The sequence below is a fragment of the Ruoffia sp. FAM 20857 genome (assembly GCF_045528645.1).
Taxonomy (GTDB): Bacteria; Bacillota; Bacilli; order Lactobacillales; family Aerococcaceae; genus Ruoffia; species Ruoffia halotolerans.
This window is the reverse complement of the sequence record NZ_JBGQRB010000011.1, coordinates 1-57,647: the sequence shown is the minus strand read 5'-3', so window position 1 is coordinate 57,647 and position 57,647 is coordinate 1. Positions and strand designations below refer to the sequence as shown.

At 35.0% G+C, this 57,647-nt stretch carries 51 protein-coding genes, 1 other RNA gene, 1 pseudogene and 1 other annotated feature; of the genes and pseudogenes, 13 read left to right on the top strand and 40 right to left on the bottom strand.

Annotated elements, in window-relative coordinates; all coding sequences use genetic code 11:
• Positions 1-194: 194 nt before the first annotated feature.
• The 5 genes and pseudogenes from ACEN4N_RS04095 to ACEN4N_RS04075 all read right to left on the bottom strand — a co-directional run bounded on the left by ACEN4N_RS04095 (position 195) and on the right by ACEN4N_RS04075 (position 4,660).
• Positions 195-997: pseudogene (locus tag ACEN4N_RS04095) on the bottom strand (ZIP family metal transporter).
• Between the two features lie 12 nt (positions 998-1,009).
• Entirely contained in the window at positions 1,010-2,125 is a 1,116-nt protein-coding gene (gene dinB / locus ACEN4N_RS04090) for a DNA polymerase IV (protein ID WP_407090891.1), read from the bottom strand.
• 154 nt (positions 2,126-2,279) lie between these two features.
• Positions 2,280-2,651 carry a preprotein translocase subunit YajC gene (gene yajC, locus ACEN4N_RS04085; RefSeq protein WP_407090892.1) on the bottom strand — a complete coding sequence of 124 codons (372 nt, stop codon included), beginning with the start codon at positions 2,649-2,651 and terminating at the stop codon, positions 2,280-2,282.
• A 71-nt stretch (positions 2,652-2,722) separates the two neighbouring features.
• Entirely contained in the window at positions 2,723-3,868 is a 1,146-nt protein-coding gene (gene tgt / locus ACEN4N_RS04080) for a tRNA guanosine(34) transglycosylase Tgt (RefSeq protein ID WP_407090893.1), read from the bottom strand.
• Between the two features lie 15 nt (positions 3,869-3,883).
• Positions 3,884-4,660 (bottom strand): glutaminyl-peptide cyclotransferase, encoded by a 777-nt coding sequence (locus ACEN4N_RS04075; RefSeq protein ID WP_407090894.1) that lies wholly within the window; start codon positions 4,658-4,660, stop codon positions 3,884-3,886.
• A 70-nt stretch (positions 4,661-4,730) separates the two neighbouring features.
• On the opposite strand from ACEN4N_RS04075, the gene ACEN4N_RS04070 reads away from it, so the two are divergent.
• Positions 4,731-5,357: a lysophospholipid acyltransferase family protein gene (locus ACEN4N_RS04070; RefSeq protein WP_407090895.1), complete on the top strand. Its 627-nt coding sequence runs from the start codon at positions 4,731-4,733 to the stop codon at positions 5,355-5,357.
• 55 nt (positions 5,358-5,412) lie between these two features.
• Here ACEN4N_RS04070 and ACEN4N_RS04065 read toward each other — a convergent pair whose 3' ends face one another.
• Together ACEN4N_RS04065 and ACEN4N_RS04060 are read right to left on the bottom strand one after the other, a co-directional pair.
• Positions 5,413-7,200: an ABC transporter ATP-binding protein gene (locus tag ACEN4N_RS04065; protein WP_407090896.1), complete on the bottom strand. Its 1,788-nt coding sequence runs from the start codon at positions 7,198-7,200 to the stop codon at positions 5,413-5,415.
• A gap of 2 nt (positions 7,201-7,202) precedes the next feature.
• The gene (locus tag ACEN4N_RS04060; protein WP_407093737.1) at positions 7,203-8,957 is read right to left on the bottom strand and encodes an ABC transporter ATP-binding protein; all 1,755 of its coding nucleotides are present in this window, start codon (positions 8,955-8,957) and stop codon (positions 7,203-7,205) included.
• A gap of 470 nt (positions 8,958-9,427) precedes the next feature.
• Between ACEN4N_RS04060 and ACEN4N_RS04055 the strand changes: the two genes are divergently transcribed.
• Positions 9,428-10,414, top strand: a complete 987-nt coding sequence (locus ACEN4N_RS04055; RefSeq protein ID WP_407089948.1) for an Abi family protein — start codon at positions 9,428-9,430, stop codon at positions 10,412-10,414.
• Positions 10,415-10,531: 117 nt separating this feature from the next.
• Here the strand turns inward: ACEN4N_RS04055 and ACEN4N_RS04050 are convergent, their stop codons facing one another.
• Positions 10,532-10,744: a YneF family protein gene (locus tag ACEN4N_RS04050; protein ID WP_138403917.1), complete on the bottom strand. Its 213-nt coding sequence runs from the start codon at positions 10,742-10,744 to the stop codon at positions 10,532-10,534.
• Between the two features lie 72 nt (positions 10,745-10,816).
• Positions 10,817-11,065 (bottom strand): DUF896 domain-containing protein, encoded by a 249-nt coding sequence (locus ACEN4N_RS04045; RefSeq protein ID WP_197104010.1) that lies wholly within the window; start codon positions 11,063-11,065, stop codon positions 10,817-10,819.
• A gap of 88 nt (positions 11,066-11,153) precedes the next feature.
• Here ACEN4N_RS04045 and lexA point away from each other — a divergent pair, with 88 nt between their 5' ends.
• Complete coding sequence (gene lexA / locus ACEN4N_RS04040; protein WP_197104009.1) at positions 11,154-11,771, top strand: transcriptional repressor LexA; 618 nt, start codon at positions 11,154-11,156, stop codon at positions 11,769-11,771.
• A gap of 83 nt (positions 11,772-11,854) precedes the next feature.
• Here the strand turns inward: lexA and ACEN4N_RS04035 are convergent, their stop codons facing one another.
• From ACEN4N_RS04035 to ACEN4N_RS03965, 15 genes are all read right to left on the bottom strand, one after another.
• Positions 11,855-12,367, bottom strand: coding sequence for an adenine phosphoribosyltransferase (locus ACEN4N_RS04035; protein ID WP_407089947.1), 513 nt, complete (start codon positions 12,365-12,367; stop codon positions 11,855-11,857).
• A gap of 8 nt (positions 12,368-12,375) precedes the next feature.
• The gene (recJ, locus tag ACEN4N_RS04030; RefSeq protein ID WP_407089945.1) at positions 12,376-14,709 is read right to left on the bottom strand and encodes a single-stranded-DNA-specific exonuclease RecJ; all 2,334 of its coding nucleotides are present in this window, start codon (positions 14,707-14,709) and stop codon (positions 12,376-12,378) included.
• Positions 14,710-14,714: 5 nt separating this feature from the next.
• Positions 14,715-15,125 (bottom strand): lipopolysaccharide assembly LapA domain-containing protein, encoded by a 411-nt coding sequence (locus tag ACEN4N_RS04025; RefSeq protein WP_407089944.1) that lies wholly within the window; start codon positions 15,123-15,125, stop codon positions 14,715-14,717.
• On the bottom strand, positions 15,126-15,932 hold the full coding sequence (locus tag ACEN4N_RS04020; RefSeq protein ID WP_407089943.1) for an SDR family NAD(P)-dependent oxidoreductase: 807 nt from the start codon (positions 15,930-15,932) through the stop codon (positions 15,126-15,128).
• 16 nt (positions 15,933-15,948) lie between these two features.
• Complete coding sequence (rnz, locus tag ACEN4N_RS04015; protein ID WP_407089942.1) at positions 15,949-16,872, bottom strand: ribonuclease Z; 924 nt, start codon at positions 16,870-16,872, stop codon at positions 15,949-15,951.
• Between the two features lie 134 nt (positions 16,873-17,006).
• A complete protein-coding gene (locus ACEN4N_RS04010; protein ID WP_407089941.1) occupies positions 17,007-18,854 on the bottom strand; it encodes an acyltransferase family protein in 1,848 nt (615 codons plus the stop codon).
• A gap of 8 nt (positions 18,855-18,862) precedes the next feature.
• On the bottom strand, positions 18,863-20,173 hold the full coding sequence (gene obgE / locus ACEN4N_RS04005; RefSeq protein WP_407089940.1) for a GTPase ObgE: 1,311 nt from the start codon (positions 20,171-20,173) through the stop codon (positions 18,863-18,865).
• Positions 20,174-20,207: 34 nt separating this feature from the next.
• Positions 20,208-22,253, bottom strand: a complete 2,046-nt coding sequence (glyS, locus tag ACEN4N_RS04000; RefSeq protein ID WP_407089939.1) for a glycine--tRNA ligase subunit beta — start codon at positions 22,251-22,253, stop codon at positions 20,208-20,210.
• Between the two features lie 13 nt (positions 22,254-22,266).
• Positions 22,267-23,151 (bottom strand): glycine--tRNA ligase subunit alpha, encoded by an 885-nt coding sequence (gene glyQ / locus ACEN4N_RS03995; protein WP_138403928.1) that lies wholly within the window; start codon positions 23,149-23,151, stop codon positions 22,267-22,269.
• Between the two features lie 256 nt (positions 23,152-23,407).
• On the bottom strand, positions 23,408-24,196 hold the full coding sequence (recO, locus tag ACEN4N_RS03990; RefSeq protein ID WP_407089938.1) for a DNA repair protein RecO: 789 nt from the start codon (positions 24,194-24,196) through the stop codon (positions 23,408-23,410).
• Positions 24,197-24,213: 17 nt separating this feature from the next.
• Positions 24,214-25,119: a GTPase Era gene (gene era, locus ACEN4N_RS03985; protein WP_407089937.1), complete on the bottom strand. Its 906-nt coding sequence runs from the start codon at positions 25,117-25,119 to the stop codon at positions 24,214-24,216.
• A gap of 9 nt (positions 25,120-25,128) precedes the next feature.
• Positions 25,129-25,515, bottom strand: a complete 387-nt coding sequence (locus tag ACEN4N_RS03980; RefSeq protein ID WP_407089936.1) for a diacylglycerol kinase family protein — start codon at positions 25,513-25,515, stop codon at positions 25,129-25,131.
• Positions 25,493-25,990 carry an rRNA maturation RNase YbeY gene (gene ybeY / locus ACEN4N_RS03975; protein WP_407089935.1) on the bottom strand — a complete coding sequence of 166 codons (498 nt, stop codon included), beginning with the start codon at positions 25,988-25,990 and terminating at the stop codon, positions 25,493-25,495. The genes ACEN4N_RS03980 and ybeY overlap by 23 nt, the downstream gene beginning before the upstream one ends.
• 17 nt (positions 25,991-26,007) lie before the next feature.
• The gene (locus tag ACEN4N_RS03970; RefSeq protein ID WP_407089934.1) at positions 26,008-28,230 is read right to left on the bottom strand and encodes an HD family phosphohydrolase; all 2,223 of its coding nucleotides are present in this window, start codon (positions 28,228-28,230) and stop codon (positions 26,008-26,010) included.
• Between the two features lie 22 nt (positions 28,231-28,252).
• Complete coding sequence (locus ACEN4N_RS03965) at positions 28,253-29,212, bottom strand: PhoH family protein (RefSeq protein WP_407089933.1); 960 nt, start codon at positions 29,210-29,212, stop codon at positions 28,253-28,255.
• Positions 29,213-29,446: 234 nt separating this feature from the next.
• On the opposite strand from ACEN4N_RS03965, the gene ACEN4N_RS03960 reads away from it, so the two are divergent.
• Positions 29,447-31,363 (top strand): metallophosphoesterase, encoded by a 1,917-nt coding sequence (locus ACEN4N_RS03960; RefSeq protein WP_407089932.1) that lies wholly within the window; start codon positions 29,447-29,449, stop codon positions 31,361-31,363.
• Positions 31,364-31,460: 97 nt separating this feature from the next.
• Here the strand turns inward: ACEN4N_RS03960 and ACEN4N_RS03955 are convergent, their stop codons facing one another.
• The 3 genes from ACEN4N_RS03955 to ACEN4N_RS03945 all read right to left on the bottom strand — a co-directional run bounded on the left by ACEN4N_RS03955 (position 31,461) and on the right by ACEN4N_RS03945 (position 32,772).
• Entirely contained in the window at positions 31,461-31,904 is a 444-nt protein-coding gene (locus ACEN4N_RS03955; RefSeq protein ID WP_407089930.1) for a GatB/YqeY domain-containing protein, read from the bottom strand.
• 21 nt (positions 31,905-31,925) lie between these two features.
• Positions 31,926-32,099, bottom strand: coding sequence for a 30S ribosomal protein S21 (gene rpsU / locus ACEN4N_RS03950; protein ID WP_138403937.1), 174 nt, complete (start codon positions 32,097-32,099; stop codon positions 31,926-31,928).
• Positions 32,100-32,316: 217 nt separating this feature from the next.
• Positions 32,317-32,772, bottom strand: a complete 456-nt coding sequence (locus ACEN4N_RS03945; RefSeq protein ID WP_138403938.1) for a Fur family transcriptional regulator — start codon at positions 32,770-32,772, stop codon at positions 32,317-32,319.
• 62 nt (positions 32,773-32,834) lie between these two features.
• Between ACEN4N_RS03945 and ACEN4N_RS03940 the strand changes: the two genes are divergently transcribed.
• Positions 32,835-33,656: a pyruvate, water dikinase regulatory protein gene (locus ACEN4N_RS03940; RefSeq protein WP_407089929.1), complete on the top strand. Its 822-nt coding sequence runs from the start codon at positions 32,835-32,837 to the stop codon at positions 33,654-33,656.
• 62 nt (positions 33,657-33,718) lie between these two features.
• Here the strand turns inward: ACEN4N_RS03940 and ACEN4N_RS03935 are convergent, their stop codons facing one another.
• From ACEN4N_RS03935 to hisS, 3 genes are read right to left on the bottom strand one after another with little or no spacing between them, the layout of a single operon-like run.
• Positions 33,719-34,612, bottom strand: coding sequence for a deoxyribonuclease IV (locus ACEN4N_RS03935; RefSeq protein ID WP_407089928.1), 894 nt, complete (start codon positions 34,610-34,612; stop codon positions 33,719-33,721).
• A gap of 31 nt (positions 34,613-34,643) precedes the next feature.
• Entirely contained in the window at positions 34,644-36,419 is a 1,776-nt protein-coding gene (aspS, locus tag ACEN4N_RS03930; RefSeq protein ID WP_407089927.1) for an aspartate--tRNA ligase, read from the bottom strand.
• Positions 36,419-37,741, bottom strand: coding sequence for a histidine--tRNA ligase (gene hisS, locus ACEN4N_RS03925; RefSeq protein ID WP_407089926.1), 1,323 nt, complete (start codon positions 37,739-37,741; stop codon positions 36,419-36,421). The genes aspS and hisS overlap by 1 nt, the downstream gene beginning before the upstream one ends.
• A 41-nt stretch (positions 37,742-37,782) precedes the next feature.
• Positions 37,783-37,977: a binding site (T-box leader), on the bottom strand.
• Positions 37,978-38,420: 443 nt separating this feature from the next.
• On the opposite strand from hisS, the gene ACEN4N_RS03920 reads away from it, so the two are divergent.
• Positions 38,421-39,677 carry an N-acetylmuramoyl-L-alanine amidase gene (locus ACEN4N_RS03920; RefSeq protein ID WP_407089924.1) on the top strand — a complete coding sequence of 419 codons (1,257 nt, stop codon included), beginning with the start codon at positions 38,421-38,423 and terminating at the stop codon, positions 39,675-39,677.
• Between the two features lie 56 nt (positions 39,678-39,733).
• On the opposite strand, the gene dtd is transcribed toward ACEN4N_RS03920, so the two are convergent.
• The 6 genes from dtd to ACEN4N_RS03890 all read right to left on the bottom strand — a co-directional run bounded on the left by dtd (position 39,734) and on the right by ACEN4N_RS03890 (position 45,497).
• Positions 39,734-40,186, bottom strand: a complete 453-nt coding sequence (gene dtd / locus ACEN4N_RS03915) for a D-aminoacyl-tRNA deacylase (protein ID WP_407089950.1) — start codon at positions 40,184-40,186, stop codon at positions 39,734-39,736.
• 48 nt (positions 40,187-40,234) lie between these two features.
• Positions 40,235-42,382: a RelA/SpoT family protein gene (locus ACEN4N_RS03910; RefSeq protein ID WP_407089949.1), complete on the bottom strand. Its 2,148-nt coding sequence runs from the start codon at positions 42,380-42,382 to the stop codon at positions 40,235-40,237.
• A gap of 201 nt (positions 42,383-42,583) precedes the next feature.
• Positions 42,584-43,255, bottom strand: a complete 672-nt coding sequence (deoC, locus tag ACEN4N_RS03905; RefSeq protein WP_407089923.1) for a deoxyribose-phosphate aldolase — start codon at positions 43,253-43,255, stop codon at positions 42,584-42,586.
• 14 nt (positions 43,256-43,269) lie between these two features.
• Entirely contained in the window at positions 43,270-44,019 is a 750-nt protein-coding gene (locus tag ACEN4N_RS03900) for a 16S rRNA (uracil(1498)-N(3))-methyltransferase (protein ID WP_407089922.1), read from the bottom strand.
• On the bottom strand, positions 44,019-44,981 hold the full coding sequence (gene prmA / locus ACEN4N_RS03895; protein WP_407089921.1) for a 50S ribosomal protein L11 methyltransferase: 963 nt from the start codon (positions 44,979-44,981) through the stop codon (positions 44,019-44,021). Before prmA ends, ACEN4N_RS03900 begins: the two co-directional genes overlap by 1 nt.
• 12 nt (positions 44,982-44,993) lie before the next feature.
• A complete protein-coding gene (locus tag ACEN4N_RS03890) occupies positions 44,994-45,497 on the bottom strand; it encodes a DUF3013 family protein (RefSeq protein WP_407089920.1) in 504 nt (167 codons plus the stop codon).
• A 358-nt stretch (positions 45,498-45,855) separates the two neighbouring features.
• Between ACEN4N_RS03890 and gpsB the strand changes: the two genes are divergently transcribed.
• The 3 genes from gpsB (at position 45,856) to ACEN4N_RS03875 (ending at position 47,819) form a co-directional block, all read left to right on the top strand.
• Positions 45,856-46,212, top strand: coding sequence for a cell division regulator GpsB (gpsB, locus tag ACEN4N_RS03885; RefSeq protein ID WP_138403948.1), 357 nt, complete (start codon positions 45,856-45,858; stop codon positions 46,210-46,212).
• Between the two features lie 14 nt (positions 46,213-46,226).
• Positions 46,227-46,596, top strand: an RNA gene (rnpB, locus tag ACEN4N_RS03880) — RNase P RNA component class B.
• 92 nt (positions 46,597-46,688) lie between these two features.
• The gene (locus ACEN4N_RS03875) at positions 46,689-47,819 is read left to right on the top strand and encodes a class I SAM-dependent RNA methyltransferase (RefSeq protein WP_407089919.1); all 1,131 of its coding nucleotides are present in this window, start codon (positions 46,689-46,691) and stop codon (positions 47,817-47,819) included.
• Positions 47,820-47,883: 64 nt separating this feature from the next.
• On the opposite strand, the gene ACEN4N_RS03870 is transcribed toward ACEN4N_RS03875, so the two are convergent.
• Complete coding sequence (locus tag ACEN4N_RS03870; protein WP_407089918.1) at positions 47,884-48,330, bottom strand: ribonuclease HI family protein; 447 nt, start codon at positions 48,328-48,330, stop codon at positions 47,884-47,886.
• 36 nt (positions 48,331-48,366) lie between these two features.
• On the opposite strand from ACEN4N_RS03870, the gene ACEN4N_RS03865 reads away from it, so the two are divergent.
• The gene (locus ACEN4N_RS03865) at positions 48,367-49,332 is read left to right on the top strand and encodes a hypothetical protein (RefSeq protein WP_407089917.1); all 966 of its coding nucleotides are present in this window, start codon (positions 48,367-48,369) and stop codon (positions 49,330-49,332) included.
• Positions 49,333-49,440: 108 nt separating this feature from the next.
• Here ACEN4N_RS03865 and ACEN4N_RS03860 read toward each other — a convergent pair whose 3' ends face one another.
• Positions 49,441-49,839 carry a DUF2187 family protein gene (locus tag ACEN4N_RS03860; protein WP_138403952.1) on the bottom strand — a complete coding sequence of 133 codons (399 nt, stop codon included), beginning with the start codon at positions 49,837-49,839 and terminating at the stop codon, positions 49,441-49,443.
• 85 nt (positions 49,840-49,924) lie between these two features.
• Positions 49,925-50,827 (bottom strand): diacylglycerol/lipid kinase family protein, encoded by a 903-nt coding sequence (locus tag ACEN4N_RS03855; protein ID WP_407089916.1) that lies wholly within the window; start codon positions 50,825-50,827, stop codon positions 49,925-49,927.
• Positions 50,828-51,022: 195 nt separating this feature from the next.
• Here ACEN4N_RS03855 and ACEN4N_RS03850 point away from each other — a divergent pair, with 195 nt between their 5' ends.
• Together ACEN4N_RS03850 and ACEN4N_RS03845 are read left to right on the top strand one after the other, a co-directional pair.
• Complete coding sequence (locus ACEN4N_RS03850; RefSeq protein WP_407089915.1) at positions 51,023-51,997, top strand: rhodanese-related sulfurtransferase; 975 nt, start codon at positions 51,023-51,025, stop codon at positions 51,995-51,997.
• A gap of 31 nt (positions 51,998-52,028) precedes the next feature.
• Positions 52,029-55,742, top strand: a complete 3,714-nt coding sequence (locus ACEN4N_RS03845; protein ID WP_407089914.1) for a transglycosylase domain-containing protein — start codon at positions 52,029-52,031, stop codon at positions 55,740-55,742.
• Between the two features lie 273 nt (positions 55,743-56,015).
• Here ACEN4N_RS03845 and ccpA read toward each other — a convergent pair whose 3' ends face one another.
• Positions 56,016-57,020 carry a catabolite control protein A gene (gene ccpA, locus ACEN4N_RS03840; protein WP_407089913.1) on the bottom strand — a complete coding sequence of 335 codons (1,005 nt, stop codon included), beginning with the start codon at positions 57,018-57,020 and terminating at the stop codon, positions 56,016-56,018.
• A gap of 325 nt (positions 57,021-57,345) precedes the next feature.
• Between ccpA and ACEN4N_RS03835 the strand changes: the two genes are divergently transcribed.
• Positions 57,346-57,647 (top strand): transposase family protein (locus ACEN4N_RS03835; RefSeq protein ID WP_407093736.1); only part of this gene is annotated, 302 nt, incomplete at its 3' end.

The window sequence follows — 57,647 nt, the reverse complement described above, 5'->3', positions numbered from 1 at the left end:
AAAGATGAGAACACAACACAAACTATCGTTGCATAGAGAGACACTTAAACATAGGAATAAAAAAAGAGCCAAGGTGACTGCGTCACCTGGCTCCTCGGTCCACCAACATCAAAAATTCATGAACCATAAAAAACTGTTATACTGTAATTTGATATTTACAGTATAACAGTTTATTTACAGATTGAAAATAATTATTAACCTAAGGCCACATCTAATATCATCATTAGGACAAAACCACCAATTAATGCTAAAGTTGCTTCATCCGTATGGTTAGAGGATTGTGATTCAGGTATTAATTGCTCAACAACCACAAAAATCATTGCTCCAGCTGCGAAGCAAGTGCATAAGGTAATATTTCTTGAACAACTAGAACGGCTGCTGCCCCAATAACAGCTGAAACTGGTTCAACAACCGCTGATAACTGTCCCATTTGAAATGCTTTTCGTTTTGTTCTTCCGTCCGCATATAATGGTAATGATAAGGCTGATCCTTCAGGTATATTTTGTAAACCGATACCAATAGCTAATGCAATGGCTCCAGTTAAAGTCGCTCCAGCATTACCAACGCCTGCTGCCGCGAAGGCAACACCTAAGGCAAGTCCTTCTGGAATATTATGTATGGTTACGGCTAAGAATAACATCATCGTCTTCGGTAATTTTCTATTATCTGAGTCTCCATGGTCTTCAGATAAATGCGTATGCGGAACTGTGTAGTCAAGGAGTCTTAAAAATAAACCTCCTACCACAAAGCCGACTGCTACGGGTAACCAAGACGGTAACGATGATGAGCTAGATTCAGCATATTCTAAAGCAGGTGCTAGTAACGACCAAAAAGATGCTGCGATCATCACTCCTGCTGCAAATCCTTGCATAATTGCCAAAAAGCGATCATTCACTTCTTTAAAAAGAAAAACAAATGAAGAGCCAAATAATGTACAAAGCCAAGTAAATATTCCTGCAATTAATGCTTGAAAAATTGTATTACTAAATAATGCCATATATATATTCTCCTAGTCTAAGTCAAGTTTAATTGATGTATATAAAGGGTGGTCAAAATTTGAAAAAGTCACACCTAATAATCGAATGGTCCGGTCAAGATGTCCATGCTCTTCCCAAATTTCCTTAGCTAATTCTATACTTTTTTCAACAGACTCAATCGATTCGATAGATTGCATTTGTCGAGTAATTGTCTCGAAATTATCGTATCGAATTTTCACAGTAATCGTATGTGCTCTCATATCAGAAATATGATGTCGATTGTCCACCTTGTGTATCAATTTAACTATATTATCTACTACTTCAGACTCTAATTCAAGAAATACTGAGAAGGTTCTTTCTCTTCCAATTGATTTTCGTTCGCGCTTATTATTCACAGGTGTATTATGAACGCCTCGCACTTTAAAATATAAGGAATAGCCCATTTTACCAAAGTTATCAATTAATTCATCGAGTGACTTTTCATATAAATCTTCTCCAGTGAAAATTCCCATATCATGGAAATTCGGGAGTGACTTCTTCCCTACTCCATGAAATTTATCGATACTTAATTCTTTTAAGAATTGAACTGCATCTTTTGGTTCAACTAAGGTAATTCCGTTTGGTTTATTATAGTCTGAGGCAATTTTTGCGATGAATTTATTATAAGAAATCCCCACAGAACAAGTTAAACGCGTTCGGCGGTAAACTTCCTCCTTTATCTCCATAGCCATGATTGTCGCACTCTTCATATTCTTTTTATTATTCGTTACATCCAAATAAGCCTCATCTAGAGATACAGGCTCAATTAAATCAGTATATTCATTAAATATTTCTCTAATTTGCATCGATATTTCACGATAGTAATTTAAATCTCCTTGGATAAAGACAGCATTAGGACAACGCATATAGGCTTCTTGAGCAGACATTGCAGAGTGAATACCATACTTTCTTGCTTCGTAATTACAGGTTGATACAATCCCTCGTCCGCCGGTAAGTTTGGGATGCTTTGCTATAACAACAGGCTTATTCTTTAATTTAGGATTATCTCTCACTTCAACACTGGCATAAAAGGCATCCATGTCGACATGGAGAATTTTTCTTGATATATCGGGTTCAACTTCATCAAAAGATAAAATACCATATTGCACGCAACTCACCTCACTTTATTGTATATATTATACAAACACTTGTTCGTAAAATCAATCTCTATTGTTTAAGTAACATTTGTAAATAACATTATTTATTGACAAAAAAATGCTCCAAGAAATCCCTTATACAGGAATTCTTAGAGCTTTATTGAAATTAAAGAGTGCTTTCAGTTTCATCGCTTTCTTCAGCGAGGTCTTCTTGGTTTTCTTCGCGAGCAATATCGTTCGCTACTTCAATTTCGTTTTGACGATTTACAATATTACCACCTTGAGTAACAGTTGCAATAGCACCTAATGTAAATGTTAAATATACACCTTCACAATCAAGTACGACTGTTTGACTACTTTGGCTCACTTCATCTACTACACCATGAAGTCCTCCGATAGTCACTACTGCGTCACCTGGTTTCATGTCATTTAACATCTCTTGTTTTTTCTGTGCCTGTTTCTTTTGTGGTCTTATTAGCATAAAGTACATTACTGCGAATAAAACTATAAACGGCATAAAACTTAGAATAAATTCCATTAACGTTTGTCATCCTTTCATTTTTTAAGCATAAAGACAGTGTATCAAAAATTCAGACATTTAGCCACAATCTAGAAGTTTTTTGCGTTCGGTTTGTTATATCCGTATTTTTCGAAGAAATCTTCTCTAAATTCAAGTAATTGGTCGTCCATGATCGCTTTTCTAACATTTCGCATTAATTCTAACAAAAAGTAAACATTATGAATCGATGCTAAACGCATGCCAAATAGTTCATCTGTCTTAATTAAATGTCTTACATAAGCACGCGTATAATTGCGGCAAGTGTAGCAATCACAATTCTCATCAATCGGTCTGAAATCGCGAGCATACTGAGCGTTTTTCACTACTAAACGTCCATTACTTGTCATACAAGTTCCGTTTCTTGCGATACGTGTTGCAAGAACACAGTCAAACATATCAACTCCACGTATAACACCGTCAATTAAAGCATCCGGTGAGCCAACTCCCATTAAGTAACGAGGTTTATCTTTAGGTAATTCTGGAGTTAAGTAATCTAAGACACTATTCATCTCCTCTTTTGTTTCACCTACAGATAATCCACCAATAGAATATCCAGGGAAATCAAGTGATACAAGATCTCTAGCGTGTTGAATACGTAAATCTTTATAACCCGCACCTTGAACGATACCGAATAAAGCTTGGTCTTCTGGCCGTTGATGTGCTTTAAGTCCACGCTCAGCCCAACGAGTTGTTCGGTAAATCGAATTTTTAACATAGTCATAACTGTGATGGAAGTCCGGACATTCGTCGAAGCTCATAATAATATCCGCTCCAAGAGCATTTTCGATTTGAATTGCTTTTTCAGGTGTTAAGAATAATTTCTCTCCACTAATATGATTTCTAAAATGCACGCCCACTTCTTCAATTTTACGCATATCACTTAATGAGAAAACTTGGAAACCACCAGAATCTGTTAAGATTCCACGGTCCCAGTTCATGAACTTATGTAAGCCCCCTGCCTCTTCAACAATATCTTCTCCCGGTCTTAACCATAGATGATATGTGTTACTTAAGACAATTTCAGCACCCATATCTTTTAATTCTTCCGGTGATAAACCTTTGACCGTTGCCAATGTTCCAACGGGCATATAAATGGGTGTTTCAAAACTTCCATGAGGTGTATGTAAAATGCCTAATCGCGCGCCTGTATTTTTCTCTTCTTTAATTAATTCATATCTAATTGCTGGTTCTGTCATAATATTTCCTTTCTATTATTGCTTTAATTCAATCTTAAATATAACCGGATACAGTTTCCCCGTAATATAAAACTGATTGCCTTCAATATGAGCAATTCCATTAAGAGAGTCTATTTCATCCAACTCTTGGTCTGTCAAATTATCTTCGAGAACTTCAGTCAGGTCATACTTATATGTTATGATACCCGTTTTTGGATCGATGACAATGATTTCATTAGTATACCATACATTTGCATAAATATATCCGTTAGCAAATTCCAACTCATTGATTTCTTCTATTAATTGGTCATTATAAGTCACATCAATTGTATCATTCACTTCAAAGGTGCTAGGATCTCTTTGTTCAAGGACACTCGTTCCATCTGACATCCAAAGGACATCTTCTTGGTCGTCATAAGCTAATCCCCAGCCTTCGCCTTCATAATCTACGGTATCAATTATTTCTAAAGTTTTTTTATCTCTTTTAAATGTCACGCCACTACGCCATGTCAGTTGCCACACTGCATCTGAAGTAACTGTCAGACCTTCCCCGAACAATTCTTTATCTAATTGATCAACGACATCATAATGACCTGTGTCTAAATCTAAATAACCTATCTTTGATTCACCGTACAAACCTGTTCCTAGCAGTAATTCGCCTGCTTCATTTAATTCAAAGCCTTGTGTGAACGCAGTCGAATCGCTTGGATGAATTGACAAAAGTTCATATTCATCTTGAGAAGCCACTGGAATTATTGGTATAATACAATGAACGCAAATTAATAATGTTATTTTGTGAATGATTTTCTTCATAAAAACTCCTTTAACCCAACCTGATAATATAGTAATTTTATCATATTTTTTAATAGAAAGGTCGTTAGTAATGAATCTCTATTCATTTTTATTATTTATAGTCAAATACATTGTATACATTTTTAATGGGAAACCCTATGTCGTTGGCCAGGAAGATTTATCAAAGGATGTCGCAATTATTGCATCAACCCACCGTCACTGGTTAGACCCAATTATCTTAGCAATGGTTGTTGAGCCAACTGAGATTGCTTTCATGGCTAAAGATACTTTATTTAAGAATAAAATCTTCCGCTATTTGTTGCCGAAATTAAATGTTTTCCCAGTCAAAAGAGAAAAACCATCACCGATGTCACTTCGTCGTGGTGTTGAGGTCATGAACGAAGAGAATAAACATCTAGGAATTTTCCCTACAGGCTCACGCTACTCTACTGAAGTAAAAGGTGGAACTGCCTTTATCCAAAGGCTGAGTAAGAAGGATATTGTTCCAATTGCTTTGCAACCCCCAATGAATGCGAAAGAATTTTTCTTCCGTAAGAAAGCAAAAGTAGCCATTGGCGAACCTATTTCTTTCGATGATTCTAAAAAATATACTCGAGAAGAACTGAAACAAATTGATCTTGCGATTGCAGAGGCTTTCGATAAATTAGACAGACAATTGGATCCTGATTACGAATATATCCCAAGTAAAAAAGACTAATAAAAAGACATCTAACTTTCCTTCTAATTTGAAGGAAGCTAGATGTCTTATTTTTTTAGTTTTTAGTCTGTAGTCGATACATTTGATAGTATGTCCCTTTTTTCTCAATCAATTCATCATGATTCCCTTGTTCGATAATGTTACCTTTATCAAGAACAATAATTTGATTGGCATCTCTAATCGTACTTAATCGGTGAGCAATCGCAATAGTTGTTCGGTTTTGACGCATCTTCGCTAAACTTGCCTGAATATACTCTTCTGTTTCCGTATCAATATTAGCTGTCGCTTCATCAAGTATTAAAATCTTTGGATCTCGTGCCATCGTTCTAGCGAATGAAATTAATTGTTTTTCACCACTTGAATAACTAGCTCCTCGTTCAATAACTCGGTGCTCATAGCCATCTGAATGTTTTTCAATAAACAAGTTAGCATTTACAAAGTGTGCCGCTTCACGAATTATTCGATCTGATATTGAATGGTCTAACAAACGAATATTTCGATTCACATCCCCATAGAATAAGAAAGAATCTTGAAGAACTAACCCGATATCTTTTCTTAATTCTTCATAAGGAAACTCACGAATACTATGCCCGTCAATTAAAACATCTCCTGATTGAAACTCATAAAATCGCATTAAGACATTAATAATTGAACTCTTACCACTTCCGGTATGTCCGACAATCGCAACCGTTTCTCCTGGATTAACAGTGAAACTAATGTTGTTTAATACATTTTGATTTCCATCATAAGAGAATGTTAAGTTTTTAAATTCAATTTTTGCATCTTTGATTTTAGCATCTTCATGAACAATTTGTTCCGGCACATATTCCTCATGATCCAGTACACGCAGAATACGTGAACTTGATACTACCCCATCTTGAAGTAAACTTAAACTATCCATCATCATTCCCATTGGTCTAAAGAATTGTGAACTATATTGAACAAATGCATAAATCACACCTACTTCTAATATACCATTTAAGTATTGTCTACCTAAGAAGTAGATTACTAAAGCTAAGGATAATCCTTCTAATAAACTAATAACACTCATTAATAGGAGTGCATTCATTTTTACCATTTCATAGCGCGCGCCAAAATGTTTTTCATTTTGTTCATCAAATTCACTAATAATTCGTTTCTCTTGACGGAAATGTTGAATAACATTCATCCCAAGAATAGACTCATTAATTTTAGTATTTAATCGACTTAAATTCTCACGCATTGAGCGATATACCTGTGAACTATAACTTTGATAATACCAAATAATTCCTATCATAATTGGAACAAAGATTAAGAATAACTTTGCCATACTTGGATTCATTAAATACATCCCAATGAATACTGAAATGACCGTTACGAGCCCTTCAAACAATGCATAGAATGTATTCCAAAAGTTTTTCAATGTTTCTGTATCGTTTGTTACGCGAGAAACGATCGATCCACCTGGAGTTTGGTCAAAGTATCGCATTCCTAACGTATTAATTTTAGTAAATATTGTATCTCGGACGTTTTCAACTGTCTTTTCAGCAGCCATATTGAATAAATACGTCGATAAATAATTCGATACACCTTGTAATAGAAGTAAGAAACCATAAGTTAAAGCAAATGTTGTCGCTATTTGTACAGTAACGTCTAGATGTGTCAAATGATCATCAATAAATGTTTGAATTACTCTTGGCATAATAACAGAAACAGCTACTGTGACTGATGTAAATAAGATAGCAACTAAGAACGTCTTCCAATATGGTTTTGCGAAAGCAAAAATTCGTTTCGTTACGGTAAATTGCTCTCTCATGGACATTTTTCTTGCCCAAGCTGATTCATGTTGAACTTTACTTGCCATTATTACACCTCTTCCATTTCAGAACTTAATTCTAATTGTTGGTGTTCATACATTTCTTGGTACCAACCATTATTGTTAATTAATTCCTCGTGTGTTCCACGCTCAACAATTTGACCTTCATCCAGCACAACAATCTCATCCGCATGCATCACACTACTTAGACGATGGGCAGAAATTATTGTTGATTTGTCTTCACGTGTTTCTTTAATTGAATTTAGAATGGCTTCTTCAGTTTTAGCGTCTACGGCAGAAAGTGAATCATCCAATATCAATAACTCTGGATTAATTAACATCGCTCTCGCCATAGAAATACGTTGTTTTTGTCCTCCAGATAAAGCCACTCCACGTTCACCTACTAATGTATCATAGCCTTCACTAAAGCCTAATATGTCCTCATGAACACTTGTCACTTTAGCAATTTCTTCAACTTCTTCATTAGTAGTACCCATATTCGCAAAACGGATATTATCACGAACAGTCGTTGAGAATAAGAAATTATCTTGAGGAACGTAACCGATATTCGCTAATAAACTATCTAATTGATAATCTTTAATCGAAATTCCATTGAAGGTAATATCTCCTTTAAATTGGTCATAATCACGTAACAATAACTTAAATAATGACGTCTTACCAGATCCAGTACGACCAACGATTCCAAGTGTATTCCCTTGTTTAATATGAATATCAATATCACGTAAGGAAGCCTCGTCATCATCATCTGGATAAGCAAATTCATCTATTTCAATATGAATATCACCTGAGATAGATTGACTCAATGCATCCGGTTCTTCAATAATCGTACTTTTTTCATTTAAAATTTCTAAAATACGGTCATAACTTGCTGAACCACGTTCTAAAATATTAAACAAACGTCCGATCGCAATCATCGGCCACTGTAAACGAGTCACATAACTGATGAAAGCAACTAATAAACCAATAGTAATTTCTCCTTGTGAAACTAGAAAACCACCAAAGAATACACCTAAAATCGTAGATGCACCCATAATTAGTTGACTTGCAGGTCTAAACGCAGCATCAAATAAATAAACTTTTTGATTTCGATCAACTACGTTTGTCGTCATTTTCTTAAAGTCTTCAATATCTAACTCTTCTTCACCAAACGTTTTAATTACTTTCATACCCGTAACACTCTCTTGAACTTTATCGTTCATCGAAGAAAAAGCTGCTTGAGATTTTCGTGAGTGATAGTGAAGCTTACGACCGACAAAACGAATTAAAATCGTTAACAAAGGTATAGGGATAATCGACACTAGTGTTAATCGCCAGTCTACAAAGAAAAACATCATGAATAATGTCAGTAATCCTTGAGATAAAGAGTCCACTAAGGTTAAAATTCCTCCCCCAGCAACCATACGAATCGAGTTCAAGTCATTTGTCGTTCTCGCCATCAAATCTCCAGTACGATATTTTTGAAAGAATATCGAATCCATTTGTGTAAAATGAGTGAACAATCTTGCTCTTAATATCTTTTCCAGTTTAGCTGATGTTCCAAAAATCTTCGTACGCCATACGTAACGCATCGCATATTGAACTATAGCAATAACAACCAGAATGACACTCCACATAACCAATTGACTTCCTGTAATTGTACCTGCAGTCATATTATCTATGATGATACCAATAATCATTGGCACAAGCGCAGTCATCACACTCAATAGAATTAACATTGATATTCCAAAAATATACGCTTTTCTTTCTTGTTTAAAAAACCAACCCAGTTTTCCAAACATATCCATACAATTCACCCCATCCTAAAATTTAAAAAAGAGAGACATGTCATTCCCTTTGCCTCTCAAAATAAAGCTATCAATTTCATCTCAAAAACTTAACTTTTAACTAAAAAAGCCTTGATACAACCGCTATTAGTAGCATAAAACTACCATAGCCAATTTACTGAAGCAAATCTTTTGCACCCGATTTAATGAGAATAGTCTTAGTATTATAATACTTTTAAAATTGTCATGCATGATCAATCAGAAATGGTTATAAAAAATAATTAATTAATTTCAGATATTGCATATTTATTTTCTATGGAATTGACAAAGAATAAAACGAACGTTTGTTCTTATTTTCTATTGAGCTTAACTAATTGTACTGATATAATAGATTAAGAAAAATATTACTGATTATTCTTTTTTTGTTGACAAAATTCTAAAAACAAAATAGAATGGAGCAAGAGATAGTGTTGGTAACTCTACGGGGTCCAATGCGGAAACCTTCATTCTTAGGAATGGAGGTTTTTTTTATTAAACAATTTAAAACATTGGATGAACAACTCATAATTGTCCATAATAGGAATTTAAGAATTACTGATTATAAAAGAGCAAAACAATTTTTACTGACTAACAACTATTATAATATCATTAATGGTTACAGTAAGTACTTTATGGACAATGAAACTAATATTTATAAAAACAATGCTACTTTCGATGAAATAACACATCTTCACAGATTTGATACAGCAATAAAGCATGCTCTGATGAAGTCGTTAGGTCATGCAGAAGATCATATTAAATATATAACTGCTCATCGTTTTGCCGAAAATTATCCTAATATAAAATACGCCTATTTACAATTAAGTAGTTATACAAAAAATAGAAATTCGAAACTAGATTGGTTAATTCCAAATCTTTGTAATTTAATAAAAAAGAAATCCAGACAAAAAAAGGATAATGCTATAAAACATTATGTAAAAAATTATAATGATGTCCCAATATGGGTTATCGTAAACTTTATGGATTTCGGACAAATTAACACATTATTTTATTGCTTGCCTACATCCTTGCAAAATCAAATAGCAACGAATTGCCTATCTTTTGTTCATGAAAATGGAAATGCTATAAATGGTATCTTCACTCCAGAAATTATGGTTTCTTTTCTTGATAATATGAGACAAATTAGAAATGTATGCGCACATAATAATAAACTCATTGATTTTAAGTGTAAGTCAGATATAAAGTATTACAATGATTTACATGATAATTACAATATCTCAAAAAATAGTTTCAGAAATGATGTATATAACGTTTTTATCATATTGCAATGTTTTGTTAGTCGAAATGAATATGCTTACTTACATAATTCATTTCTAAAACAAATTAAGAATTTGGATAAAAAACTAAATTCTATTTCTATTAATGTCATTCTAAAAAGTTTGGGATTTCCAGAGGATTGGCATGAAAATAACAAATAATTTATTCATTAATACTCTTTTAGTATTCTGAATTTTAAATTTTTTTCATAGGAAAAAAGGGTTGATGACACATAAATGTCATCAACCCTTTTTATAATTATTTTTACAAACGTTATATTAACGCTGTTTCATTGAGTTCATAATTTGTTGAACTTTCTTTTTAGATGGTTTTTGACCCATTTGAGCCATCATTTGAGAAATCATTCTCTCGTCGATCGGTGGATTTTCCTTAAAGTAATCCATCATATACTTTCTTGATAGGAAGAAACCAGCGACAAAACCAATAATTAATGCAATAAATACGATAACTAACCATATCCAAGTTGCCATTTAACTACACCTCTCTTCTAAACTTCATGTAATACAATAATACTAAATAATCATTGTGTTGACTAGAGAAAATTATTCGTTGTCTCTATTATGTAAGCCACGTTCTTTTTGAATCTCTTTAACTTTATTAGGAGTTAAGTCTTCCCCTTCAGGATCAACGACTTTAATTCCCTCAATTTGAGCACCAATGCTATCTCTCATACTTTGAATGTATTCTTTGTGCAGGTTTTTTCTTTCAATCGATTCTTCTTCAGTGATTGTCCCTGCTTTGTTCTTTTTAGACAATTCGTTGATGCGTTTGATCTTATCCTTACTTAACATATAATCACTCCTTTACTACGAACATTTGTTTGCTAAGCGTTATTATAAATGCTATACTAAAAACAATAAAAACGAAAGAGTTGAAATTATGAAATCAATATCAGCAAAACAATTAAATATACTTGATTGTATATATAAAGCAATTGACTCTAATGGATACCCGCCAACTGTCAGAGAAATTGGAGCAGAAGTTGGATTAGCTTCGACATCTACTGTTCATGGTCATCTTTCTCGATTAGAAGGCAAAGGTTACTTAGTCCGTGACGCGAGTAAGACACGTGCGTTAGAACTGACGCCAATTGCGCTTGAAGCTTTGGGTATTTCAAGAAAGGATATCCCTTTACTTGGTCGCGTTGCTGCCGGTGCGCCTATCTTAGCAATTGAAGAGGCCGTTGATTATTATCCAATTCCACCTAATTTAGAACATTTTGATAGCAATGATTTATTCATGCTCCAAATTGACGGTGAAAGTATGATCAATGCCGGTATCTTCAATGGTGATTTAATTACAGTTCGTCGCCAACCTTCTGCTAATAATGGTGATATCGTTGTCGCTTTGACTGATGATGACGAAGCAACTTGTAAGACTTTTTACAAACAGTCTGATCACTATATTTTACGTCCCGAAAATGACGCTATGGATGACATTATTTTAAACTCAGTCCAAATATTAGGTAAAGTTATTAGCTTATACCGTGAATTTTAGATTTCAAATATATTAATTAAAACGAAATCCGAACACTATAGTAGAGTTCGGATTTTTTTGAATTTTAAAATAAAGAGTAGATATTAGTATTGCATTAAAGCTTTATAGTTATAACCTTCAATTTTTTCTCTACCGTTTAATTCTTTCAATTCAATTAAGAATGCAATTCCTACAACTTCTCCACCTAGTTTTTCAACTAAGTCGATTGTAGCTTTAACCGTACCACCTGTTGCTAATAAATCATCGATAATGATAACTTTTTGACCAGGTGTAATAGCATCTTTATGCATTGTTAATACATCAGTACCATATTCAAGTTCGTATTCGACTTCAATAATTTCACGAGGTAATTTCCCTCTTTTACGAACTGGCGCAAAGCCAATTTCCATTGCGTAAGCTACAGGACATCCGACAATAAAGCCACGTGCTTCAGGTCCAACAGCTACTTCAGCTCCTACTTCTCTTACATAGTCCACAATTTCTTGTGTCGCTTGCGCAAAAGCAGGTCCATTTGCCATTAATGGTGTAATATCACGAAACGTTACGCCTTCCTTTGGATAATCTTCGATTGAAGCAATATAATCATTTAAGTTCATTTAGTTATTTAATTCCCTTCAAAATATTCTTTAATAGCGTCTATCGGCTGATAATTTAATAAAGCCTCTGACTTATATTCACTTTCATATTGAATAAAAGTCTTTAAGTGAGGTAGATCAATTTTATTATTTGTTGCTTCTTTATTAAACTCTAACCGACCATTCTTAATTGTAACAAATTCTGCTTCTAAAAACATCAAAAACATTCCTTTTAATTTAACTGGGTGTATATTTAATGCTTTTGTTATGTTTTCAAATTCTGTTTTGTACATAAATTCTTGCTTGGCAAAGATATATTTGTACAAATCAACGAACTCTTCTCGAGAAGGGATACCTGCCATATATTTCGATTCCTGAACAAATGATCCTAGATAGACTTTCGACCAAGCTTGTGTATTCACTATCTCTTTCAATTGTTGTAATTGAATCGGCGGCTCCATTACGATGAGGTTATTATATTGGGCTAAATTAACTTTTGATGCATTCTCATATAATACAACAGCTGCACCGTTCAATTGCTTGGACATATAATCTGCAATCGGCTGATGGGCGAATAAATATAAAGCTTTATCTATACTTAACAAATCTTTGTGAATCTTGCTTGAGCGGTAATCTAACCACTGAGAGCCATTAACTCCCATATCTTTCACCATTAACTGTGGAAGACGGTTCCCGTTCCATTCATTAATATCTAACTCACCAACTACAGATACCACACTGCCGTTCTCTAAGCTTTCAGCTTGCTCTGCTTTGCCAAAGCCAATGGCTTGTAATTCGACTTTGGTATCCGTTTGGCTTAGGGCAAGTTTAACATGGTTTTTATCTACTCCAATAAATCTAATTGTGTTAATATGAGCATCTTTAACCATAAACTGCGGTTTTGGATTATCCGTACCGAAAGGCCCTAATAAGTTCACTTCATTAATAAAATCAATCGTCATTTCATTCACACTTAACGGCATATCAATGACAATTGGCTCAGGTTCGTTTAGTAATTCAGTGTAGTGTACAAAGCTTTTGTGGATGCTTTGTTTAAAGTCTTCCCAATTCTCTTCATCAATCGTTAATCCAGCTGCTTGACTGTGACCACCGAAGTAAGTTAGGTACTCATTTTGTTTAACGAGTTCTTCGAAGATATTTATCTTAGATACACTTCTTGAACTTCCTTTATATTGTTTTTTCTCTTCTATATATTGAAAGACAATCGCAGGTCTTTGGTATTTTTTAACTAAACGACTTGCAGCAATCCCTAAGACTCCGGCAGGCCAATCTTTATCTGCTTCAATAATAATATTTGGAATCGAGTCATACTGAGCCATACGATTTTCGATTTCTATAGTGATGTTTTCGGTGATAGATTTTCTTTCACGATTCTTTTCATTCACTATTTCTAATAACGATTCCGCTTCAGAAATATCTAATGTTTTCAATAACTCTAAGCCCGGCGTCGGATCTCCTAATCGACCAACTGCATTTAAACGTGGACCAATAATAAAGCCAATCGTCTCACTCGTTAAGTTATCTAAATTAACTTTTTCATTTTGTAATAATAATTGTAAACCAACGCGCATCGAGTCTTTAATTAGAGTCAATCCACTTAATACAATCGTTCGATTTTCATCCGTTAAAGACACCATATCTGCAACCGTACCGATTGCTGCCAATTCAACAGCTTCTGTGGGTACTTCACCTAATAAGGCACTGACCACCTTCAAAGCAACTCCCGCCCCACTTAATTCTGGGAAAGGATATTGACCTGAAGGATGTTTTGGATGAATAATTGAGAATGCATTCGGTAATTCACTTTGCAATTCATGGTGATCGGTAATAATACAATCCACACCTATATCATTCATTGCATCCACAGCTTCAAAACCAGCCACACCATTATCAACAGTAATGATTAATCGAATATCAAATTCGTCAACCAACTTACTCCAACGTGCTTTATTCGGTCCATAACCGTCCTTTAAGCGGTTTGGTAAATAATAATGGACATTGGCTCCAATCGTCTCTAATGTCTCATACATTATCAATGTGCTGGTAATGCCGTCTGCATCATAATCTCCATAGATTAATATGGGTTCAAACTCTTCAATCGCTGTTTGAATACGGTCAATTGTTTTGTCCATCTCAAATAATAAAAATGGATCATGATATAGTTGAGGTTTTTGATTTGTTTTTTCGATTAACTCTTCTGCACTTGTTATACCTCTAATTGAACATAGGCGTAAAAAAGTTGAACTAAAAGTTGTTTCATTATTGTCTAAAATACTTTTGGAAGCGTCTCTATTAATCTCCGGTCTGATTTGCCAATCAAACTGTGCCATATTGAACTTCACGAATATTACACTTCCTCTGTTGTATCAGTAACTACTTCTTCTTTTGACTCTGGTTTTTCATCTGATTCTACAGAAATTGTATTACGTGAAACACGCTCTTGTTCTTCAATCTTACTGCGTAACTCAGCAATTGCTGCATCTTTTTCAATCGCTGTATTTGAGTGATTATGTTTCTCTTTTGTTAATTGTTTTTCTAACTCTTTATTTTTCTTTCTGTTTGATTGAATCGCAGACATTGATGCAATCATTCCAATGATAACACCAACCAAAATACTGAATAATACAACTAAGACAAGCGATACTTCAAATTGAGTGAAAAAGAAATCAATTCCAACAACATTTGTATTTTGTAATGCAAAAACGACTACTAAGATAAGTAACATAATAATCGCTATAACTTTCCATTGTTCTTTCATCTAATTATCCTCCTTGAAATTTAACATTTCTCCTGCTAATTTATCTCCAATGTTTGGAAACACTTTATATAGTATATCAATAATATGATAATAACGGGGACGATTTAACTCTCTTTTACGACGTGATGGTTTTAAATGCTTAGTCACATCTTTCGCTAATTTTTGCGGATCTAATGCAAATGCCTTAATTCGGTCATAATACTCTTTAGAATTTGAATTATAATTAAAAAAATCCGTCTTGACTGGTCCAGGATTAATTGTGGTCACATCAATACCAAACCGCTTTAACTCCAATCTTAAACTATTCGCGTAGCCTATCACAGCAAACTTTGATGCAGAATAGACACTTGAGCTTGGTGTTGCTATTTTTCCAGCTATGGAAGAAATGAATAAAATATGTCCTGGTGTATTTTTTATAATCATCTCTCTGGCTACTAATTGGGACAAATAAATCATCGCATAAGTATTAATTTTAAAGAGTTGATCAATTTCTTTTGCCGTGAAATCTACTGCTTTTTTAAATATACCCATACCACTTGAATTAATCAAATAATCTATATGACCAAAAGCATTGATTGTTTCTTCCACCGTTTCTTCAATTCCCTTTACCTCAGACAAATCTTTTGCTAGCACAAGTGTTTGAGTATCGTATTCTCGTTTTAATGTATCTGCCAATTCAGAGAGTACTTCTTCTCTTCGAGATACTAATACAAGTTTTGCACTTTTTTTAGCCATTTCAAAAGCAATCGCTTTACCAATTCCACTTGAAGCACCCGTCAATAAAACAACCTTGTTTTTCAGAAACATAATCTCACCCTTTCAATTATATTTCAAATTCATTTAAGTCATAAGCAACTTTCGTTTGTTTGAATATAGACCGTGCATCTTTTTCTAATTGTTTTACATCTGCCCCTAAATATCTCGAGCTAATGTGATTTAAATATAATTGCTTAACATTTGATGCTTTAGCAACTTGAGCCGCTTGTTCGACCGTAGAATGGAAATAACGATTGGCCATTTTGTTCTCGCCTTTTGCATGTGTCCCTTCATGAACAAGAACATCAGCATCTTCGGCTAATTTCTTGATGTTTGCATTGGGTCTCGTATCTCCTATGATTGCAATCACTTTGCCTGGTTGGACTTCACCAACAAAATCTTTACCATCCAGTTTAGTACCATCTTCTAAAGTGACTGTTTTTCCATTTTTTAACATCCCAAATATCGGTCCGTTAGGAATATTGTATTCTTTAAGTTTATCAACCAATAACACACCATCGGATTTCGGTTCTTCAATTCTATAGCCAAATGACAGAATATTATGTTGTAGAGGTAAGTATTTAACTTTCCAGCCCTTATTTAATTGAATTTCGCCACCCTTTGGATCTAGTTCAACTATATTTACTTTATAAAGTAAATTTGATTTTGAATATTTTAATGATGCATTAATGTATTGTTCAATACCTGTAGGTCCGTAGATGGTAATAGGTTGGTTATCTCCGCCTTGAAACGAACGACTACTTAAAAATCCTGGTAAGCCGAATATATGATCTCCATGCATATGAGTAATAAATATATTTTTGACCTTACCCGGTTTTAATGTTGTTTTTAATATTTGATGTTGAGTTCCTTCTCCACAGTCAAATAGCCAAGTTTCATTCAATTCATTCAATAGCTTTAACGCTAAAGAACTTACATTACGACTTTTTGATGGAACGCCAGCGCCAGTTCCTAAAAATAATATTTCCATAGTCACTACCTTTCCTTAATACATTATATTTTACTACAATTTTTTGAGAATTTCTTTACATTTATCTTATTAAACATAAAAAGAGTGTTAGTGAGTTAATCTCCCCACCAACACTCCTCAATTAACTAATACTTTTATCTTTGACGATATATTTCTTTAGCAATAAAGACTGATAATTCATGTGCTCCTTCTTCAGTTGGATGCGCACCATCATCTCTTTGCCAACCTGTTTGGTCATTTGAGTAACTTGCCCAATCAATAATATGAACATTACCAAATCGTTGAGCCGCTGCTAATAATTGTTGATTAGCGTCAGACACCCAAGAACGCTTTGTATCGGATGTAACAAAGAAAATATCATGTTCTGGTCCAATCGCTTCAATGTAGTCATTAATTTGACCTGCTGTAAAGGTTCCATTTGATCCCATCATTGTAACAACTGTTGGTTTCAAAAGCCCACTTTGATCTAAACTATTAACAACCGACACACTATTATACAGTTGACGTCCGACTTCACCGTTAATGACCGCTTTCGGGAAGACATTTTGAATTTGTTTTGTAGCCGCTAATAAAGTAGAGTCTCCTACAAAGGTAATGTCTAATCCATTAGCATAGAGCATTTTTTGTTGGCCGAGGCCTTCAATATTGTTAACTACTTTCACATTTTCAGTATCTTCTGTCTGTGTATCTTCGGCTATTTGGGAGTTCGTTTCAATAATCGTTTGCAATTCTTCTGCCGTTTGAGCTCTTTCTTCAGGTGCAGCAAAAATTCCAATCGTACCAATGACGAAAATCACAATATAAGCACCTGTAATCACTTTAACGTTTAAAAGAGTCCCTTTATGAGATCTTAAATATTTTAATTGGTGACGTGTTTTCTTAATATTAAAGTCTTGTCCAAGTGGTAAACTAATAGTCACTTGCTCAAATAATCGGTAACTAATTTCAGCAAGTATCGCGATAATTAAAAACTGAATTGTATAGTTTGCCCATGATGGTAAACCTAAATTTTGCATCATATTAGGAATAATTAAATAAACAGGATAAAACCATAAATAATAAGAGTAACTACGTTTACCAATAAAGGTAAGCAGTGGAAAACTTAATATCTTGTTCCAAATCGTACTTGGGTGAATTGAAACAAGAATAAATAATGCACTTAAAAGCGTGAATAAACTCATCCCAAAGCGATAAGCAAAGGGTTGTGTTCCGTACATAAATTTACACATAAAGAACATCAAGACCATAATTAACGTCCCTATACCATTAAAGATCCAATTAATTTTACCTTTAATTGGCTTCGCAGTAAGATTCATCGGTAATATTAAACCGACAACCCCACCTGCTGTATAAGAGAACGCCCGTGTAAATACACTATAATAAATACGTGTAGGGTCTTCACCGTCTTTATATAAATAACCCATTAAAAATGCTGATACAACAGTAACGATGAGTAACATATTCACCGTTGTTGTTTGTTTCTTATGCCAAGAATATAATAGCAATATTATTACGGGTGTAAGTAATATTAACTGACCTAAAATTCCGACATACCATAAGTGCGTGAAGGCACTTGGGTTTGCAGCTTGAACGAAATAAGACTGTTCATTCAAGATTTGATAATAGTTGTTAAAGAAAGCAAGTCCTGATAAAGCCATATTTCTAAGGTTAAATAAAGACCCTCTTGAAAATAACAAGATAAAAGAACTTGCTGTTATAATCATGGCTAACATTGGGAAAAACAATCGACTTAACCTTTTTTTATAAAAGTTTAAGTAATTTATTTTAATTCCTTTTTGGCTAGCACTAACAAAGTGTCTAAAGTTAAAAAAACCAGCGATTAACAAGAACATATTTACCGCTAAAAATCCACCGGGTAAAATATGCTGGAAAAAATAATACACAATAATTGTGATAATTGATAGCCCTTTAAGACCATCAAAGATATCTAATCTTTTTTTGGACTTAGTTTCTTGTGACATGCTATCACCTAATCCATAAACTCAAACTGGAATGTTGATAACTCAACAATATCTCCTGTCTGAGCTCCAATATCACGAAGAGCTTGATCAATTCCCATACCACGCATTTGTCTTTGGAAACGAGCAATACTTTCATCATGTGCCATATTCGTCATCGCAAATAATTTTTCGATTTGAGCACCCGTAATGCGGTAGAAGCCTTCTTCGACTTGTTCGACTTCGAAAGGCGCTTCTTCTTGCTCTAAAGTATAATAAGCTTCTTCGATTTCAACTTCTTCTTCAAGTGGAATAAATTCTTCGTTTTGAACAAGTGAAGCTGTTTTCTTGATTAGCTGATCTACACCTTTATTTTGCCATGAGCTAATCGGGAAAATTTCTGGAACTTCTAATTCACGTTCGCCGTAATAAGCATTTAATTTTTCTTCAAAAATTTCAAGATTTTCCTCAGAGATTGCTTCGTCCATTTTGTTAGCGACAATCAACATCGGTCTCAGTAATAATCTCTCGTTATACGCTTCTAATTCATCCATAATGTCAGTGAAATCAACAAAAGGATCGCGACCATGCACTGCTCCCATATCGATGACATGTAACATAATTTTTGTTCTTTCAATGTGGCGTAAGAATTGAATTCCTAATCCAACACCTTCAGAAGCTCCTTCAATTAAACCTGGCATATCTGCGACAACAAACTCTTGTTGGTTTGCTAGTTGTACAACACCTAAGTTCGGAACTAATGTTGTAAATTGATAGTCAGCTATCTTTGGTTTTGCATTACTAATTAACGAAAGTAATGTTGATTTACCCACACTTGGGTACCCGATTAAGGCAACATCTGCAAGAACTTTTAGTTCAAGTTCTAATTCTAATTCTTCTCCGGGTTCACCATTTTCTGCAATCGAAGGTGCTGGATTTTTATGCGTTGCAAAACGAATGTTACCACGACCCCCACGTCCTCCTTTAGCAACAGTGAATTTTTGACCATTATCAACTAAATCGGCCATGAACTGACCTGTGGCAGCTGCACGAACAATCGTTCCAGGTGGAACTTTAATAATTAAATCTTCTGCTCCGGCACCGTATTTACTTTTACTCATTCCATTTTCACCATTTTTGGCTTTAAAATGACGGTTATAACGGAAATCCATTAAGGTTCTTAATCCTTCATCTACGATGAAGATAACATCTCCACCTTGACCTCCATCTCCGCCGGCTGGTCCACCATCTGGAACGTATTTCTCTCTACGGAAAGCGACCATTCCATCGCCACCCTTGCCTGCTTTGACTTCTACTTTAGCATGATCTAAAAATGTTGACATTTGACATCACTCCTTTCTTTCTATGTATAATTTTCTAAAACTTACTGTTTAACTCTCTTGGATCAATGAATTTCAATACTTTATCCGTAATAAATTTCATTGTTTTCAATCTGTTTTCTCTTATTGCTTCATTATCGTCATTAACCATATTGTTGTTGAAGTAATCGGCAATTGGATCAGACAATTTAACGAACATATCTAATGCTTTTTCTCGATCCGTAGAGAAATCTGATTTTAACATATCGAATAATCTTTGCTCTGATTCTGTTTGAGCTTTCGTTTCTTCGAATAAGCCATCTGAATTTTCTTTAACGCCTAAATTCACCACACGTGTTAAAGATTCAACTAAATTACGATACTCTTCTGGAGAGTCATTCTTAAGTTTTTGAATGCCTCTAGCAAAATTAACCCCTGCATACACATTCGCATGACGTCCATTAAGCTCTGCTTGAATGATATCATAATCAATCGCTTCTTTCTCAAGAAATTGTTGAATACGTAATTTAATAAAATCAATAAATGAGTCAATTAAATCTTCCTCGGTAACATCCATATCTTTAATCACAACTTTAACAAATTCATGCATATCAAAGTTCCAATCAAACTTCTCACTGATTTCTACCATCCCCATCGCTTGACGGCGAAGTGCATATGGATCGTTTGATCCTGTTGGGATTAATCCGATGTTAAAGTAGTTTAATAGTGTATCAAATTTATCAGCAAATGCAAGCATAGCTCCAGCTAAAGTTCCTGGTAATTCTCCCCCACTACTTGTAGGCATATATTGTTGGCTAATCGTATGTGCAATTTCGTCTGATACTCCAAATTCTTTCGCATAAATTTCACCCATTCGACCTTGTAATTCGTCAAATTCATTAACTACCTGAGTCATTAAATCAAATTTATAAATTTTAGCTGCTTCACTTGCTACAGAACCAGCTTTGGGTTCATTAATTGTTTCAGCTAATTTATTAACAATATGTTCAACGCGTTTTTGCTTTTCTGCTAATGTTCCAAGTTTAAAGTGTTCTTTAACCGACCCTAATTTCTCAGTGAAGTATGCTAAATCATGAGTCATATCTTCTTTATAGAAGAATAAAGCATCTTCTAAACGTGCTTTCAACACTTTTTTATTTCCTTTAATAACATTCTCTATATGATTGTCATCACCATTACGAACTGAGATGAAATAAGGTAATAACCTATCAGTTCCTTCTTCTAAAGCGTAGAAATACCTTTGGTGGTCTCTCATCGCAGTGATTAATACAATTTGTGGGATTTCTAAATACTCGTCCTCGAATTGACCAAAGAAGGCTGTCGGCCATTCAACTAATGCAGTCACTTCATCTAATAAATCTTCAGTCATTGGAATATTCCAATGATTGTCTGAAGAAATTTGTTCGATTTGTTTGATAATAACATCTTTTCTTTCAGATGAATCAACAAGCACAAACTCATCTCTTAATTTTTCTACATAAGTATTAGGAGACGTAATTTCTGTCCTCCCACCTAGGAAACGATGACCAGTTGATGTATTTCCTGCTTCTATATTAATAAAGCTAAATGGAACAACTTCATCATCAAGTAATGATACAATCCAATGTACTGGACGGATAAAACTTTTATTGAATGAATTCCAAGTCATGCTAACTGGGAATGTCATCGCGTTTAATACATCAGCCATATTCGCTAATACCTCTTTAACTGATAAGCCCTCTGTATGTTTATTAACGAAGATATAGTCTTCATCTTTAATTTGTTCAACGAAAATGTCATCGACAGTTAATTTTTGTCCGCGAACAAAGCCTTGTGCTGCTTTACTCCATTCACCTTCTTCGTCCTGAGCAATACGTAATGCAGGTCCTTTAACTTTCTCAGATACGTCTTCTTGACGTTCCGCAATACCTTTAACAATCACAGCTAAGCGTCTTGGTGTTGAATAAGCAACTGCATCATCATAAGTTAATCGGTTATCAGTTAAAAACTGCTCAACTTTATCTTTTAATTGGTCACTTAATTCAGTTAAAAAACGAGCAGGTATTTCTTCCATTCCAACTTCTAATAAATAATCTTTTGTCATGTCAATCGCTCCTTTACGCTTTGTCTTTATTTAATAATGGGAAGCCAAGTTCTTCACGCTCATTAACAAATGCTTGTGCAACAGAGCGAGCCATCTTTCTAATTCTACCTAAGTACCCAGCACGGTCTGACTGAGAGATCACTCCACGTGCATCAAGTAAATTGAATGTGTGCGAACATTTTAAGATGTAATCATAGGCTGGATGTGACAGTCCATTATCAATTAAATTCATTGCTTCTTTTTCAAATGCATTAAATTGAGTGAAAAGCATTTCTGTATTACTTAAATCAAATGAGTAAGTCGAGTGTTCACGTTCAGGTTGTTTAAATATTTCACCATATTTCACTCCCGGAGCCCATTCTAAATCATAAACATTATCCACATCTAGAATATACATGGCTAAACGCTCTAGTCCATATGTTAATTCACTTGTTACTGGGTCTACTTTTAAACCACCTACTTGTTGGAAGTAAGTAAATTGTGTAATTTCCATTCCATCAATCCATACTTCCCATCCTAATCCTGCACAGCCTAATGATGGGTTTTCCCAGTTATCTTCAACAAAACGAATGTCATGCGCAAGTGGGTCAATCCCTAAAGCCACTAAGCTATCTAAGTATAATTCTTGAATATTTGTCGGAGATGGTTTCATCACAACTTGAAATTGATGATGTTGATATAAACGGTTTGGGTTTTCACCATAACGCCCATCAGCTGGACGTCTTGATGGTTCAACATACGCTGCATTCCAAGGCTCAGGTCCGATTGCACGTAAGAAAGTATACGGGCTCATTGTCCCTGCTCCTTTTTCAGTGTCATAACTTTGTAAAATTAAACACCCTTGTTCTGCCCAAAATTGTTGTAATGTTAATATCATTTCTTGAATTGTCTTTGCCATTGATAATTCCTCTTTTCTGTAAAATAAAAAAACTGCCCCTATGATTAGATAAAAATCTAAATCATAGGGACGAAGTAAATTCGCGGTTCCACCCTAATTCAAGCGTTAACTTGCACTTATGTCAAACGATTCAATTAAAAAAACACTTTTAAGGCTGCCTTCGATTTGGTCTAGCTTTCACTCTCCTAGACTCGCTTTACTATCTTATTTAATCACCTTAATACATAGAACATCATACTACAATTCACTCAAATTCTCAATCAGATTTGTGTCGTTTTCTGATGACATCTTGCATGGAAGCACTTAATGTATCCAAATTATTTAAATAACTCTTGCTCTTTAAGTTAATACCGACAAATTCTTTATAAATTTCATCCATTAATCGACGCAATTCTTGAATAGTCTCTTGACTAACTTGAATACTATTAATTTGATGCAAACTAGCTAAATCAAGTCGACTTGCAATAAACATTGCCTTAGGCGCGATATGCATTCGAAATGAATCTTCATGAAAGTGCTTCTGACATAACACTCCTTGTAATTTCATACTGAAATCAAAGGGCTGTACCGTTGTCCCACAGATGCGACATCGATCAAAATGTATGTCAAAACCAAAATATCTTAGTAACTTAATCTCCATGCTGATCGTAATCGCTTCGTAAGAGACATCGCTATTCATTAGTTCCAATGCTTTCTTTAGCATATCATATAATGCTTGATCGGGTGTGTTGTCATTAATCGCTGCATCGACTAATTGAGTCACATAACTTGAATATGCTTGTTTCATATAATCAGTTTGAATTTTCCGGTGAATTTCAATCGTATTCGCTTCTTTTAGAAAAGACAAGCCTTCTTCATTTATGTTGCCAATATAGTGGTTCACTGTGAGTGGTATCAGTTGACTAGTTAAGCGATGATTAGGTTTTTGTAAGCCTCTTACAAAGAACATTTTTGTTCCATAATCTTCTGTAAAAATCTTTACGAGCGCATCATGTTCCAGATGCTTTCTTTGAAACAAAACAATCCCTTCGAACCGTTCATTCAACTAATCACCTCTATCGTTTAATAATTATCTGGTTGATAACCAAAGTCATTCAATTGAGTGCGACGATCGCGCCAATTCTTTTGAACTTTCACCCATAAATCGAGATAAACTTTATCTCCTAATAGAATTTCAATATCTCGACGAGCGCGTTGTCCAATTTTTTTAATCATTGATCCTTGGGCTCCGATAATAATACCTTTTTGAGAACTACGTTCGACAATAATAGCAGCTTGAATCTCAATCTTATCATCTTCGTTACGTTTCATACTCTCAACTTGAACCGCTACTGAATGCGGAATCTCTTCGCGTGTTAATTCTAATATTTTCTCACGAATAAATTCAGCGACAATAAAGTATTCTGGATGATCCATCACTTGGTCAGCTGGATAGTATTGAGGTCCTTCTGGAATAATTTCTTTAATTCCTTTGATTAGTGCATCAACGTTATTACCTTCCGTGGCACTGATTGGATAGATTTCATCAAAATCATGTTCTTGACGGTAAGTGTCAATGATTGGTAATAATTCGTCTGGTGTTACTAAGTCAATCTTATTAATAACTAAGAACACAGGAATGTTTGCTTGTTTCACACGTTCAATCACTAAGCGGTCTCCAGGTCCGATTTTTTCAGAGGCATTCACAACTACTAAGATTCCATCTACCCCTTTAAGTGCGCTGTATGCTGCATTCAACATAAAGTCACCTAACGCATGTTTCGGTTTATGAATTCCCGGTGTATCAATGAAGACAATTTGGCTTTCTTCATCGGTCACAACCCCTTGAATTCGATTACGAGTTGTTTGCGCTTTGTCAGACATAATGGCTACTTTTTGTCCGACGAAACGGTTTAATAAAGTTGATTTCCCTACATTTGGTCTACCAATAATGGTAATAAAACCTGATTTAAATTTGTTATTTTTCATAAACACTCCTTAATTAATAAATATTAACTTCCAAATTTTTGGTATAAATATAATCATTCCAATAACAACCGACATGGTTGCAACCACTAATACTGCACCAGCGGATGCATCTTTTGCTTTTTTCGCTAGTTGATGGTACTCCTTTTGACACGCTAAATCAACTGTATGTTCGATGGAAGTGTTCAATAATTCCATACCGATGACTAAGCCGATGCAAATAACGATACTTAACCACTCTACTAAACTAATATTGAATAAAAAGCCCGCAACAATAACTAAAACTGTAATAATCATATGGATTTTAATATTTCTTTCAATTTTTACAGTCTCCATAATCCCTTGAACTGCATGATAAACAGACTTTGTAAATTTGTTATTGCCCTCGTGAAAAGCCATTTTCTTCTAGCACCTCTTCTTGTAACGAGAACATTTCTTTTTCGTCAGCTTCGGTTTGATGGTCATACCCATTCAAATGTAAGAAGCCATGGACAGCTAAGAATGCTAATTCTCTTTCGACTGAATGTCCATAATCTTCAGCCTGCTCAACAGTTTTTTCAAAAGAAATAATAATATCTCCTAAGTGTTTAGACACATCATTGCCACCTTCAATGTCAGAAAATGAATCAAAGTTGAAGTTCGGTGCCTCATCTACGTCTTCCTCTAAAGCAAAACTTAATACATCCGTTGGGCGATCAATACCACGATACTCTTTATTCAATTCATGAATAATATCATTAGATACGATTGAGATATCGACTTCGATACCTTCGCCTAATCCAAGTTTGTGAGCTGTTTGGGTAATAATGTGGTTTAACATCTCTGTATGTTCTTCAGTTAGTAACCCATCTTCATCTATTAAATCTATAATCATTAGTTGTCCTCCGTTTTTTAATCTGGATACTCCACCCGAGTATGAAATGTACTTGCTATAGTGTGTACAATTGATTTTTTAACTTTTTCTAATTCAGCGACTGTCATATGACACTCTTCAAATTGTCCTTCAGCCAATTTCCCATTAATAATATTATCAACTAAATTTTCAAATGCCGTTTGCGTATGTTCCTTAATTGTTCTAGAAGCGGCTTCAACTGAATCAGCAATCATGATAATCATCGCCTCTTTACTTTGAGGCTTAGGTCCAGGATAGCGGAACTTTTCCTCGTCCACATGATTGTTTGTTTGTTTAGCCTGATGATAAAAATACCTTACTAAAGTGGTTCCGTGATGTTGCATACAAATATCTATAACACTTTCTGGCATATCATATTCTCGTAAGATCTTTTCACCTTCAGTGACATGCCCAATAATAATGGCAGCACTCTCTTCAGCCGTCACCATTGAATGTGGAGACTCCATTCCTTCAGATAAATTCTCAACGAAAAACAATGGATGATTTACCTTTCCAATATCATGGTAATACGATGCAATTCTTACTAATAATGAATCTGCTCCGATAGCATCCGCAGCATTCGCTGAAATATTCGCTACCATCATACTATGGTGATATGAGCCTGGTGCTTTCTCTACAATACTTTTCAATAGCGGATGAGTTAAATTCGCTAGTTGGTTTAAAGTTAATGGTGCTTTACTGCTTAAAAGTTTATGCCAGTATGGTTCAATAAAGAAATAAATACCAAAGGCTATCAGTAAATTAAATAATATAAACGATAATATAACAATTGAAATTTCAGATACTAATGAAACGTTCGTCATCAACACAATCGGCATGGCAAATACAGAATGCAAGACCAATGCATATAAAAAGCCGTACCTTAATGAGTTTTTATTCTTAACTAGTAATTGATAACTTAATGAAATTAGAGAACTAAAGAAATAAAAACTTGTAATCATAAAGGTCACAGTCATACTATCGCCGTCATGAGAAATAAATAATGCAAGTAAATTGAAAAAGCCCATAAAGAATAAGGTTAATCTTATATTGGTTCTTGGTCTTAATAACATTGGGATCACATAGATTGGCAGAAATAACATGGCGTAATCAATCCCATTCAATTGCAATATATACAACACTCTCAAGACAAGAAAACTTACTGTAAAGAGTAAGCCATAACCCAGGATTTGTGTACCCAATTCAATGTCCAATAGCGCATTTTCTTTCTCTTTTACAACATAGTAAACAAGTGCGATTGCATGAATGATAATAACTGCTGCAAAAGCAATTAATAAATCATTGTTAGACTCTCGATCTAGATAACCAAGCAAATCTAATTGTCTGTAAGTCGTTTGGTTAATAATGTGCCCTTCTTGAACGATTATTTGCCCTTGTAAGATATAGCTCGGTTGAACAGCATTCTCTGCTTCTGCACGACGCTTTTCTGTCTCGCTTTCACTATAAACTACGGTTGGTACAACCAATTCTTGCATTAATTCGCTGATAATGCCCTTATTTTCAGAGTTTATATCCAATTCGCTAATATATTGATTCACATCTGATAAAATTTGATTTAAATCAGTCGATTCAATTTCACTACTTAAAACACTCGCAAGTAAATCATTGATTTGTTGTTGCATTTGATTTAAATCTTCATTATTTACTGTTAACAGTCTAGTAATAGAATCCACTGATAACGATTCATCTAATTCTTCGACCGAATCACTCTCACTCGCTAAGATTGCTTGATTATAAATAACAAGCTGTTCCGTGGCTTCTAATTGTCCAAAAGGAACAGATTGTGTCTCAGCTCGTTGACTATCTATCGAGGTGATACCCACCAGACCACTTAATACAGAATCTTCAAGCATCTCATTAATGTCAACAGTTGAGTACTCATTCTCTCTAATAGAATAAATTAAATTAAAAAACTCTTCAGTCTGCTCCACTTGTTGATCAAGAATAGCAGGCTGAAAAACATATGCGTCTGGCACGCTTGAGCGTGCACGTTCCATATTAATCTCAGTCTGTTCAGTATCTTCTATCGTCACAGGAGCTTGAACTGTTTTCTCCGCAACTTGGTTGATGCGAAAGTTATATTGTTCAGGTTGCACATCTGTAAAACCTATAAAAAATATCAACACAGACATAAGCAAAATAATTAGAGGGATGAATAATGTCCCTAAAACCGTCTGTAGTTTCCGTAATTGCTGGTTCATTTTACTCCCCCTCTATATAAAATTAATCTTCAGAATAAGCTCTAATAATATCCGCTACAACTGGATGACGTACAACATCAAATTCATCAAAGTAATTAAATTTAATTTTATTTATTTTATTTAATTTTCTCTCAGCATCAATTAAGCCTGATTTAACACCTTTTGGTAAGTCAATTTGAGTTTGGTCTCCGTTAATAATCATCTTAGAACCAAAGCCAAGTCGTGTTAAGAACATCTTCATTTGTGCAATGGTTGTATTTTGAGCTTCATCTAAGATAACAAAAGCGTCATCTAATGTACGACCACGCATATATGCTAAAGGCGCAATTTCAATAATACCTCTTTCCATCAAACGATTTGTATGTTCCATCCCAAAAATAGCATAAAGTGCATCGTAAACAGGTCTCAGATATGGATCTACTTTTTCTTTCAAGTCGCCTGGTAAAAATCCAAGGCTCTCTCCGGCTTCTACGGCAGGACGAGTTAAGATGATTTTCTTAACACGGCCTTCTCTCATAGCTTGAACTGCTAAAACTACCGCTAAGAAAGTTTTCCCTGTACCTGCTGGCCCGATTCCAAACACCACATCGTGAGTTTCAACTGCTTTGACATATTGTAATTGTCCAAAATTTTTCGCACGAATCGCTGTTCCGTCATATGCTCGACCGATGACTTCTTCAAATAGGTTAATGAAATATTCAATGGTTCCATTTTTTGCCATCTTAACAGCAGTAATGATATCCATCGTTCGAGGGGTAATCCCTCTTTCTAAAAGCTCAACTAAATTCAACATGATTGCTCGTGTCATCTCAACATCATCTTCTTTTCCTGATATTGTTATGACTTCGCCACGATTACTCACCTGAATGTTAAAGTTCTCTTCGAGTAATCGAACATACTTATCATGTGTTCCTAGTATCGCTAATAACCAATCTTGGTTTGATACAATAACTTGTTGTGAAAATGCATCTGCTCCGCTCAAATAATACGCTCCTTTTATCATTGTCTTTAATTAAAATAAGATTACCATAAATACATAAAAAAATGAACTTTAGTACCTAATTATAACAAAATCCTTTAAACATTGCATGGTAGAGCAAAGTTACTTCATTTTTTCATCTTTACATCTAATTTACACAATATTTACAGGAAATTTACACTTCTATCGTATAGTTAGTGATGGAAATAACAAAAATATTGTAGAAGGAGAATGTAATTGAAATCTTTGAAAAAAATGGTCTTGTCTGCTTTACTGGCAACCACTATGTTATCAAGCGTTGGATTTAATGTTCACGCACAAGAAACAACCACAGGTTCAATCACTGAAAATACACATATTGCTAATGAGGAACGTGCGAATGACGAGGCATATTCTGAAGAAGCAATTACGGCAGAAGACGGCTTTGAATTCGATGATGAAGGGAATATTACGGCTGTAACGATTGGTGGAGAAACTGCAGATGTTACTCAAGAAAACCCAGCTAATCCGGAAACACCTGAAAATAATTCACCAAACAGAATTACAACAAACTTAACCGATGACCCTTCGACATCTATGCACTTCCAATGGCATACAACCGATGCAGATGAGAATGCAAAATTATACATTTGGGAAGAGGGGCAATCGATGGATGACGCTATTGAAGTAGATCCTGAAATCATTGAGATTGATGATGCCTTCTATAACCAAATGACAGAAGACGGGCATTACGTTTATGCTATTATGTGGGATGAGGAAGAGAATGAGCCCATAACAGACGATGATGACCCATGGATTGCAACTGAAAATCCTGATGAAGTTGTTGGATACTATACTGATGAAGTATTCTCAGATGACAACCTATTATGGTTAGACAAAGGGTTTGATAATTATTCTTTAGGTTTACCTTACCCTAGCTTTACTGAAACAGCATATAAAGCAACAGTGACTGAATTAAATCCAAACACTGTATATCACTATACAGTTGGAAATAAAGACGGTGAATTATCAGACGAAGCGACATTTACAACAGCAAGCGAATCAAGTGATGATTTCTCATTCATTCACTATACTGACACTCAAAACGCTTTCTCATCAGAAAACCAACGTTCAGAAGCAGATTATTCAAATTCAACCATTCAATCAATGTTAGAAAATCCTAATGCAGAAGATGCCCGCTTTGCACTACACACAGGTGATGTAGTTAATGATGACTGGAACGATACAGAATGGAACTTAACTTTAGATGCATTATTACCATTAAATAATGAAATGCCACATATGTTTATCACCGGTAACCATGATAATGATAACTTCTTAGATCATATTAATACCGACAATGCAGTTGAAGGGATGGATTCTGGTGCAGCTTATTCAACACGTTATAACGGTGTACAATTCATTAACTTAAACACTGAACAAGCAAATGAATCAGACGAAGATGAAGCACCAGCAATCTTAGATAACCAAATGAAGTGGTTTGAAGAAGAGTTACAAAAAGCTCAAGAAGCTAAGGACAACGGAGACATTGACTGGGTATTTGTCAGCTATCACCGCCCTCTATTCTCTTCATCTTATCATTCATTAGAAGATGAAAGTGTCCAATTAATTCGTGATGATTTAATGGCTTTACTAGATGAGTATGATGTAGACTTAGTCTTCAATGGGCACGATCATAACTTAACCGTGACTCATGCACTAACTCATAATGCTGAAACCTTCGGTAACGCAGAAGTAGCCACTGCAGGTGAAACGAATGAAGATGTGACAACGTTCAATAATCCTGAAGGAACGGTCTTCTTCATTCCTAGTACAGCGGGAACTAAGACTTATAATACGATTTATAAGCTTGAAAGTTTTGATTGGATCTTAGAAAACGAAGATATTCATGAAACATACGAAGACTTATTCGGTCATGAAATAACCGAAGAAAATATTAATAGCTTCCGCGAGTTGTTATTAACAGAAGAACAACCTTTCATTTCTTCATTCTATGCAGAAGGTCATTCAAATGCACGTGAATCAAACTTCCAACACTACTCTGTTGTAGACGTAACTTCGGATACTGTCACTTATGAATTATATCAAGTGGTTGGTGAAGATTTAGACAACCGTGAAACGACACTTGTTCATTCTTATGAAATTACAAAATAATTTTCTTTACTAGAAAAATAAAGCTGCGAGTAATATTTCTTTTACTCACAGCTTTTTCTATGGAAAATAAAAACACCCTTTCGGGTGTTTAAAAAGATTAACCTAATAGATTCTTTGTAACTTCTTTTACAAGATTACCATCAGCTTTTCCTTTTAGGTTGGCCATAGCTTTCCCCATAACTTTACCAAAGTCAGACTTAGACGTTGCATTCAGTTCGTCCATTACTTTTCGAACTTCAACTTCAATCTCTTCTTCTGATAATTGTTTAGGTAAGTAACGTTCGACTACTACAATTTCATCGGTTACTTCATCTACTAAATCTTGTCGTCCAGCTTTTTCAAATTCAGCTAAAGAATCTTTACGCTGTTTTAATTCGCGAGAAATAATCGTAATTTCTTGCTCCTCATTTAAAGGTTCAGAATGCTCTAATTGCTCCATTTGTAATGCCGACTTCAACATACGTAATACTTTTAAAGTCTCTTTATCTCTAGCCTTCATCGCTTGCTTGACGTCTTGATTAATTCGTTCAGTTAGTGACATTTCGCCTCACCTATCTGTTATTTAGAATTTTCTTTTACGAGCTGCTTCCGATTTTTTCTTACGTTTAACACTTGGTTTTTCGTAAAATTCACGTTTACGTGCTTCTCTTAAAGTACCTGTTTTTGAAACATCTCGCTTAAAGCGACGAAGAGCGTCTTCTAATGATTCGTTATCACGAACTACTGTTTTAGACATTATGAATCCCCTCCTCCCAAGCTTTTCTGACCTTACTATTTTTTATGCAAAATAATAAAGTTCTTGTAATATTATAATCAAACAACCTTGTCTTTGCAAGGTCTTAATGAAACTTTTTTCATAGAAAGTGTCAATTTATTTCCAAAAATTCGATTAAATATAGGTTTTTTATGCTGTTTATCGCAAAATTTATTAGATAAGATTTTTAATTTAAGTTTTATACTTTACACTTTGAACATAAACCAAATATTTCAAATCGATGTGTGTCAATTTGAACATCATTTAAAGCATCCGTCATTTTGGTTAAATCCATCGGGCATGTTTCTAAAGGTATTGCCATCCCACAATTTGTACAAATGAAATGATGGTGATGGTGATTGTGGTCTAAACAATTCATACGAAAATGTTGTTCTTGGTTATATTCTGTTGCTTCCAGAATACCAGCTTCGACAAAGTCATATACATTACGATACGTAGTGTTGTAACTCATTGTGGGATAATTTTCTGTTAGCTTCTCATGAACTGTTTGCGCACTTAAGTAACGATCATTACACGCAAACAGCGTTAATATTTCTTGTCTTTTTTTAGTGTTTTTAAAGCCGAATTCTTTTAATTTTAAAATTGCTTCATTAATTTTATTTTCTTCTTTTTTTGTTATAACTTCATAAGTCATTACTTGACGTCTCCTTATATAAATATGCTATGATGTAAGAACTTATAGGGGGTCATTTTAACATGAATAATAATAAAGTACTACATTATTATATTTTATCAGATTCAATTGGAGAAACTGCTCAAAAGGTGGCAAAAGCCTCTTTCGCACAGTTTCCTAATGTCAATACAGTATCACATAAATATACATTTATTTCAAACCATGAAACACTTCAATCTATTCTTGAAGATGCAAATGAACATGATGGTTTAGTGTTTATGACAATTGCCGATGCAGAACTTGCTAAATTTGCTGAAAAATATTGCATTAAGACTGGTTTAATTTGTTATAACTTAATTCAACCTTTCACTTTAGAAATTGCTCGTCGATTAGAAACTGAACCATCTGCTATCAGTGGTGCCCAATATGAATTATCAGAAGATTATTTCGATCGCATTCGTGCCATGGAATTCTGTCTAGCTTACGATGATGGTAAAGATCCTAAAGGTTTACGCGAAGCTGAGATTGTTATTCTAGGTATTTCTCGAACTGGTAAAACACCATTAAGTATGTATCTAGGTACTTTAGGCTATAAGGTCGCAAACTTACCTTTAATTCCTGAAAAGGAAGTCACACCGATTCTATACGAAATCGATCCAAAGAAAATCATTGGTTTAACGAATAGTTCTGCTGTAATAAATAAACATCGAGAATCGCGTATGAAGGAATACGGCATAGGTACGGGTTCAAAATATGCTTCTAAAACACGTGTCAATGAAGAGTTGGAATACGCTCATAAAATTTATGAAGAGTTAGGTTGTCCAATTATTAATGTTTCTGATCGTAGCATTGAAGAATCAGCGAGTATCGTCATGGAAGTCATGAATTTACCACAAAGAATCTAATATCAAAATAAACACTAACGCATACTTGGCTCTCAAAGAGCGAAATATACGTTAGTGTTTTTTTAACTTAAAATATCTGTCATTAAATTCGGATTATAAGACTTCGCTTTAAACATAGCGATTTCTTCTTTATATGGGGCAACTTTAACCTTTTCTTTCTCAGGAAGTGGCACCCAAGGTGTTTCTAGAATCTTAGGTATATGACTTAATTGTGGATGATGAACAATTACATTCAATGTGTCAAAGCCAATAGATCCTTCACCAATATTAGCATGTCTATCTTTATGGCTCTTAAAAGGATTTTTTGAATCATTGATATGTAAGACTTTTAACCGATCTAAGCCAATCACTTTATCAAATTCGTTCAAAACTCCATCTAAATCATTCACAAGATCATACCCCGCATCATAAACGTGACATGTATCTAGGGTAACTGATAATTTCTCATTGAAAGTAACGCCATCAATAATAGCGGCTAACTCTTCAAAGTTTCTACCAATCTCTGTCCCCTTACCTGCCATGGTCTCTAAAGCAATCTGAGGTGATTGTTCAGATGTTAACACTCCATTCAAGCCGTTGATAATTTGCTTAATCCCAACTTCAGCACCCGCGCCCACATGTGCACCTGGATGCATCGTAATTTGAGTGGCACCAATAGCTTCTACGCGTTCAATTTCTTCTCGTAAAAATTGCATCGCAAATTCATGGTAGCCTTCCTTCGTTGTATTAGCGAGATTAATAATGTATGGAGCATGAACGGTGAAAAATTCAATACCCTTCCCCTTCATAAACGCCTTCGCTTCTTCAATTCTAAACTCAGAGACTTCTTTACGACGCGTGTTTTGAGGCGCACCAGTGTAAATCATAAAGATATTACTTCCGTAAGATGCTGCTTCTTGAGCAGCACCTAAAAGCATCTCTTTGCCTTTCATTGAAACATGTGATCCGATATACATGATATCTCTCCTTGTTTGTTAAACCTTTAAATTACTTTTTACTTTCTTTAACTGAAATATTTAATTCACGCAATTGGTCATTACTTACTCTACTTGGAGCTTGTGACATTAAGTCTAAGCCGCGTCCTGTTTTAGGGAAGGCAATTACTTCACGAATGTTTGGTTCTTGAGCTAGAATCATAACTAAACGATCTAATCCTAATGCAATTCCGCCGTGTGGTGGGAAGCCATAATCTAACGCGTCTAATAAGAAACCAAATTGACCATATGCTTCTTCTTTAGTGAAACCTAATAAACCAAACATTTGTTCTTGCATTTCACGAGTATGGATACGAATACTTCCTCCTCCAATTTCATAACCATTTAAAACAATGTCATACGCATTTGCTAACGCATCTGCAGGATTGTTTGATAATTCAGAGATATCTGAATTTTGTGGTGATGTGAATGGGTGGTGCATGGCAACATAACGCTTGTTGTCTTCATCATACTCAAGTAATGGCCAGTCTACTACCCAAAGGAAAGCTAATTCAGATGGGTCATATAATTCGTGCTTAGATCCTAAGTGAAGTCTAAGTGCGCCTAATGAGTCTGCTACGACTTTTGTAGAGTCAGCCATAAAGAAGATGATATCTCCTACTTTAGCGTCTAACGCATTGGTTAAGTAGTTGTAGTCTTCTTCTGATGAGAAGAATTTTGCAATTGGACCGTTAAAGCCATCTTCTGAAACTTTTGTCCATGCTAGACCTTTCGCTCCATATGGTTTAACTACGTTATATAATTCGTCTGCAGTTTTACGCGTATAATCGTCTGCATGACCTTTTAAGTTGATTGCTTTTACTTGACCACCGTTATCAACTGCACCTTTGAACACTCCAAAGTCAGTTGTTTTAGCGAAGTCTGAAAGATCCACTAATTTCATTTCGAAACGAATGTCAGGTTTATCTGAACCGTATTGATCCATCGCTTCTTGATAAGTCATTACTGGGAAATCTTCAGTGATTTCAATGCCTCTAGCTGCTTTCGCTACTGCTTTTAACATATCTTCAGTAAATTCTTGAATTTCTGCTTGAGTTAAGAAACTTGTTTCAATATCAACTTGTGTAAATTCTGGTTGACGGTCTCCACGTAAATCTTCATCACGGAAACAACGTACGATTTGGTAATAACGGTCCATTCCCGCACCCATTAATAATTGTTTGAATAATTGTGGTGATTGCGGTAATGCAAAGAAATGACCTGCGTTATTTCGTGTTGGAACTAAATAGTCACGTGCCCCTTCAGGTGTTGACTTAGTTAAGTAAGGTGTTTCAACATCGATAAAGTCCAAATTATTTAAGAATTGACGAATTGTTTGAGTCACTTGGTGACGTAAACGAATGTTGTTGAACATCTTCGGACGACGTAAATCGATGAAACGATTACGTAAACGTACTTCTTCATCAGTTTCAATGCTATCTTCAACATAAATTGGCGGTGTTTTACTTTTAGCAAGAACTGTTAATTCAGTGGCTAATAATTCAAATTCACCTGTTGGAATTTTAGGGTTTACTTGCTCATCTGCACGACGTTTTAAAGTCCCTGTGACTTCAACAACGTATTCACTTCTTAAGTGATCTGCTTCATCCATTTGTTCTGGAATATATTGAGCGTTGAAGACTACTTGACAGAAGCCTTCTCTATCACGTAAGTCAATAAAGATAACGCCACCTAAGTCACGGCGCTTTTGTACCCACCCTTTTAATGTTACCTCTTTATCTACAAATGATTCATTAATTAAACCTGCATAAGTCGTTCTCTTTTTCATTAGTATTTACCTCCAAAATATTTGTCAATGGCTGATGTATCAACAGTTAATTTGCGATACTCGCCCATAAAGTCTGTCATTAAATCATCAAAAGCAACTTCGGTTTGTTTCCCAGTTCCTTGATGTTTTACTTGGACTTTTCCTGTTTCAATCTCTTGTTCTCCAATCGTAATCACAAGCGTTGTATTTAATTTATCAGCTGTCTTAAATTGTGATTTCATGCTTCGATTTAAGTAGTCACGATCAGCAACTAAACCATCTTTTCTAGCTGCATGAACAACTTGTAATGCCATCATATTTGCCTCTTCACCTAAGCTCATCACAAAGATATCTAGGCCTTCAGATTCAGGAATGTCAACGTCTTGATTCTCTAATAGAAGCATTAATCTTTCTAAACCAATACCGAAACCAAAGCCAGGTGTCTTTGGTCCGCCTAATTGTTCGACTAAGCCATCATAGCGTCCACCACCACATACAGTGGACTGTGCCCCAATAGAATCGTCAGTAGCCAGGATTTCAAAGATTGTATCTTGATAATAATCTAGGCCACGAACAATAGTTGGTGTCACAGTGAATGGAATATTCAGCGCATTTAGTAATGCTTGAACTTCATCAAAGTGTTTCTGACTTTCTTCGCCTAGAAAATCTAGAATAACTGGCGCAGACTCAGCTAAAGCTTTGTCTCTCTTATCTTTTGAATCGATAATACGCATTGGGTTATCAGCCAGACGTCTTTGCGAATCTTCACTTAATTGATCTTTAAGGGGTGTAAAGTATTCGATTAAAGCATTACGATAATTCTCACGTTCTTCAGGTTTTCCTAAAGAGTTAATGTGTAGTGATAAATTTGATAAACCTAATTCATCAAATAAATCCATCGCTAATGCAATACCTTCCACATCAGTCGCAGGATTTGTACTACCAAACACTTCGATTCCTAATTGATGGAATTGACGCTGTCTTCCAGCTTGTGGTCTTTCATAACGGAACATAGGCTCCATATAATAAACTTTTAACGGCTGTGGATGTTCAGGTCCATGCAATTTATGCTCGATATAAGCACGGGCAATTGGTGCCGTTCCTTCTGGACGTAAAGCCAGGTGACGGTCCCCTTTATCCATAAAATCATACATTTCTTTAGAAACTATATCTGTCGTATTCCCTACAGATCGTTTAAATAAATCAATCGATTCGAATAAAGGTGTTCTAATTTCTTTAAAGTTATATGAATCTAATACTGCACGAGCAGTATCTTCAACATAATGCCATTTATCAATATTAACTGGCAGAATATCTTCTGTTCCTTTTGGTTTTTTTAACATAATTTACCTCCATAAATATAAAAAAGCCCTACAGCAAGTTGCTATAGGACGTCTTCAACGCGGTACCACCTAAATTTGTAACAATATATATTATTACCTTAGAACTGTAACGTAGTTAACGGAACAACTTTGCATTGTTCATCTCCATAGTGTCTTCAATGGCTCATCTTCTACTTTCAGCGGAATGAGAAGTCTCTGTTATTGAGGCATTTACTTGGCTACTTCAACGATTTTATTAAAATACTCCTTTATTATAGAGTCTAATTAAAATTTAATCAACTAATTTATTAAAGGTTTCAAATTAAATCGTTTCCAAGCAATGTTTCTTCTACTATGATAAAATATATGAGGTAATCAGCAAATGATTTAAAACCAAACTAATGACATATTAATCGGCTTGTCTACTCTTTATATTGAAAATCTATGTTGCCTTAACGGATTTATAACAAACATATTACTATTGAGTGACAAAGGTTAATCGTATTTGAATTTATGTTACACAATTTATATAATAAAATTAATATCTTTAAAATTTTTGTAGGAGTGGGGGGATTTTATCAATACCTTCAATATATTCTTAAAACGACTTTATACTAAAAAGTATTTTCCACCTTTTATTACATTCATTTTAATTTTACTTAGTTCCATTGCTATCTTAAGCTTAACAACGAGTGAATTAATGATGATAGAAAAAGAGTCTGTCGTTTTAAGAAGTCAACCAGCAACAAATAGCCAAGCCATTGATACCATCGATATAAACTCTACTGTGAATGTTATATCCGAACGAAATGGTTGGTTACGAGTGCGTTATAAAGGAACATCTGAAGGTTGGATTCCAAAGTGGTTACTTGATAACGATAATTTAGTAACTGATCAAAATCTTGCCGCTCATTTGCTTGTTGTATCACCAATATATTCTGAGCAAACAACTGATTCACAGCAGTTAGCTGACATTGATGCGGGCACTTATTTAATTGTTAATTTCGAAAGTAATGGCTGGGTGCAAGTTGTCTATGAGAACCAATATGGCTATATTCCAACGAGTTCTGTAGAGTTAATCCATCAAGATGCGATTCCTGAATCAGTACCTGACCCTGAATCAACAGAAGAATCTTTACCAGATGAAATGACGCAAGAAGAATTAGAAGAAGCTGAAAGATTAGTAATCGTACGACAAGAAAACCAAGCCTTCTTATCAGCACCGGATTTATATTCGGACATCATCTATACACCATCTATCAATCAACGCTTTAAACTCATTGATATTACTACTGGTACAGATGAAACTGAGTTCTATTTGGTTGAAGATGAAACTGGTATTAGAGGATACATTGAATCTCGTATCGCTGCCCTTGGAAGCGACTCGTTAAATCATGTCGGCACAACCAATCCTGGTTCCTTAGCCGACGCAACCATAATGATTGACGCAGGTCATGGTGGCGAAGATTCTGGAGCGATTAGCTTAGATAATATTACATATGAAAAAGATGTTACTTTACGGACAGCAGAAATCTTACAGGAGAAATTGGAAGCTGCTGGTGCGACTGTTCTTCAAACTCGTTCAACTGATGAATTCGTTGACTTAGATGAGCGAACAATCCTAAGTAACGAAGCCAATGTCGATGCATTCTTATCACTTCACTATGATTCGTCACCTGTGCCTGATTGGCACGGGACCACGACTTATTATTTCCATGAAGATGACTTTGATTTAGCTGATAATATTAATCAACAACTGGCTCAGTTTGAATTGCCAAACAATAACGTTGTCTTTGGTAATTATCATGTTCTAAGAGAGAATAATCGACCAAGTGTTCTATTAGAGCTCGGATATATGAGTAATAGTACTGATATTGATTATATTCGTTCTCAAGAATATCTTGATCGTATTACTGACTTAATTGTCGCTGGTTTAGAAAATTACTATAATCAGTAATATAAATATAAAAATGACGCTATCACATTCAACGTGATAGCGTCATTTTTATTGATTTATAAACTTCTATTTTTTGAATCTAAGAGAATTGTTACCGGACCATCGTTTATAATTGATACTTTCATATCAGCACCAAACTTTCCGACTTCAACTTTGTAGCCGTACTCTCGCAAAGCTTGGTTAAAATCTTCATACAATGTGTTTGCCATATCAGGCTTCGCTGCATTGGTAAAACTTGGCCGGTTCCCTTTTTTTGTATTACCATATAAGGTAAATTGGCTAATCGATAGAATATCTCCACCAACATCTGATAAAGAAAGGTTAACTTTACTGTCCCCATCTTCAAAAAGTCGCATATTGGCTACTTTTCTAGCTAAGTAAGCAACATCTTCTTGAGTATCCTCATGCGTCACGCCAACTAATAACACGTAGCCTCGGTCTATTTGTCCGAAAATTTCGCCGTCGACTTTAACATGACTCTCTAAACTTCTTTGAATTAAAACTCGCATCATAACAACCTTTCTTTTGAACTATCAATAACTATTGAATAAAGAATATTATCCCGTCACACGTTTTACTTCATAGACATCTGGTATATTTTTCAATTTATTAATTAAATCATCTAACTGCATCGTATTCGAAACAGCCACTTTAAGTGATACTGTAGCGGAACTATTTTTATCTCGTTTCCCGTTAACACTTAGTAAACTTTTCACTGTATGGCTGACAACATGCAGAACATCATTAATTAAGCCGGCTCGATCAAAACCAATAATGAATAATTCTGTGATATATTCTTCGGTTGGTTGGAATTCTTGATCCCATTTAACATCAATTAATCGATCGTTTAATTCCGTTTCTGCTAACAAATTAGGGCAATCTTTACGGTGAACTGAAATCCCTCGTCCACGTGTAATATAACCAATAATTTCATCACCAGGAACTGGATTACAACATTTACTTAAGCGAATCATTAAATTATCGGCACCTTCAACCACAACACCACTCTCATGGACGGTTCTTTGGCGTTGACGATTTGAAGCCTCTTTTGAAATAGTTGTGTCATTATCAAGCATTTCTTCTTCAGCTTTTTCTTGTTTTAAATCTAAGAAGTTAATTATCGTTGACACACTAACCTCACCTAATCCAATGGAAGCAAATAAATCCGTTAAAGTATTGAAGTTAAAGCGCTCTAATAAACTAGCTTCGACTTTTTTATTATTTAATACTTTTAGTGAGTGGCCTGTTTCTTTCAGTTCTTTTTCTAAGATACTTTCGCCAAGTTCACTATTCTCTTCAAGGTCTTGGAGTTTAAAGAACCGTTTAATTCGGTTGCGGGCTTTACTCGTATTAGTAAACTTCAACCAATCACGACTGGGTCCGTTCGAATTTGAATTAGTCAATATGTTAACAATGTCACCATTCTTCAGTTTATAATCTAAGGCGACAATTCGTCCGTTAACTTTAGCACCAATTGTTTTGTTCCCTATTTCGGAGTGAATGTGATAAGCAAAGTCAATCGGACCAGAGCCTGTTGGAAGTTCCATCACTTCTCCGTTTGGTGTAAATACATAGACTTGATCTTTAAATAAATCTTCTTTAACAAAATCCATAAATTCACTGGCATCTTTAGCATCATCTTGTAATTCAACTAAATCACGGAACCATGTCATCTGTTTATTGATACTATCTTCTTCATCAACCTTACTTGTCTTACCTTCTTTATAAGCCCAATGAGCTGCCACCCCATATTCAGCAACCATATGCATTTGTTTAGTTCTAATCTGAATTTCAACGGGTTTGCCACTCGCTCCTATAACGGTCGTATGAATCGATTGATACATATTCGCTTTTGGCATGGCAATATAATCTTTAAATCTGCCAGGCATTGGCTTCCACTGCGTATGCACAGCTCCCAATACAGCGTAACAATCTTTAATTGAATCAACAATGACTCGAATAGCTAATAAGTCATAAATATCATCAAATTCTTTTCTTTGGTCCACCATCTTACGATAAATAGAATAAATATGTTTCGGTCTTCCTGAAATATCTGCTTCAATCCCTAACTCTTCAACCGCAACTTTAATCTCATCAATTGTTTCTTGAATAAAGTTCTCGCGTTCCGTACGCTTCGTGTCCATCTGATTCACAATTGAATAGTAGTATTCTGAATTAACATAACGCAATGCAATGTCTTCAAGTTCCCACTTAATGGAGCTAATCCCTAAGCGATCAGCTAACGGTGCATAAATATCAATCGCTTCTTGTGATTTCTCAATCTGCTTTTCTTTACGCTGAAATTTCATCGTTCGCATATTATGTAATCTATCGGCTAATTTTACGATAATTACTCGTAAATCTTTACTCATTGCGAGTAACATTTTTCGATGGTTTTCGGCCAAAGCCTCTTGTTTACTTTGGAATTTCAATTTACCTAGTTTAGTAACTCCGTCAACTAAAAATGCAACGACTTCACTAAATTCATTCCGGATATCATCCAATGTTCGATCCGTATCTTCAACGACATCATGTAACAAACCTGTAGCGATTGTTGAAGGATCTAATTGTAACTCTGCCAAAATACCTGCTACTTGAATGGGGTGAATAATATAAGGTTCACCGGATAAGCGAAATTGGTCTTTATGAGCTTCCGTTGCATAATCAAGCGCACGCTGAATAAACTCCAAACTACTGTCATTCATGTACTTTGCACATAAATCAATTACCTCTTGTGCTGAAAAATCTTGTCCTTGCAAATTTATTCACCTCACTTCTTAAAATATAAGCGCAATTATAACCTAATTATACTCATTTAACAATATTGTGTTTTTTTCTTTGTATTTCATTATAACAAAAGACTGTGCCTTTGTTTAGCACAGCCTTTATTTGTGTTTTAAATTAGCTTAATAGTTATCATTAGATGTCGATAGTGTTCCTGATACAATTGCGATTCCTTTTGAAGCTCCAATACGCGTTGCTCCAGCTTCAATCATAGCGATGGCTTCATCATAATTACTTACGCCACCACTTGCTTTAACACCTAAATCTGGACCTATGGCTTCACGCATTAATTTAACATCAGCTAGCGTCGCTCCTCCAGTAGAGAATCCAGTTGAAGTCTTAACAAAGTCTGCTCCAGATTCTTTAACGACTTCTGATGCTTTACGTTTCTCGTCATCTGTCAATAAAGACGTTTCAATAATTACTTTGGTTGTAATTGACTCATCAACCGCTCCAACAACTGCTTTGATTTCTTCTAGAACATAAGCCCAGTCTCCATCTTTAGCACGAGAAATATTGATGACCATATCAATCTCATCTGCGCCATCTTTGACAGCTTGTTGTGCTTCAAAAACTTTTACTTCCGTCGCATTTGCGCCTAAAGGGAAACCAATGACCGTACAAACTAAGCTATCTGAGTCTTTTAATAATTCTTTGGATTTTGCAACAAATGCTGGGTTAATACAAACTGATTTAAAATTATATTCTGCTGCTTCTTGGCATAATTTTTCAATTTGTTCCTCAGTTGCATCTGCTTTTAATAAGGTGTGGTCAATATATTTTGCTAATTCCATTCTATCTCCTCTTTCTATACTTCTAAATGATAACTCATTGCGCTTAAAGCGTATATAGGTGCCGTTTCGGCTCTTAAAATCCGTGGACCTAAACTACATTCAATATACCCTACTTCTTTCAATTTGGCTACTTCTAACTCTGTTAAACCACCCTCTGAACCAAAGACGATGATTAAATTATCCCCTGCTTGAACTTCTTTCAAGGTTTCTTTAAGTTGGCCGTGTTGTCCTTTCTTAGCAGTCTCTTCATAAGCAATTAATTTATGCTTATAATTATCGGCTTCTTTTTGCAAAGTATCAATGGTAGATAAATGATTAATCTCTGGGATCACATTACGGTGGCATTGTTCTGCTGCTTCTTTACTAATGCGTTCCAGTCGTTCGATTCGGTTACTAATTTTATTACCTTTCCACTTTACAACATCTCTGTCCAATGCCAAAGGGATAAATTCATTCATCCCGCATTCGGTTGCCTTTTGAACAATTAAATCAATCTTGTCATTCTTTGATAAACCACAAGCAATAGTTACTTGAATGGGTAATTCAGTTTGTTGGTCTTCTAAAGCATTTATAATTCGTAAGTTTGCTACGTTATCTTCAATTGTCTCTATCTTTGCTTTATAAGCGATATTTGTTGAATCTACGATTATAACTTCGTCATCAATCTTTCCTCGCATCACTCGAACAATGTGATGATTATCAACTTTTTCTAGTTGAATCTGTTGATTAACTTCTAGGGCTTGATTTGAAAAATAACGTTGCATTAGTCCATATCTCCCTTAACAACAATATAATTTACCCATTCTCTCATCTGAGTTTTTTGATAAATTTCAAAGTTGTGAGTTTCAATTGCTTCTTCAATAAACGACGCTTTCTCATTTAAAATACCGCCTAAAATCAGATACCCATTGTCATTCAGCAATTTATGAGCATCAGAGAATAAATTTACTAGAATATGCGGCAAAATATTCGCAACAATGACATCCGCTGTTTGGTCAATCCCTTTTAGTAAATCATTTTCAATAAAGCGAATTTTTTGCGCGTCGATTAGATGACTAATCATTTCATGATTCTTTTGGGCATTTAAGTTACTAATGGCAGCATTGACTGCTTGAGGATCAAAATCCATCCCTAACACTTCTTTAGCTCCAAAAACAGAAGCAATAAAACTTAAGATTCCTGTCCCAGTGCCTACATCAAGAACGGTTTCTCCCCCTTGCATAACCATCTCAAGTGCCTGAGCACTAAGGCGAGTTGTCGGGTGATTCCCAGTACCAAAAGCAACGCCTGGATCCATAAAAATGACTTGTTCAAACGGTGCAGCTTCATAATTATCTTGCCATTCAGGCACAATGGATAAAAAGCGAGAAATTCGCTCTGGTTTATAATATTGCCTCCAATTTTCATGCCAATTTTCAGTTTCTAAATCAGCCACTTCAATCTTAAAATCACTTGTTCCAACAGTTTTTAATTGTTCTTCAAGTTTTTCTAAATCAATCTCAGATTCATAATAACCAATCACTTCGACGGGATGATTTAAGTAATCTTCAGGTAGTTCTTCTGGAATTTCACCAAATAAATTAGGATGATTTTCTAAATACCCTTGTGCATATTTAATTTCATTGCCTACTGCACCCGCTTCATTTAAATAGTAATTGACTAAATCTATATCCACTGTTTGCAAGGAATCTAACGTTACTTTTATTTCTTTCCATATTTTATCCATATTCAACACTCCTTAATTAATATCTTCATGATGTGGAAAATAAATGGGCGTTTTACTATAGCGATTGCTTTCAATTAAGCGGTTTTGGATTGCTTCAAAGTCACTCCATTTCCATTTCAATGAAAATTCTTCCACATCCGTTTCTGAAAGAAAATCAAGCCACTTGACATCAACAGAAGACGATAATTTTTTTAAGTATTTAACAATTACTAAACATTTTCCGTAATCAATTCCACGCTCACTATTCACTGGTATTGACACAATGTAATCCTTATCACTGAAGCGTTTATAACCGTCCTTGTAAATCATAATTTTTATATTATATACGAGGTCAGTTTGATGGCTGATGTTGTCATAATTATCTATAAAAGAAAGATTATTCGGATTTTCTAAATTCATTTGGAATATTAACTCAATCGCATTCTCTCGCTCTTGCCATTCAATAGCCCATTCACAATGAAAATAAGACTCCTCAATAAGTTGTTCAAACACATTTAATATATTTGCTCTATTCATTCATACACCACCTATTTAATCATTACATATTATGACTGATTTTCTAAGATAATTCAATTTAATTAACAACCACCAAGCTTATAATATGACATTAAAATTATTTGTTTTTTTCTCGCTATGTAGATATATTTTGTGAAAATATCATTTTACCCTTGTTATTCAAGACTTAACGCATTATAATGGATTAGCAATTTGTCTAATTTCATGGCATAATAAATGAAATTTAGTCTTTAAACTTAAACAAAATCGCTACTTTAGAGTTTTGCTTTGATATTTATTCAAAGTCATAGTAAACTTATAATGTGATTAATCTAAAGTGCCATTCTAATAAAAATATATAATATACGAGGTGAATATAATGGCAGAAAAAAACTTAACAGCAAAAGATATTTTGCAAAAAGAGTTTAATAAATCTGTTCGTGGATACAATACTGCTGAAGTTGATGAATATTTAGATAGTATCATCAGAGATTATGATTCTTTCCAAAAAGACGTAGTTTATTTAAAAAATGAAAACGAACGTCTCATCAGTAAAGTGGATGAATTAACTAAACAACTTGCTTTAGCTAAGAAAAGTACACCAAACTCTCCAGGGAGTGGCGTGACAAACTTTGATATCTTAAAACGCTTATCTAATTTAGAGAAGCATGTTTTCGGTTCGAAAATTGACAACACGGACAATACGATCGATTACTCTAAAGCAACAAAATATTAATAAATGACTGAGTAAATTTCGGATAATCGCGGTTATTAAATTAACTGAGGAAAGTCCATGCTCGCACAAGCTGAGATGCTTGTAGTGTTCGTGCTTAACGAAAAAATAAGTTAAGGTACCCTATTAGGTTAACGGCGAAAGAACTATCTAAGGCTTCGGCTATGATTTAGTAATTTGTAAAGTGCCACAGAGACGACGCTTATAGGAAACTATAAGATTGGAACGCGGTAAACCCCTCGAGCGAGCAACCCAAACATTGGTAGGGGCATTTCTTCGAGTAGTAAATGAACAAAAGAAGAGAACGATATTATTATCGTAGATAGATGATTATCCATTATCCCTAGTTCCTATGCTAGAGATAATGACAGGACATGGCTTATAGAAATTTACTTATTCATAGGATTATTTAATTGACTCTGGAATCAGAGTCTTTTTTTATGTAAACTTAAAGCGTAATAAATATTGGAGTGAAAATTATGAAAACTTATTCGTTATTAGCAACTTCAGCGGCTGGAATTGAAGCCCTTGTTGCTCGAGAATTAAAATCATTCGGTTACGAAACTCAAACTGAAAATGGACTGGTTCGTTTTGACGGAACTGCAAAAGATATTGCCTACGCTAACCTTTGGTTACGTACTGCAGATCGCGTAAAGATAATCTTTGGTGAATTTGATACAAAAACATTTGACGATTTATTCAACCAAACGTATGACTTACCTTGGGAAGATATTCTTCCGATGGATGCAGAATTTCCAGTAAGTGGAAAATCAATCAAATCAACATTACACAGTGTTCCTAATGTGCAACGTATTGTTAAAAAAGCCATTAGTAAGCGACTGATGGACTTCTATCACCGCCGTACTGACTTACCAGAAACTGGTGCCCTTTACCCGATTGAAGTAGCCATTAGAAAAGATCACGTCATGTTAACTTTAGATACAAGTGGATCAAGTTTATTTAAACGTGGGTACCGTGAACATAAGGGAACGGCTCCAATGAAGGAAAATATGGCAGCGGCGTTAGTTATGTTAACAACTTGGCATGATGACCGTCCTTTATATGACCCTACTTGTGGTTCAGGTACGATCCTTATTGAAGCAGCTTTAATGGGACATAACATTGCCCCTGGTTTGAAACGTGAATTTGCTGGTGAAAAATGGGATTTAATGAATGAACATTCAGATATCTGGGATAAAACACGTCAAGAAGCTAAAGAAGCAGCGGATTACGATAAAGAATTACAAATCTATGGTACTGATGTTGATGGACGGATGATTGAAATTGCGAAAGACAATGCACGCGAAGCAGGTGTCGGTGACTCCATCGAATTCAAGCAAATGCAATTATCTGATTACCGCCCTACAACTGATTATGGAATCTTAATTTCTAACCCTCCATATGGGGACCGTATGTTATCAGAAGAAGATGTCCAAAACATTTATCGCCAAATGGGTGAATTATATGAAACGATGCCTACTTGGAGTAAATACATCATCACAAGTGATGATAAATTCGAAGAATTTTATGGTAAGAAGGCTACTAAAAAACGTAAATTATATAATGGCCCATTGAAGGTAACCTACTATCAATACTGGGGAACGAAGTAACTCATACCCTTGTAGATTAACAAAAAGCTTGTTGACTGGCGTCTTGCTAAATCAACAAGTTTTTTTATAATTGCTCTAATTCTAATTCGGAATATCTTATATCCTTTGCTATCTTTCCTTCTTTTCTCAATGCTTGCCTAGCTAAGGAATCTGCGCCACGATTTTGAGCTTCAGGAATCCAATTAGCGAAAAATGTAGGCGAATCATTCAATGTTTTTAATATATAATCGAGTAACTTTTTATATTCTTTATTCTTAGCAAATTTTTTGTCTATGGATTGGATGACAATTTTACTATCTGACTGATACATGATAATCTGATTGATATCAAGATGTGTTTTAACAAAGTTTAAAGCACCGATTAATGCTAAAAACTCAGCCACATGGTTATCAACGACTTCAGATATATGTATTTTAATTAATTCTTGTTGTTTACCATGATTGATTTGGATTCCGATACCGGACTCTTGAGTTTTAGGATTAAAAGCAGCATCTGTACTTATTTTTATCATTTTTGACCTCTTATTCTTTTATGAAAGGAACTGACTATGACTGATATCACACCAATGCCTAATAATGCTGAAAATTATTATAGAAAAGCAAGCAACGCTCTAGAAAACAACCAATTCAATAAAGCGATTCAATACTTAGAAAGTAGTTATAATCTTGAATCTAACCCACTCGTTTTCACTGAATTAGTTAGATTATATATTGCTTTTAACAAGCAAGAACAGCTAACTAGATTATGGGAACAGGACCAATTTACATTGGATTTTATCTCACAATCCTCAGAGCTAACAAGTTTGTATGCCCAATCTCTACCGATTATGAGCCCAACGAGCGAAAGTTTAAATAAATTATATCAATTGAGAGATTCAATTCAAAGTTCAACTGCGACGACTGAATTAAATAAAGCCATTACAACCATTTCGGATTTATTAAATGTAAAGCAAGAAATAAATGCTTTAACAACTAAAGAAAGAATTGAGGCATATGCGAAACAGTTACTAGAGAAGTCCCATTTTGAAGTCTTATCTAAATTAAAACTCGTTTATCAAACTGATTTAGACAAGAATTTACCACTTCTGAAAGTACTTCTAAATGATGACAATCTTTTGAATTTTATTAAAAATGACATCTTACATTATATAATTATTAATGGTGAGTTTTTAGATATTGACTATACGTGGCTAAATGTAGAGAAGCATATCCAAACGAAACAGTTAAAGCCTTATACAAGTACGGACTTTTATCAAACAGGTATACGGATCATCGAAGATTATTTCTCACAAACTGATCCTCACTTTGCTAAACAAATTCTAGAATTGTTCAATTTGCATGCGATGGTTTTTTATCCTTTTTATGATGAGGCTATTTCAGATCCACAAAAATGGTTAAACTATACATTATTACAATTCGGCTTAGAAAATGAGATAATTGATATTCTTACAAAACAGGAAAAGGAGTATTACCAACTTGCTCAAGACGAATTAGCACAATTATTCCACGCGTAAATAAAGAGGCCCTCCACAATAAATGGAAGGCCTCTTTACTTATACTCTATCTAAATCTTAAAGAAATAAATTAAAGACATGCCTGACGATATTCAAGGCCTGCCTTTATTAATTTGTTGTCTTTACTTCTTCATATTCGAACATAATATCTTCGTCTTCCACTTGCTCTGGAAGCGATACAAACGATTCAATATCTTTGAAGTTTACAATTGTACGGTCTTCGCAAATATCACGCATCGTAATATCAGATTTACTCCAATATATCTCAACAACGGCACTATTAGTTAATAGTTTGATAATTATTCCGGTCATCTTACTATCTCTGAATTTAAACTCGATCTGATTACCAACTTCAGGACGAATTTTATCCTTTACACTTTCAATCTTGATAAGTCCTTTATCGTAATCAACGTCTAAAATCGCTGCAATACGGGATTTACTCGTACCTCTTCTTAGTTCACGCTCAATAATCTTACGTTCACTTGCTGTTACGTTTTCTGCACTCACGTTAATTCCCTCTTTCCTCGTTGACCTTAACGCTCACTAATACAATTATAACGTATTTTCAAATATATTGCTCACAATATGCTTTTTAGGTTTCACCAGTAATTAAAACGTCAATCGCTTGACCCAAAATCTCAATCTCTAATGGCAATTCTGGTCCATTATCCCCGTCGACGTTAGTAGTAATCGATTCATTATTGATTGACTCAATTTTAAATTTCTGGTCGGATAATCTGAAGATATTATCTGCATCTAAATTAGATAACCCAACCTCGAGTCCTGCTCGAATCGTACTTATTGGCGTATGTCCTTTTATTGCGGATAAGTAACCTTTACCGTCATTGTAATTGGCTCCTGGAACCATAAATTCAACGCCACCAATGCTGTTTGTTAGACCAACAAATAATAAATTTGTTTTAATATCTGTGGCCGTACCATCTGAAGCTGTCACTCGAACTTCATAACCTTTATCGGTAAAGAATGCTTTCATACCGTCTCTTACATAAGCAAGAGCGCCGAAGCGATTCTTATCATCTGAAGCTGTCGTCATTACTTCTTCCGCAATTGGTCCTAATGCAATTACATTAATAAATATACGATCATTTACTTTTCCAACATCTAATTTATCGATCGAAACAGTTTGAAAATCTTCAATCGCTTTTTTTGCGTTCATTTTATATCCCAATGCACGGCCTAAATCATTAACCGTCCCCATTGGAACAAAGCCAAATACCGGCTTATCTTGAGCTTCAATAATTCCATTTACCGTTTCTGACACTGTACCATCGCCACCTAAGCAAATGACTGTGTCAAATCCATCTTTTGTTGCATTTTTACTCCATTTTGTTGCATCGAATTCTTCTTCAGTAATTTTTATCTCAACTTTAGATTGATGATAATCTTCAAGAACATTCTTTAATTTTTGAGCATACTTTTCTCCATACCCTTTTCCTGCAACTGGGTTTGTTATTAACAATACGTTTTTCAGCATAAAATTCACCATCTTTGTGATATATTTATTATTATCTAAATAATATTATACCAATTTAGATAATAATTCACATCTATAATATGATTTTTCTATTACATTTATATGAATTTTAGCTAAAACCTGTTACCATTCTTGATTTAATAGTATAATATATATTCAGAAAACTGTAGTATGCAACTACAAGGAGGACAAATAATGAAGAAAGAATTTAAGGTGTTATTATACTATAAATACGAGACTATTGATGATCCTGAGCAGTTTAGAGAAGAGCATCTAGCCTTTTGTAAAAAAACTGGCCTAAAAGGACGTATTTTAGTTGGAACTGAAGGTATTAATGGAACTGTTTCTGGTACAATCGAACAAACAGAGAAATATAAAGAATTTTTACATTCTCTTCCAGGATTTGAGGACGTATGGTTCAAAGAAGATCCTGCTGATGACTATGCTCATAGTAAAATGTTTGTGCGTGTACGTGAAGAAATCGTTTCGTTAAACTTAGAGGATGACATCGATCCACTAACAACAACAGGTAAACATTTAAAACCAAAAGAATTCCGTGAAGCGCTAGAAGACGAAGATACCATTGTATTAGATACACGTAATGATTATGAATATGACTTAGGTCACTTTAAAGGTGCGCTTCGCCCTGAAATTCGTAACTTCCGTGAATTACCTGAATGGGTAATAAACAATAAAGAGAAATTCATGGACAAAAAAGTCGTTGTTTATTGTACAGGAGGCGTACGTTGTGAGAAGTTCTCTGGTTGGATGCTTCGCGAAGGTATCACAACAGAAATTGGCCAATTAGAAGGTGGAATTGATACATACAGTAAAGACCCAGAAACTCAAGGGGATTTATGGGAAGGTCAAATGTACGTCTTTGATGAGCGTATCTCAGTACCAATTAACCGCGTATCACCGACTATTGTTGGTAAAGATTACTATGACGGAACGCCTTGTGAACGTTATGTAAACTGTGCAAACCCAGATTGTAATAAACAAATATTAAGTTCAGAAGAAAATGAAGCAAAATATGTCCGTGGATGTTCACCAGAATGCCGTCGTCATCCGCGCAATCGTTTTGTAAGCGAGCATCATCTTACAACTTCTGAATGGCAAAATCGCTTAGAAGCCATTGGGGAATCTTTAGAGAATACCGAAACGGCTTAATAATAAATTTTAACAGGAAGATGGTGAATCAATGACTGATAAACATTCAAAAAATAATTCTAATGATAGTAAGTTTTTTGATATTTCATTTGACGAGCCTATTGAAGATAGCCACTCAAATCGTAAAGTTCCGTCTGAAGATACTAATGAATCAAATAACCATCCCTCTTCTAATAAGTGGGATAACTTTTATGATGATTTTCAAGAGGAACAACAAGAACGCTATTCTGATATTCGGAAGGAAAGCTCTTCTAACTCGGACTTTAATAAAGAAAATACATCACCCGATAATAAATTCGATCCGAATAAATCAAGTTTAATGATAAACCGGTCAATTAAACGGGTTCAAAAGTTATTTAGCGAAACAAATGAAGCGCCCTCTTCTACTTATTCAGATATTAAATCAGCGAAAAGCCGAGATTTAAATGAACGAGCCAAAAGAGCCTCTCTTAACACAAGCAACATTCCGTTAAGAGATGATGCAATCAAACGAAATATTGTAAGAGAACGCAGAGAATCAGAACTCAATGATCAGCTTTATTCTGATAAAAGTGCCTATAAGCCAGTCTTTTCATTATCTGATACAGAAGATAATAAAGAGGAGCCGTTGAATAATAACTCAACACACAATGCGGCTTCTGATCTCCCAAGTCCTGATCGATTATTAGCTGAACGAGAACGACGTCGTAAAGAAAGAATCACACAACTTGAAAGTATGAGTTCGGACAAAGAAATTGAAGATTCGTATCAAACAACTAAGTCACCGTCAGCTTCAACAAACGACAATCATGACGATTCTAAGGATACTGATAACAAACCAATTGTTCCAGTAATGCCTATACCTCAAGTGATTGACCCTACTCCACTTGCGGGTGAAGCAAATGTACCTGATTCTGAGTCTCGAATCCGAACAAATGACTTTGATGATGTTGAAAAGCAAGCTAAGATAGATGACGCTGAGCAATTTGAAAGTCAATCAGATGAACACTGGGCTGATTCAATGGATTCAATACATGTGTTCAACCCTAATGATGAAACCGTATCAGCCGCTCCCTTAGGTCAAAGCATTGAAAATCCCGCTGGGACTGCGGCATTAGCCGGAGGGGTTGCTGCAAGTACGGACTTTGATGATGAAACTGATGAAGAGGCAATCGATCCTAAACAACACAAACGTCAAAAGAAAAAAGATAAATACTCATTAAAAAACTTTTCATTAAAAGAAAAAACATTTTTTGGTATTAATGTTACTTTCAATGTTATTAAACGATTAATTATGTATTTAATTATTATCATCGTCTTAACAGGAGCACTCATTGGTGGTACAGGTATCGGATTCTTTGCGAATCTTGTAGCAAATACGCCCCCTCCTAATGAACGAGAGATGGCAGAGCAGATTAATCGTCTAGATCAACAAAGTACATTGTATTATGCTGACGGAAACCCAATTGCCAATGTCCGGACAGATATTGTTCGTTCTGTTGCAAATCTAAACGATATTTCAAATTATATTGTCGATGGTTTTATTGCAACTGAGGATGAATATTTTGCAGAACATCCGGGAATTGTTCCAAAAGCATTGCTTCGTGCTGTTCTCCAAACTTTCTTAACGGGTTCGGGTACAGGTGGTTCAACGCTAACACAGCAATTAGTTAAGCAACAAATGCTAACAAATGATGTCACTTTCTTTAGAAAAGCGAATGAAATTCTTTTAGCTTTAAGATTAGAAAACTATTTTACTAAAGAAGAAATATTAACGGCTTACTTAAATGTGTCTCCTTTTGGTAGAAATAACAACGGAGATAATGTGGCTGGTATTGTAGAAGCAGCCGAGGGTATTTTTGGTGTAGCACCTGAGGATGTTACTTTAAATCAAGCCGCATTCTTAGTCGGTCTTCCTCAAGACCCGTATACTTATACTCCTTACGATCAAAATGGAGAAATCCGTGACGAGGCTTCCCTTCAATTTGGTATCGAACGAATGAATGAAGTTTTATATCGTATGTATCGTGCTGAAAAAATTACTAAAGACGAATATGAAACAGCCATTGCTTATGATATTACTCAAGACTTCTTGCCACCCGAGCCGCGTGAAGAAATTCGTCAATCATACTTATATCAAGCGGTTATGAATGGTGCCATTGAGGAACTTATGTTATTGAACATTCAAGACGATGGATACTCATGGAAGCAAGTCTATAGTGATGACGAATGGTACAATGAATATTACTTTGCGGCTGAAGAACAGTTACGTACTGGGGGTTACCGCGTATATTCTACAATCGATAAAGAAATTTATGACCAACTCCAAGAGTCAGCTAGAGCCTATGAGGATCAGCTTGGTGCGGTTTATGATGGTGTCTACACTGACCCTGAGACTGGTGTGGAAACATACTATGTGGAAGAAGTTCAAACTGGTTTAGTTGCAATTGATAACAATACAGGTGCGGTCCTTGGATTCGTAGCGGGAACTGATTTTGAGAATAACCAAATTGACCACGCTTTCCAAATGCGTCGCTCACCAGGTTCAACCATTAAACCGCTGGCCGTTTACGGACCTGCAGTGGAGAACAATATCATTAACCCTTCTACAGTTATTCCGGATACAGCTTTTGTAGAAACTTATGAAGATGGTTCAACTTGGGCACCAACGAACTATGGTAGTGTTGTGAGTGATACATTAATGACCGCTCGAACTGCCCTATTAAGATCAGATAATATACCTGCGGTTCGTATTTATGACGAATTGCGTTCTCAAGGTATTCCTATCATTGATTATCTTGAGCGCATGGGCTTCAATACTATTGACTCATATACTGAAGAAGATACAAACAACTTAGCCTTTTCTCTAGGTGGTGTGACTACTGGTCCTACTGTTCTAGAAGAAACACGTGCTTTCTCAACGTTTGCTAACGGTGGAGAGTACGTAGACGGTCACTATATTGAACGTATCGAGGATGCTTTTGGTAATGTTGTATTCCAACAAAACGAAACTCCAACACGTGTATTCTCGGAAGATACGAATTATATAATGATTGATATGTTACGAGATACTATGACTGAAGGTACCGGACGTACAGCGAATGAATACATGAATGTGCCAGGTGACTGGATTGCAAAATCAGGTATTAGTGAAAACTCTAAAGATATATGGTTTATTGCTTCCACCCCATCGATTACAATTGGTTCTTGGATTGGTTATGATTCAAGATATGCTGATTATACGATTGATGTGAATGATGGTTTTGACCGTGAAAGTGTTCGTAGTCAAATTTATTGGTCTCGTATTGTAAATGATTTATATGAACTTCGCCCAGAAATTTTCGGTACGGAAGAAACTTTCGTCCAACCTGATTCTGTCCGAGAACAAACTGTTCTAGAACAAACGGGTACACTTCCAGGTAGATTTACTTACAATAGCAATACTTATCAGTTAACTGGACCAACGAAGACAGAGCTATTCAAGGTTTCTAACCCCGCACCTGAGTTAACTTTTGACTTTATGTTAGGAGCTACTGAAGAAGATCTTGCTCGATTCTGGAATAATGTTCGTTCAACTCAAGAGCAACAAAGAAGACAGCAACAGCAACAGCAGCAGCAACAATCATCACAAGAAAGTGTTGAAAGTAATGAAGGCGATGAAAGTAATCAGGATGAATCTACTGAAGATGAAACAACAGAGAATCCAGATGAAAATAATAACCCAAGCAATGAGGAACAACCGGCAGAGTCAACACCGGAAAGTTAATAATCAAGAAAAGACACTGAGTACTACTTTATTAGTAGTTTTCTCAGCGTCTTTTTATTATATTTGAATTATATTACATTCTGTTCTAACGCAATAACGCTCTATTTAAGACATGTTGTTAATTGTTTAACCTTCTATCTATTCAGAAGACAAATAGGCTGTCATAGTCAAATTTCTTTGATTCACCTCATATAACAATCAAACTAATGAAAATAGTCCCACTAAACTGTTAACTAAACAATTTAGTGGGATTTTTTTCATAAACATTTAAATTTAGTCTGTGTGTAATGTTGATCCACGATGTTTGATCTTATATGGTAAGATGACTTGTTTCTCTTCAACTTCTTCATTACTCATAATTTTAGTTAACAGACGCATCGCAACCGCACCAATATCATATAAAGGTTGTTGGATACTTGTTAATTTTGGTCGTACAATTTCGGTAACGATTGAATTATCACTTGTAATCACTTCTAAGTCTTCAGGTACTTTAAAGCCTGCGTCTAAAGCAGCGTTCATTAATGCCGCAGCAAATGTATCTTCTTTAACGATAACACTATCTGCTTTAAGCGTTTGTAGTTCTTCTAACACTTTATCTGCATCTGTATATCTTAGTGCTTGTTGGATAACTAAATCTTCATCAAACTCTACACCTTTTTCTTCATATGCAACTTTAAATCCTTCTAAGCGATGTTGAGACGTTAATAATTCTGGCTCATCAGTCACTAAAACAACGCGACGTCCGTGTTCTAATAATTCTGCTGTGATTTCTTTTGTAGCAACCGTGTGATCAATATTCACACTATAATATTCAGGGTTGTTAACTAAAGTACCAGCAAAAACAACAGGGGTAGAAGTACGTTCGATTTCTTTACGGATAAACTCTGAAACATTTTGTCCCATAAAGATAATTCCATCTACTTGATTCGCAAGTAATGTATTAAATACTTGTACTTCCTTCTCTTGACTCTCATCGGAGTTTGCTAAGATAATGTTATATTTGTACATTGATGCAATATCATCTATTCCTCGAGCTAAAGATGAGAAGAATAAATTTGTTACACTTGGTAAAATAACTCCAACTGTCGTCGTTTTTTTACTTGCTAAACCACGAGCTACAGCATTTGGTCGATAATCTAATCTTTCAATGACTTCTGAAACCTTTTTGCGTGTACTAGGTTTAACATTCGGATTACCATTGACAACACGAGATACCGTTGCCATAGAAACCCCTGCTTCACGAGCGACATCATATATTGTAATTGTTTGTTTTTCCATAGGGCTAACCTTCTTTCAAATAAGTATCTACTTGTTGTAAATTTATCACAATTCATTTTTTATTGCAAGCGTTTTATTTCCAGTGAATTACGATTTAAGCAATGTTTTTATGAAAATGATATAAATATACCCAAGACTATATGTTCCTATATTTTCATGAAAATGTCAATAAAAAATGTGAATAATACATTAAATTGGTTCTACAATAAATAGGGTTGATGACAAAAATTAAAATATCATCAACCCTATCTTTGTGTCTTCTAAAAGACGCAGATATTCGTTATATTAAAAGTACCACCAAATAACATAAGGAGAATATCTACGCATGAACCATTTTATCCAAAAAACCTTTCAATTAAAAGACCCAAATATCACGATCGATATGGACCGTGTTGAAGAACAGCATTATAAAGGCCGCTTATCTTTGTTTTACTTTGGCACATTAACGTATGTTCCTAAAGCCTGTGAATGTTGTGGTATCGTCAATGATGCCTATCAAATCGTTAAAAATGGGACGCGTCACTCTCGTCTGACTTTAGCGAGCATAACGGGACTTCCTGCCTACTTAAACTTAGCCAAACAACGCTTCAAATGTAAAACCTGTGGCCAAAGCTTTACAGCGAAAAC

Excerpts from the sequence above, each read along its gene's own strand:
- ACEN4N_RS03920 (WP_407089924.1), top strand. The coding sequence starts at position 38,421 with ATGATGATAGAAAAAGAGTCTGTCGTTTTAAGAAGTCAACCAGCAACA.
- tgt (WP_407090893.1), bottom strand. The coding sequence starts at position 3,868 with ATGACAGAACCAGCAATTAGATATGAATTAATTAAAGAAGAGAAAAAT.
- rpsU (WP_138403937.1), bottom strand. The coding sequence starts at position 32,099 with ATGTCTAAAACAGTAGTTCGTGATAACGAATCATTAGAAGACGCTCTT.
- hisS (WP_407089926.1), bottom strand. The coding sequence starts at position 37,741 with ATGTTAAAAAAACCAAAAGGAACAGAAGATATTCTGCCAGTTAATATT.
- ACEN4N_RS04070 (WP_407090895.1), top strand. The coding sequence starts at position 4,731 with ATGAATCTCTATTCATTTTTATTATTTATAGTCAAATACATTGTATAC.
- ACEN4N_RS04060 (WP_407093737.1), bottom strand. The coding sequence starts at position 8,957 with ATGGATATGTTTGGAAAACTGGGTTGGTTTTTTAAACAAGAAAGAAAA.
- ACEN4N_RS04010 (WP_407089941.1), bottom strand. The coding sequence starts at position 18,854 with ATGTCACAAGAAACTAAGTCCAAAAAAAGATTAGATATCTTTGATGGT.
- ACEN4N_RS04035 (WP_407089947.1), bottom strand. The coding sequence starts at position 12,367 with ATGAACTTAAATGATTATATTGCTTCAATCGAAGATTATCCAAAGGAA.
- aspS (WP_407089927.1), bottom strand. The coding sequence starts at position 36,419 with ATGAAAAAGAGAACGACTTATGCAGGTTTAATTAATGAATCATTTGTA.
- glyQ (WP_138403928.1), bottom strand. The coding sequence starts at position 23,151 with ATGGCAAAGACAATTCAAGAAATGATATTAACATTACAACAATTTTGG.
- yajC (WP_407090892.1), bottom strand. The coding sequence starts at position 2,651 with ATGGAATTTATTCTAAGTTTTATGCCGTTTATAGTTTTATTCGCAGTA.
- deoC (WP_407089923.1), bottom strand. The coding sequence starts at position 43,255 with ATGGAATTAGCAAAATATATTGACCACACCTTATTAAAAGCAGATGCA.
- prmA (WP_407089921.1), bottom strand. The coding sequence starts at position 44,981 with ATGGATAAAATATGGAAAGAAATAAAAGTAACGTTAGATTCCTTGCAA.
- ACEN4N_RS03935 (WP_407089928.1), bottom strand. The coding sequence starts at position 34,612 with ATGTATATCGGATCACATGTTTCAATGAAAGGCAAAGAGATGCTTTTA.
- ACEN4N_RS04020 (WP_407089943.1), bottom strand. The coding sequence starts at position 15,932 with ATGTTTCTGAAAAACAAGGTTGTTTTATTGACGGGTGCTTCAAGTGGA.
- obgE (WP_407089940.1), bottom strand. The coding sequence starts at position 20,173 with ATGTCAACATTTTTAGATCATGCTAAAGTAGAAGTCAAAGCAGGCAAG.
- glyS (WP_407089939.1), bottom strand. The coding sequence starts at position 22,253 with ATGACAAAAGATTATTTATTAGAAGTTGGAATGGAAGAAATACCTGCT.
- ACEN4N_RS03940 (WP_407089929.1), top strand. The coding sequence starts at position 32,835 with ATGAATAATAATAAAGTACTACATTATTATATTTTATCAGATTCAATT.
- ACEN4N_RS03910 (WP_407089949.1), bottom strand. The coding sequence starts at position 42,382 with ATGAATGACAGTAGTTTGGAGTTTATTCAGCGTGCGCTTGATTATGCA.
- ACEN4N_RS03955 (WP_407089930.1), bottom strand. The coding sequence starts at position 31,904 with ATGTCACTAACTGAACGAATTAATCAAGACGTCAAGCAAGCGATGAAG.
- dtd (WP_407089950.1), bottom strand. The coding sequence starts at position 40,186 with ATGCGAGTTTTAATTCAAAGAAGTTTAGAGAGTCATGTTAAAGTCGAC.
- ACEN4N_RS03890 (WP_407089920.1), bottom strand. The coding sequence starts at position 45,497 with ATGAATAGAGCAAATATATTAAATGTGTTTGAACAACTTATTGAGGAG.
- ACEN4N_RS03845 (WP_407089914.1), top strand. The coding sequence starts at position 52,029 with ATGACTGATAAACATTCAAAAAATAATTCTAATGATAGTAAGTTTTTT.
- ACEN4N_RS04025 (WP_407089944.1), bottom strand. The coding sequence starts at position 15,125 with ATGAAAGAACAATGGAAAGTTATAGCGATTATTATGTTACTTATCTTA.
- ccpA (WP_407089913.1), bottom strand. The coding sequence starts at position 57,020 with ATGGAAAAACAAACAATTACAATATATGATGTCGCTCGTGAAGCAGGG.
- ACEN4N_RS04075 (WP_407090894.1), bottom strand. The coding sequence starts at position 4,660 with ATGAAGAAAATCATTCACAAAATAACATTATTAATTTGCGTTCATTGT.
- ACEN4N_RS04065 (WP_407090896.1), bottom strand. The coding sequence starts at position 7,200 with ATGGCAAGTAAAGTTCAACATGAATCAGCTTGGGCAAGAAAAATGTCC.
- ACEN4N_RS03850 (WP_407089915.1), top strand. The coding sequence starts at position 51,023 with ATGAAGAAAGAATTTAAGGTGTTATTATACTATAAATACGAGACTATT.
- ACEN4N_RS03875 (WP_407089919.1), top strand. The coding sequence starts at position 46,689 with ATGAAAACTTATTCGTTATTAGCAACTTCAGCGGCTGGAATTGAAGCC.
- ACEN4N_RS03855 (WP_407089916.1), bottom strand. The coding sequence starts at position 50,827 with ATGCTGAAAAACGTATTGTTAATAACAAACCCAGTTGCAGGAAAAGGG.
- ACEN4N_RS03870 (WP_407089918.1), bottom strand. The coding sequence starts at position 48,330 with ATGATAAAAATAAGTACAGATGCTGCTTTTAATCCTAAAACTCAAGAG.
- lexA (WP_197104009.1), top strand. The coding sequence starts at position 11,154 with ATGAAATCAATATCAGCAAAACAATTAAATATACTTGATTGTATATAT.
- gpsB (WP_138403948.1), top strand. The coding sequence starts at position 45,856 with ATGGCAGAAAAAAACTTAACAGCAAAAGATATTTTGCAAAAAGAGTTT.
- ACEN4N_RS04055 (WP_407089948.1), top strand. The coding sequence starts at position 9,428 with ATGCGGAAACCTTCATTCTTAGGAATGGAGGTTTTTTTTATTAAACAA.
- ACEN4N_RS03865 (WP_407089917.1), top strand. The coding sequence starts at position 48,367 with ATGACTGATATCACACCAATGCCTAATAATGCTGAAAATTATTATAGA.
- ACEN4N_RS03900 (WP_407089922.1), bottom strand. The coding sequence starts at position 44,019 with ATGCAACGTTATTTTTCAAATCAAGCCCTAGAAGTTAATCAACAGATT.
- ACEN4N_RS03945 (WP_138403938.1), bottom strand. The coding sequence starts at position 32,772 with ATGACTTATGAAGTTATAACAAAAAAAGAAGAAAATAAAATTAATGAA.
- ACEN4N_RS04045 (WP_197104010.1), bottom strand. The coding sequence starts at position 11,065 with ATGTTAAGTAAGGATAAGATCAAACGCATCAACGAATTGTCTAAAAAG.
- rnz (WP_407089942.1), bottom strand. The coding sequence starts at position 16,872 with ATGGAAATATTATTTTTAGGAACTGGCGCTGGCGTTCCATCAAAAAGT.
- ACEN4N_RS03980 (WP_407089936.1), bottom strand. The coding sequence starts at position 25,515 with ATGGCTTTTCACGAGGGCAATAACAAATTTACAAAGTCTGTTTATCAT.
- ACEN4N_RS03970 (WP_407089934.1), bottom strand. The coding sequence starts at position 28,230 with ATGAACCAGCAATTACGGAAACTACAGACGGTTTTAGGGACATTATTC.
- era (WP_407089937.1), bottom strand. The coding sequence starts at position 25,119 with ATGAAAAATAACAAATTTAAATCAGGTTTTATTACCATTATTGGTAGA.
- ybeY (WP_407089935.1), bottom strand. The coding sequence starts at position 25,990 with ATGATTATAGATTTAATAGATGAAGATGGGTTACTAACTGAAGAACAT.
- ACEN4N_RS04050 (WP_138403917.1), bottom strand. The coding sequence starts at position 10,744 with ATGGCAACTTGGATATGGTTAGTTATCGTATTTATTGCATTAATTATT.